Here is a 51,864-nt window from a genome sequence, read left to right on the forward strand (position 1 = left end):
GCGGTAAGCGGTAAGCGGTAAGCGGTAAGCGGTAAATAATCTCAATCATTTGCTTAGGTAGCAAATGATTGAGATAAAACATTAACCTTTAGTATTTGGTACAATTTGAACTTCCACGCGGCGGTTTTGCGCGCGGCCGTTGGCACTGTCATTGCTGGCAATTGGGCGAGTTTCGCCGTAACCACGTGTACTAATACGCCCAGCTAGAATTTGCTGATTCACTAAGTAACCTTTCACACTCTGCGCACGCTGTTGCGATAACGTCATGTTGTAGCTATCTTTACCTGTGCTATCGGTATGGCCTTCAATACTTAAATAAGTTTTTTCGTACTTATTCATCACTTTAGCAATAGCATCAAGGGTGTTATGAAAGCCAGATGAAATATACGATTGATCGGTGGAAAAAGTTATATTAGCTGGCATCACTAAACGTAAGTTATCGCCTTCACGCACAACTTCAACACCGGAGCCGGCTAACTCATCACGAAAAGCCGCTTCTTGTTTATCCATATAGTCACCAACCGCAGCGCCGGCTAGCGCGCCAATAGCGGCACCAATGAAGATACGTTTATCATCATGATCTCCGGTTGCCTTACCAAGTACTGCGCCTGTAGCTGCACCAATACCAGCTCCCATTCCTGTGTTGGTGGTCTCACAACCCGTTAATAATAATCCAACAATAGTCGCTGTTAGTAATGGTTTGGTTAAAGTCATGGTATTTCCTTGGTTATTAATTCTTTCATTAACAGCTAGTATGCAAACATTGTAATGAACGAAATATGAAGAAGATGTTAAAAGCTCAGCGCTTGCTCGTTAAGAGGAGGAAGTTCATAGGGAGCAATTAATGTATTTAGCTGACCAGTGGCAGCCATTGTTTTCATTAGCGCATCAACCCGCTGCGCTAATGGGGTTACTGAAAACTGTTTACTTAAAGCGAGATAACCATAGATTGTATCATTAAAACGATACTGCATTTTAACCAGTTTATTGGCTGGCTGATTCAGCACACTCATAGCATGATCCGCGGTATCTTCAACGGCAATAACTAAATCTGCACGCCCTTTCAATAATAGGTTAATAGCTGTGCTTTCTGTTAAAACAGCTATTTTAGTCAGTTCATCGTCTTCATCAAAACGTTTAAAATGTACGGCACCTCGCATAATCGCAATTTTTTTACCATATAAATCGTCATAGTTGTTGATTTGTAATTGGCTATCTTCGCGTGCATAAAATACAAATGACGAGGTTAAAACCATATAAGGTGGGGTTACAAATTGCATTACTTGCTGACGCATAGGTGTGAGGATCAAACCTCCCATCGCATTAACTTCGCCTTGCTCTAACATTCTTACACAGCGTGAAAATGGGCAACCAACCAGCTCTAACTTAAAAGGAAGTTGCTTTTTCATCTCCCGAAAAATATCAACAATCGCGCCTGATACTTCACCATTTTGATTAATTTGGCTATACGGTGGTGCATGATCCACGGCTAACGATATTTTTTGCACAGCCGCATTAGGTTCATTTGCAGCATAGGCATAGTTTATAAAGGCAAAAATTATAAAAATATAAACAATAAATCGCATAACTACTTAACTTTAACAAAGCCTTTTTTACATTGTAGACAGGTACAAAGATTAAAAACCATAAAATTGTCACGAAATTTTGTCATACTAAGCTGTTACGGCAATAAGAAACGAGAGAATTCATGTTACTAGCTATTTTTAAGCAGTTTTTTTTACTTGGTTGCATGAGCTTTGGCGGGCCAGCTGCACATTTAGGTTATTTTAAACGTCATTTTGTTGATAACTTGCAATGGCTCAATGCTCAACGTTATGCACAACTAATCAGTCTTAGTCAGGCTCTGCCTGGACCTGGGTCTAGCCAAGTGGGTTTTGCTATTGGTGTGGAGCGAGCAGGCGTATTAGGCGGTATTGCTGCTTTTGTTGGCTTTACCTTACCTTCCTTTTTGATCATGGCTTTATTAGCGATTAGCGCCCACCAATTTGATGCTATTTACTTTGCAATAGTTGCCGGTTTAAAACTATTTGCCGTAGTAATTGTGGCCGATGCTACGCTGAGTATGGCAAAAAGCTTTTGTACTAGCTGGGTACTCAAAGCGCTTGCTATGTTAAGTACCTTAGTGCTGATCTTATTACCGAGCCTGAGCAGTCAAATATTGGTTCTATTAGCAGCCGCTGCTATTGGCGCAATATGTCCATTGCTTAATCTAGCTCAAAGTAATCAAACAGCAACTAAGCAGCGCACAGTTAACTGGCCTGCACTCATTCTATTTGCACTATTATTGCTAGTGAGCTTTGTCCCACTAGGTTCTCAATTTGCAGATTTTGCACCCTTTTATCAAGCTGGGGCTATGGTTTTTGGCGGCGGTCATGTGGTATTGCCGATACTTCAAGCTGGCTTACCAAGTTTAAACACTGAGCAATTTTTATCAGCTTACGCCAGCGCACAAGCGGTGCCTGGGCCAATGTTCACCATTGCTAGTTATTTAGGCGCAGAGCTTAATAGCGAGCAGCCGCTTGTTGGTGCGGTGATTGCAACCTTACTGATTTTTACTCCTGGTTTTTTATTAATGTTAGCATTTCAAAAAAGCTGGCTGCAATTATCTGAACGCCCCCGCTTTGCCAGCTGTATTGCCGCGCTTAATGCCGCTGTGGTGGGTTTTTTAGCGGCTGCATTGTATTCACCAATTTGGACATCCGCAGTTCACAACATTTGGCATATTGTGATTGTTGTTGCAGCTTTTGCATGGCTAAGGTTAGCAAAGCCACCTATTTGGTGGCTATTAATCGTATTTGTTAGCCTTGGCCTACTTCAGTATTATTTGCCACTTTAATGGTAGGTTTAATAGCGGTTGGGGTGATTGCTGCAGGACTAAATTGCCCCGAGACACTTTGATAAGCGCGTAGGTCAAAAATAGGTAATACCGCAAGTAGATGATCCATGATCTCTGCTTGCAGATGCTCGTACGATATCCAGCGCTTATCTTCACTAAAACAATAAAACTCTATCGGTAGGCCATGATTTAACGGTTGTAACTCCCGCACCATTAATGTCAGTGACGTGTTTATTTTACTGTGCTGCTTTAAATATCCTTCAGCATAACGACGAAATAACCCTAAATTTGATACCGGATCAGGTAAGGTATTCATCTTAATATATTCTTTTAACGCGATAGTTTGATAAATCGTTTTAGTCAGCTCGTCATCAGCTAAACGAATGCTATTCATATCTATATTGAGTGAGCGCTTGATCCGACGACCTCCAGATTCTTGCATACCACGCCAGTTTTTAAATGAGCCGGCCACCAGCATATAAGTGGGGATAGTGGTGATAGTGTTATCCCAGTTTCGTACTTTTACGGTATTTAACCCAAGGTCAATTACTTCGCCGTCAGCACCATAGTTATCTACTTGGATCCAATCACCATAGGTTACTAAACGATTTGCTGCAATTTGAATGCTGGCTACAAAACCTAATATAGTGTCTTTGAATACTAACAAGGTCACCGCAGCAATTGCCCCGAAGCCTGAAAGAATATAGGTTGGTGATTTTTCCAGTACGATACTGACAATCAAAATCACACAAATCATAAAGGTAATAAGTTTTACTACTTGGATCAGCCCTTGAATCGGCACTTCGCGAGCAAACTCTAGTTGGTTATAAATGCCACCCGCAATACTTACTATGCTGCTGATGATAAAGCCAACATGAATAATTAATAAAGTTTGGCCAATCGTCTTCAGCACTTCAGCAGCAAATTCAGTAACTGGATAAACACTATCAAATGTTGCTAAGAATAATACACAGCACAACATCCCAGCAAAACGACGGTTAAGTTTTGTCAGCATAGGCGCCAATAGCCCAATTCGCTCAGGAGAAAGTTTAGTCACCACCTTTTGAATACCTGGTAGCATTAAACGGCGGGTAAATAAATACACCACTAACAGCGAGAACACACCAATTGCAGTGGCTGTAAGAGAACTGAATAATACTGTGTCAGGCATACCCTGAAACCAAGGCTGCACAAATTGCTGTAAATGAGTTGGAGTCGTCATGATAATTCTAATTCCTTGCTGCGGGAGGCTCAATAACAGTCATTTTAGCTATATTGATTGTTGCTTAACACTGTAACAAACCCAAAACCAATACAAGCTTAACAGTACTGATTTGGGCCGTTACCTATTAGCATTTGCGACTATGACTTAAGTTTTTGCTCAAACTCGCTAAGCTGTTGTTCTTTCTCTTGCCATAAGCGATTTAATTCTGATTGAAAACGTACTCTAAATTCAGAATCTCCCGTGTAATCACCTATCAACTCTTGGCTTACCGGCATCACTTCTACATAAATATTAATTTGTTTTACTCGTCCACTGGCAAAATCCATAAACGTAGGAATGCCCTCAGGATACTGAATAGTGACATTTACCACTTTAGAGATTTGCTCACCCATAGCTTGCATCACAAACGCCACCCCACCCGCTTTAGGTTTGAGTAAATGAGGAAACGGGCTATTTTGACGCGAATGTTTTTGCGCTGTAAAGCGAGTACCTTCAACGAAGTTAACCACACTCACCGGCATTTCTTTGAACTTTTCACAGGCTTTACGGGTTGTTTCTAAATCTTTACCACGTAATTTAGGATTCTTTTTTAATTGGCTTTTGCTGGTACGAGTCATAAAAGGGAAGTCGAGCGCCCACCAACATAGCCCCAGAACAGGAACGTATATCAATTCTTTTTTCAAAAAGAAGTTTAAAAATGGAATTTTACGATTAAACACACGCTGTAAAACTAAAATGTCCACCCAGCTCTGATGATTGGCAATCACTAAGTACCAGTCTTTTAGTTTGAGCTCTTCAAGGCCGGTAACACTTAGCTTGGTTGGTGTTAATAACTTTTGATTTAACGTATTAAACGTAACCCAAATAGAGGCGCATTGCTTAGCTGTCCAACTCATTAACTTTTGTAACGGTTTGATAGGGATAAGTTTAATTAGGCCACAAATAAAAATGGGAACAAACCAAATTAGTGTATTTATGGTGTAAAAGAAAATACTAAAAACACAACGGATCCAAGACATTACTACTTAATTCCTTTCATTAAAACTGTTCGGCAATTTAGAATGCAATACAAGAGTATCGCAATTAATCTTCAAAATATGTATACCCTTCAAGGCCCGCATTTAGCTCAGCTAAATACTGCTGCTTAATAGAGTCACTAATGTCGAGTTGCTGTACTGTGGTAGCAAAGTTATCCGAGAAAATATCGCTATCATAATCAACAAACTTTAATACATCCTTAACGCTATCACCCTTGATCGCATTGGTTAGTTGATAACCTTGTTCGGTGAGCTCTACATGGACTGAATCAGTATCACCAAATAAGTTATGTAGATCACCTAAAATCTCCTGGTAAGCTCCCACCATAAACATCGCAATGTGGTATTGTTGCCCAGGTACATATTGTGGAATAGGTAAGCTTGTTTCGATCCCTGCTCCCTCAACATATTCACGAATTTGCCCATCTGAGTCACAGGTAATATCTTGAATGATAGCGCGTTGCGTTAACGGCTTATCAAGGTTTTCAATCGGCATTACCGGGAATAATTGCTGGATCCCCCAGACATCTGGCAATGACTGAAACAATGAAAAATTCACAAATAATTTGTCGGCTAATTTTTCGTTTAAATCATCCAGTACTTCACGGTGAGCACGCGCATTGCTTAATGACGCTCGCACGCGATGCAAAATAGTAAAATACAGCTGCTCTATTTTCGCCCACTCCAACATGCTTACTAAACCATGTACGTATTGGTCATGCGCTTCGCTAAATAAGTGCATTGCATCATGGTAAATTTCTAGCGCCATACGTGGGTTTAAGCGTTGTAAACACTGCCACATTTCATCTAACACTAACGCACTATTTGGCTCAGGTGCACTAGGGTTGCTGTGATTTGGTGCTTGCTCAACATCAATCACATCAGTGATCAGCACTGCGTGGTGAGCAGTTAACGCACGGCCTGATTCAGTAATAATAGCCGGATGCGCTAAGTCATGCTGTTCGCACACTTCAGCAAACGCATTCACCACATTACGAGCATATTCCTCTACTGTGTAGTTCATTGAACAGGCACTGCGCGAGCCAGAACCTTCGTAATCAACGCCTAAACCACCACCTACATCAACGGTATTTAATGGCACACCTAACTGGCTTAATTCTGCAAAGTGGCGTGAACATTCACGTAAAGCACGATGAATATCGCGAATATTGGCAATTTGTGAGCCTATATGAAAATGCACCATTTGCATTAAATGCAACTTATTGTGTTTTTTGAGTACTTCGACGGCCGTTAATACTTGCCCAGCTGTTAAGCCAAATTTACCTTTTTCGCCACCGGTATTTTGCCACTTCCCTTTACCCACTGAGTTTAAACGGATGCGAATACCAATGGCAGGCTCGATGCCTAGCTCTTCAATCTCGGCTAATAACGTTGTTAACTCAGATAGCTTTTCAACTACGATTTTAACTTTATGGCCCATCGCTTGGCCAATACATGCTAAACGTAAAAACTCACTGTCTTTGTATCCATTACAAACAATAGTGATCGGTTGTTTTGCCACACCTAAAATCGCCATTAACTCAGGTTTTGAACCGGCTTCTAAACCGACTAAGCTACTTGGGTGCGCCAATAACTTACTTACTACTGAACGCTGCTGATTTACTTTGATCGGATATACGCAAGTATATTGACCTTGGTAGGCACGGGCATTGCGCGCGCTACTAAATGCGCTGGTCATAGTATCTACACGATTTTGCAAGATATCGGTAAAGCGTACTAATACTGGTAACGTTAAACCCTGCTTTTTAAATTGTTCCGTTAACTCGGTTAATGAAATAGCGGCTTTCGTTTGATCGCCATCTGGGAAAGCAACCAGCTCACCTTGGCTATTAATATCAAAGTAACCATCGCTCCAATGAGCAACGTTATATGTAGAGCGTGCTGTATCTAAACCCCAAGTCATGGCAAATTCTTCTATAGTTAACAAGTTTCGCGGAATCACGCATTTTAGTACGTCATAACCCTCTACGCTAACAAAAAATGACCTTTAAGCCAAAGCTAAGATAAAATATATTCGCTATACTGATAAAATTTCATTGAGCAAAACGCCAAGCACTGGCAGAATTGCCCCTTTTTCATACTCAACTCAAAAGTGTAACTAGCGACATGGCAAATTTAGATCAAAGTAAATGGTTTACAGAAATCAGTGAACGTGACGGCAGTGCGTTTTCTATGCGCATCAACAAAAAGCTAGAAGAACAGCAATCGCCTTTTCAAAAAGTCGAAATGTACGAGACAACAGACTTCGGTAATCTAATGATTATTGACGGTTGTACGATGGTAACTAGCCGTGAAAACTTTTTTTACCATGAAATGATCAGCCACCCTGCACTACTTGCACACCCAAACCCAAAAAATGTAGTTATTATTGGTGGTGGTGACTGCGGCACTTTACGTGAGGTACTCAAGCACCCGGGCGTTGAGTCTGTTACACAAATCGATATCGATGAAGTAGTGACGCAAATGTCACTTAAATACTTCCCTGAGTTATGTGAAGCAAACCAAGATCCTCGCGCTACAGTAATGTTTGACGACGGTATTAAATATATGCGTGAAGCTGCAGCAGAATCAATCGATATCGTGATTGTTGATGGCACTGATCCAGTCGGTCCTGGTGAAGGTTTGTTCAACCATGCCTTTTACACGAGCTGTTTAAATGCACTACGCCCTGGCGGCATTATGGTACAACAAAGTGAATCACCGCTTATGCATATGCCATTACTGGTTGAAATGCGCGATGCGATGACTGATGTAGGCTTTAACGACTTACAAACACTGCCATTCCCACAACCTATTTACCCAAGTGGCTTATGGTCAGTAACACTTGCTCGTAAAGATGAAGCATTCGCCGGTTTTAGAGAAGACGCAGCAGCAGAGCTTGCGCAAACTACAGAGTATTACAATAATGGTATTCACCATGGCGCATTAGCAACACCGAACTTTATGAAGCGCGCTTTCGAAAAAAAGTAAACGTTATACCAATCGTTTTAAGTTACTGACCATTTATAGCGACAGAAAAATACAGTGGTAACAAGGCAGAGATTTTGACATGTAGTTGTTCTCGGCAATTGCTCCTGCATTGCTCTACCTCTTGCATCCATGCAGTCGTACATGAAAAATTACTAACGCAGTTAGCGCTTTATTTAGCGCGCTAGAATGGTTAAATATTTAAGTCGATTGGTATTAGATACTAACAACGCAAAAAAGGGTTCTCTCGAACCCTTTTTTATTGCCTACAGCAAACAATTAAACTTTAAAGCGCTGCACTAGGCGGCTTAATTCATCGGTTAATTGGTTCATTCTTACCGCAACTTCTTCAGTTGAACGTGCCAGCTCGCCACCTTGCATGGTTTGTTCGTTCAATGATGATAAATTATGACTGATTTCTTCAGCTACTGCTGTTTGCTCATCGGTAGCTTGGGCTGTTTGCATAGCCATATCATTCACTTTTACTGATGACTCTTGCATCGCATTAAGTACATCATTGGTTTGCGTAAACGAGGCTACGGCTTCATCTGCAAAGCGTTTGCCACCATTAATTGCCGTTAAAGACTGCTCGACACTATTGGCAAACTGCTCAACCATTTTTTGAATATCGTTGGTACTTTCTTGAGTGCGCGTTGCCAAGGTGCGTACTTCATCGGCGACCACCGCAAACCCCCGCCCTTGTTCGCCAGCACGCGCCGCTTCGATAGCAGCATTTAACGCAAGTAGATTAGTTTGCTCTGCAATCGCGCGGATCACTTCCAGCACTTTAGCTATATTATCAGAGCTTTGTTGCAGTTCGGTTGATTTGTTACTGGCATGTTCCATATTTTCAGATAGCGCGACTATTTTATCACTCGAATTAGCCACAGCCGTTAAACCTTGCTTAGCCAGTTGCTGTGAGTTATCAGCTTCTTTTGATGACTGCTGCGCCACATTAGCCACTTCGCGACTAGCAACACTCATTTGATGAACCGCACTGACAATTGATTCTGATGCTTGGCTGAGTTTTTGAGTGATCTGATTATTTTGATTTGCGAACTGACTTAAATCAGTACCTAAATGGTTAAGCTCATTAGCTTGGCCTAAAATATCACGGATCAGTTGCTGCAAATTATCTAAAAAACGATTAAATGCCGTTGCCAGCTCGGCAAATTCATCTTGGCTTTCTATCGCTATACGTCCTGTTAAATTACCATCACCAGAGGCAATATCATTAATTCTCGCAGTCACGTAATGCATTTGCTTAGTTAACTGACGTGGGATCACATAACTGAACCAAGCTGAAATGGCTAACAGCACCACCACCATAGTCAGTAAAAACAATTTCGTTGTAGTTATCTTCTCAAGCAATTTTTGTTTTTCTTGTTTCGACGTCAACTCAGCTTGTTCACCTGCTTTATCTAAAATATCGCGCAGCGCTGCAAACTCTGTATTGGCCTGCTGATTTTTTTGCTTGTTTTGCGGGTCGTTGATAAACGCGTTTGATGCTGATAACCATTTTTCAAAGGCACTATCAAAGCCAGTAAACTGCGTCGTTACTTGCGGGTAGGCTGATAAGAAATGTAAATATTGATTAAAACGATCGGTCACTTGCTGTGCGTTTTCTTGATGATCTTGCAGTTCTTCGGCATTACCTATCTTATTGGTTACTAAGTGTAATTCAGCTACCTTAGCTTGGTAGAGATCACGATCACTATTAACCACTACTGAAATAGCATTTAAAAATCGCTCAGATTGTGCTTCTAACGCATCTTTTTGTAAGTTAATTAAGTGCGTATAGCCTGCTATCAGTACTATTATCGCAATCCCAAGTAACACGATTGGGAGTGAGCTCTTGATTCGAATACTCTGTAAGTTCATTTTTCACCTTTGCATAAAATACAACATCAGCCACAACTTAATATAGTTCAAACTATCTGAATTACCATTAAAAGCGCCACTGAACATTTAAGCTAATTTGTTGCTGTGATAGGTTTTTGGGATTATTCATCGCCATGCGATTATCTGCTTGGGTGTGTAATGCAGAACCTTCAATCCCTAGTTGCCACTGCGGCGTTAATTGATAACGCCAGGTCGCGGTTATACCTTCACCTTCACTGGCATTAGGATCAAATTGCCAGTCGTCATGATCGGTTACCTCAAAATAATCATAACGCATTGAAATGCGATGCTTGGCCATTTTATGACTTACTAATACAAAGTGACTATAGAAGCTATTATTTACACCGCGTTTAGCACCCATAGCGGTAGTGCCCGACATCATTTGCGCAATTAAGCGCGTATTCGCAGTAAATTTATATAGCCACGCGACGCTGCTAAAACGAGTATCCCATGCATATTGCCCAGTACTTCTATTTAGTGCTGCAGGATCGCCATTATTATCGTAATAATAAAAACGAAATTGTGATTTTTTTAAATAATCCCAGTGAATTCCTGCATAATAACCAAAGCGCCCATCAACCTCCTCAAAGGGCAAGACCTGATTTGCCTGATACTGAAGTGCGGTGGTATTAAATGAAGCGATTGGCGCAAACGCAATACTTTCATTAAAGGTCGTTTGGCGGTCATGCATTGCAAAGCCACGCCAAGCTAATAATGTTCCTGCAGGATCATTACCTTTAAATGTAGCGCCAACCAATGCAAAGCTATGGGTACTGTTAAAGCTGCGCCCTGGCCGCTTGATAGTGGCCTCAACCCCAACGGTACGTACCTCTTCACCTATCCATGAGTTTATTGCTGAGTTAGTGTAATTATATGGTGAAAGCCAGCCCATATCTGGATTTTCTAATGATAATAACGGGTAAAAACCACCTACCCGCAGATGCCATTTATAGTTACTCGCTGTTAGCGGCTTATATTGCAAATATGCTTGGCTAAAACCTAAAGTCGGCTGCGGATCTTGATAAGCATTAATAACCCCATGTACTGACCAAGCGGTGGTTAAATCAGTTCTAAAATCAACGATTCCCTGAGAAAGCACAATGCCATCATTGTCACTATCGTACCGGTATAGTCCTATGCCACCTTGTTGCCAACTTACGTATTGATCACCCTGAACTGCACTTAGTTGCACTAAGCCCTTTACTTGTGCAAAAGCATTGCACGTTAATGTTAGCCCCACTACACCTAGGTAAAAGCAAGCTTTATTCATAATCGTCAAATTCATCAACGCCCACCGCAACACGAGAAATAATCGCCTGTTTTATTTGATAAACAACCGGCGCACTAGTGAGTGAAATGGCTTTGCTTTCAGTTTTGCTGATGTCACTAAATTCGGAGTGCCAAATATTGAGTGTAAAATCTCCGGCCTCAAGCGTCAGCTCAATTTGTCCTTTGTCATTGGTCATTGCGTAATACGGACTATCAACCACCACAATATACCCCAACATCCAATCATGAATATTACAGCCTAATTCAACTACGCCCGTTTGCTCAAAACTGATCGGATCCTGTGGTTGCTCTCGGTATAGCTTTAGCTCAAACGATTTAGCTTTGGAAAACGAATACACGTGGTGCATGATTGAATCTGAATTTGGAAACTCAACTTGAGCATTTTGCGGTACCACCAACACATGGGGAATAAACTGCCGGTCTTTTTGAGTCATTATAAAGGGTGTAGTTGGCGCGGGGAATTCAACACTTTTATCCGCAGGCGTTAACCAGACGACGGCATTAGCGAGCGGTTTTTGCTGTTGATCATTAATGGTGATAGTACCAGCGTAACTATTAAAAACCATTAAACACAATGAAAGAATGAAGGTCTGCTTTAACATTTTAATATCTTCTTATTTAACTTCATTCATTATAAACCAATTAGATTAATCTTTTGTTAATTATATTCTGTTAAAAATATCTCGTTAATTATTTTTCAATATTTAACCTAAGCTAACTAATGAGCTGAATACGTATGCAGTCATCTCGTAATCTAGGCCCTTGCGCTTTATGCTAAATGCTTCAATTAGGTTACACCTCAAGGAACAGCTATGCGATTAACTTTGCTACTTCTGCTTGGACTTTCAAGTGCTTGTTTTGCTAAAGACGCGACGATTCAATCCCCAAACGGAAATATAACAATAACCATTTCGGATCAGCAAGCTACACCAAGTTATAAAATCAGCTTTAACGGCAAAGATGTTATTGAAAATTCAGCTCTTGGCTTCGAATTTAAACAACAAGCCGCCTTTGCTGAAGGTTTTACAATAACCGACGTCAACAACTCCCAACATAACAGCCAATGGCAGCAACCTTGGGGTGAACGCCAAACTATTATAGATAAGCATAATGAGCTCGCGGTTACGTTTAAAAAGCCAGCGCCACAAGGCGGCACTTACACGGTTCGTTTTCGAGCTTTTAATGATGGCGTCGGTTTTCGTTACGAAGTACCTCAACAAGCTGGATTTGAAAACATTGAAATCACTAAGGAGCTAACCGAATTTGCAATTAGTGGTGCGGATAAAGCCACCGCATGGTGGATCCCAGCTCGTGGTTGGAACCGTTATGAATATGTTTATAACACCACTCCACTGCAACAAGCTGCTCTTGCACATACTCCATTTACCTTTAAAAACGCTGATGGCGTCCATGTGAGCATTCACGAAGCTGCATTAGTTGATTATGCAGGGATGGTGCTCAATCAACGTCGCCCAGGGACTTTACAAGCCGACTTAACGCCTTGGTCTGATGGTGTTGCGGTTAAAAAACACGGCGCATTTAATACTCCGTGGCGCACCATTCAAATTGGTGACAAAGCCGTTGATTTGATCAACTCAGATATTATTTTAAACCTCAACGAACCAAATAAACTCGGTGATGTATCGTGGGTTAAACCAGGTAAATATGTCGGTATTTGGTGGGGCATGCATATCAATGAGAACACTTGGGGCAGCGGTGAAAAGCACGGTGCGACCACCAAAGAAACCAAGCGTTACATGGATTTTGCAGCTAAATACGGTTTTGATGGGGTACTTGTCGAGGGCTGGAATATTGGCTGGGATGGCGACTGGTTCTTCAATGGTGATGTTTTTAGTTTTACCAAACCTTACGCTGACTTTGATATTGCAGAGCTAACTCGCTATGGCAAAGAAAAAGGCGTACAGCTGATTGGCCACCACGAAACGTCTGGCAACGTAACCAACTACCGCAACCAGATGGAAGACGCCTACGCACTGTACGAAAAATCTAACGTTAGCCAAGTAAAAACAGGTTACGTAGCAGATGGCGGCAACATCAAACGCATTGATGAAAACGGCATTGCTCGCCATGAGTGGCACGATGGCCAATTTATGGTTAATGAATACCTACACAGCGTGCAACTGGCTGCAAAACATAAAATCAGTATTAACACCCATGAACCGATAAAAGACACAGGTCTGCGCCGTACTTATCCGAACTGGATAGCCCGCGAAGGTGCTCGCGGCCAAGAGTTTAATGCATGGGGCACACCGCCAAATCCACCAGAGCATATTCCAATGCTCGCCTTTACCCGTATGTTAGCTGGGCCAATGGACTTTACACCGGGCATTTTTGATATGAGTTTTAATGGATTAGGTGGTGATACAAATCGTCCACAAACCACACTTGCGAAACAACTCGCGTTATATGTCGTAATGTATAGTCCAATCCAAATGGCCGCTGATCTTCCGCGTAACTATTTAGCCAAACCGGACGCATTTAAATTTATTCAAGACGTACCAACAGATTGGCAACAAAGTATCGCACTAGCGGGTGAGGTTGGCGATTACGTGGTGTTTGCTCGCAAAGAGCGTAAGCGTGATAACTACTCTGGTAACGACTGGTTTTTAGGAGCAGTAACCGATGAGCAAGCTCGCAGCATAGAGATAAAACTCGACTTCTTAGAGCAAGGTAAAAAGTTTGAGGCACAAATTTATCGTGATGGTAATAATGCTGAATGGAAAAACAACCCATACGATTTAAAAATCGAAAAGCGCATAGTCACAGCTGCTGATAAGTTAACGCTTAAACTTGCCACCAGCGGCGGCACAGCAATTAGATTTAAAGCTTTATAATAGCGCGAAGTCGATAGTGAAAATAGGAGGCGTGAGTTTCTCTCGCGTCTTCTTTTTAATAAACAACCGGCAAATAAAGAGCTTCCAATTTATACTGTTAACGTATGAGTTAACCCTTAAAATAATTGTTCAATGCTACAGTTCATGACTTCATTAAACTGTTGGCATCATCATTACTGCAACCAAAAGCAACTATGCTTATATTGATGACTCTGTTGTATCACCCCCTGAAAATACCTAACACATCCTATAAATAGCACGTGAAATACCGTGTAATAGTTTTATTTCCATTATTGCTCTACTTTTACAGATTAAAAAGTTAGTTAATTAGTAACAGTAGGAATACCAAGCATGGCTGTGAGCCATATATTTAATAATTTTGAAAAATTACGCAGCACTAATAAACAACTAAATGGCAGTCAGCTCAATAATAGTGAACTTGCTTAAAAGGACTTTTAGAGCTAATACCTCTAGAGCCGCTTCAATACTATAAGGAATATAATAATGGCTAAGAAACCCAAAAATCTCAGTATTAAAACGCTAGCAACTGCTAACAATGTGCCATGTTGGTCAAATGACAAAGATGTTGAACTAGCCTGCCAGCGGTTAACTGAAATGTTTGTTGGCCTTGGTCAAGTGCCGCGTATAGACAAAGGTCAACAGCCAGCACAACGAGCTGTATTTAGAAAGCAACATGGCATCGCTTACGGCCACTTTATTATCAATCCAGATATAGACCCACAATTTAAAATTGGCATTTTTGCAGGCAAAGAATACGAATGTGCAGTGCGCTTTTCAAGTGATACGTTACCATCATCACCAGATTTACACAGCACATTAGGATTGGCAGTGAAGCTCTTTGGAGTAGATGGGCCAAAGCTGATTGGCGAAGGTGATACCGCAGATTTTATTTTTCAAAACATGGATCGATTTTTTACCAAAAATGCGCAACAGATGTGCCAATTCACCACTGCAGGCGTGATCGATAAAAACTATGATGCCTATTTAAATAATCCAAAACACATACAAACAGCCAATATTTTACAGGCTATGCAAAAAGTTGAAGCAAGCTGTTTAAGCGCTAATTATTGGGCAATATTACCGTTCAAATTAGGCGAACAACAGATTGTAAAATATCGCTTAGTGCCTGAAGGCAGTGAACTTGGTGCACCCAGTGTCGATAATAATTACCTCGCTTTAGATTTGCAGCGACGTTTACGTCAAGGCAGTGCAACATTTCGCTTTGAAGTACAATTAAGAACAAACCCAAAAACAATGCCACTTGATGATGCACAAGCCGTGTGGAGCTGTGAAGAAAGCCCATACGTATGTATTGCGCGGCTGCATTTAGCACAACAAAATATTACCGCGATTGGTCAAGCTGAGCTTGGTAATAACTTAGCGTTTAATATTTGGCGTACTTTAACCGCCCATGAGCCTCTAGGTAGCATTGCATTGGCTCGAAAGTCAGCCTATGCGGCCAGTGCTCATGCCCGACATACAGCCAACGGTCAGCAGCTACAAGAGCCTAAACAGTTAAGTGAATTTAAGCCACAGCAAGATCAAGATACTGACTCTGAGTGTATTGTTTATGCCGGTATTTATCCGCCTATTGGTGTAATGCGCGTGGGTAATAGTAAAAAAGGCTACTTTATTGGCCCGCAACAACCGCAGCCAATAGCTCATACTGATGAATACAGTTACCGAGATAAAACAGGTGCATTAAAGCGCCAAGCAGCTGAGTTTAGAATTTACGGTTTTAATGCCGCTGGTAAAGCGATAAAAGAACTAACCCTCGATAATGCAGACATTACTTGGCATGCTGAATTAGCAAATCAAAAAGCCTGCTGGTACGAATTTCAAATTGCTTTAGATATTCCAGAAGCCGCAGATGCGCCGCCATCGTTACTGCGTAATAACAATGTAGCCGATCGTAGCAAGCTGTTAATCAAAGGGGGCAAACACAGTATAAGCGGCAAAAACGTAAAATCTAAGCATGAGTTTATTGGCCAATTTATGGATCAGGATGTGTACTTAGGCGAAATGCGCAGTGATCAATACGGTCGCTTACTAATGCTCGGTGGTCATGGCGTGTCACGCAACGTAAACGGCGATATAGCCATTACCTTTGCAAATAATGAAGGCTGGTATGATGACACCTCAGATGGCCCAATTACAGCAGAGGTTGTATATCAGGGGATATCGCTAAGAGTAGAATCCGCTTGGGTTATTTGCGCGCCACCGGATTATGCACCGATGCAAAAATCAGTACGCACCATGTGGGATTTAATGCGCGACGTTGCTGTAGATGCTGGTATGCTGGCAAGACCACAGCGACCTTCTTTTACTAACGACATTCAACCCATATTTGCCCGAATGACGGATTTACAATGGGTTAATGACGGATTTGCTGGCGCATTTGGCTGGGGGGGTCAGTTTAATTACACCACGAATGAATGGCTAGAAAAGCTAAGCGATCCATCTCCTGCCTATCAGGAATTACGCCGTACACTGTCTAATAACTTTCGTCGTTTTGATGTTCCCGGTGCGCAAGCTCCACAACTATGGCCTTGGCTGTATGGCGATGCGATTAGCATTCCTCCCACGGGCTCAGTGCGCCAGCATGCAACGCTATCAAATTTGCAGTTGAGCTTTTTAGAGCAATGGGTGAAAGGTGATTTTATTAATGATTACACCCCTCAATCAGCTTGTCCGGCACATGCAAATGTAACCGCGTTAGATGATTATCCAATTGCTGAGCAGCCAGAACTACTTACTCGCGGCGCGATGGAGTTTTGCCTTGCTGATGCATTTCACCCGGGCTGTGAAATGACTTGGCCAATGCGAACTGCAGGCATGTATATGTCGGCATTTCGACTCAAACACGCCCAAGCGGACTTACAAAGTGACCGTTACTATTATGGTCCTGTGATGAATAGCGACGTTTATACCCTCGCGCAAGGACCTTTATTTGGTGGTCAAGTAGCAGGCGGGATAACACGCTGGATGGCTATTCCTTGGCAAACTGATACCGCGAGCTGTAGAGATGGCTACAGCTCTGAGTACGATCCATTTTTACCGACATTTTGGCCTGCTCGAGTGCCAAATCAAATAATGAATCAGTTCCGCTATCAACAAGTGCTTGATACCTCATTACCTGACAGTACTCGTCAACAGGCTTTTGCTTATCGTACTGATTGGCTTGATGATTTACCTCTGCACGGTAATCCTGCCACATATACAAACCAAATCAATAGTATGATAGACAACTTTGCTGAACTTGCGATTGTACAACCGCATATCGGCGTAATAGGCGATGCACAATTTCCTAGCGCAATGCAGGTTGGTATATTGCCCAACAATCCACAAGATGAGGCACAAGTTAACTTAGCGAGTAAAGCGATAAAGCATACAAAAGCGACTCTCTCGGCTGAGCATGCTTCACATCGTAGTCAAACCAACTTAGGTGTTACTGAAAAAGCGAGCCGCTTTCATCGCAACAAAGGACGCTAAAGCAATGCTGCAAGAGACCGAATTACAAACGGATGTTGTGATCATTGGTGCAGGTGTGGCAGGCTGTATCGCCGCACTTGCTTTATGTGATTCATATCAAGTTACTTTGATTGATAAGTCTGAGATGCCCGAAGAGCGAATTGGTGAATGCTTAGCACCTGCCGCACGGCGTATTTTACAACAGTTAGATTTGTTAACTGAATTTGAAAACCAACTGGTGGCCAACGTACTTACCCCACAGCATTTACACAATGCAGGATTGCAAATAAGTTGGGGCCAATCAACACCCTATGTTACTGATAATCTCAGTAACCCGGATGGTTTAGGTTGGCGCTTGGATCGTCAAGTATTTGAGAGCTTTTTACGCGAAAAAGCGCTGCAACGGGGTGTCCGCTGTATTTGGCCTGCCAAATTAGCACACAGCGAATACCAAGGGCAACGCTGGCAAATAACACTAACACAGTTACAACAAGAGCAAACAATCAACATTGCGAGTCAATTCGTAATTGATGCCACTGGCCGAGAGGCTCATTTTGCAAAAAAATACACCGCTCGCAAACAACATGACCGTCTAATATCTTGCTGGGCAACCGTAGCTAATACTATTGAAAATCAACTAGGCAGCATTTGTGCCACGCAAAACGGCTGGTGGTACAGTGCACCATTACCAAACCAACGTCGTGTTTTAGCATTTCAAACGGATCCGGATTTGCTGACCAAAGGCTTACAACGTGATACAAAGTTATTTACTCAACATGCGCAATGTTATGCCAATCAAGCGAAGATTCTCGATGTATGCCAACAGCCAATAACACTGCACGGTATCGTCAGCGCGAACTCCACTCGCTTAGAGTGTTTTGCAGGCCAACAATGGGCCGCTTTAGGTGATGCAGCACTGAGCTTTGATCCAATCTCATCGCAAGGAATTTTTAATGCTATGGCAAGTGCGATGCAACTTGCCGATCTGATGAAAAAACTCGAGATAGTCAATAAAATAGAACACGATAGCCAGCTACAATTTAAAAAACTATACCAGCAACAAATAGAACAGATTTGGCATCGTTATTTAGATCACAAACGCTATTTTTACGCTCAAGAGCAACGCTGGTCAAACAGTCCTTTTTGGCAGCGCAGACAGCAGCCGAGTAGTATAAAAGTATATAATAGTATATACGGCTAACTCACTTTGACTGGTAAATAAACCTCAGCATTTAAACCGCCTTCAGGGCGATTAACCAGTTTTACTTTACCACCATGCATATCAACTATGCGCTTAATGATCGCAAGCCCTAACCCACTACCTTCACTGCCTCGCGCAGCATCGCCTTGTTTAAAAGGTTCAAATACCGTTTCAAGTTCACTTTCAGGAATACCTGGGCCATGATCTTTTACAATCACCATAGCGTATTTTTTATCACGACTTAGCGCAGTTTCAACATCAATATCACCATCCGAATAACGGATCGCATTTTCAATCATGTTGGTAATAACTCGCTTGATTGCCACCATACTTAAAGGAATGTTACTAATACTAGGATTTTCGCTAAAAGTGATAGTGCGTTGATGTTTTTGTTCTGAATGCACCACTTCTGACACTATCGCGTTGAGATCTTCAAGCGCTAACTCCTCACGTTTGTGATGACGCAAATACTCAATAAACTGATCAATAATGGCATTCATGTCTTCAATATCGTAGATGATCCCTTCACGCAGATAATCTTCTTCATCCGACATCATCTCGGTAGCAAGGCGAATGCGCGTCAGCGGCGTACGTAAATCATGAGACACCCCAGCCATAAGTAGACGGCGGTCGTTCTCAAGCGCTGCTATACCACGTGACATTTGATTAAATGCGCGGGTTACTTCGATGACTTCAGTTGAGCCGTGTTCCTCTAATTTTGTAGAAAAATCTCCAACCCCTACTTTTACCGCCGCTTGTTGCAGCGCTTTTAAAGGTCGATTCAAATGACGTGCGAACAGCCAACCACCGAGTACACTTAAAAAGCCGATACTAGATAAATAAAAGGTTAGAAATTCGAGATTATTTTCTTTAAAACCAGTTAGCGGTACTTTAACCCAGTAACCCGGTGCTTGCGGCGCTTCTACCCAATAAACAAGCGGATCTGTTTGGCTAATACGCACTCGGGCTGAACCATGCAGTTGCTCAGACATACTACGCGACAACATCGAATATTCACGAGTTTGCGCCAAACCTTCGCTCATCGCTTGGCGCTGGGTCATAACTTCGATACCGGTTATTTCAAAAAACTTTTCAGACACCTCATCACTTATTTCAACGCCATCTTCCCAGTCTATAAACACAGTTTTGATTTGTTTTGCGAGAATAAGGTTAACTTGCTCAATAGTAGGCTTAACTACGTAAAGGCTAACCGTGATGTAAGACACTACTTGGTTGATCAACAAAAGTGCCGCAACTAAAAACACCGTTTGTCCAAATGCACTTTTGGGAAACATACTCATTATGGCTATTTTTCACCATCTGGAACAAATACGTAACCTAAGCCCCATACAGTTTGAATATAACGTGGATTAGCGGCATCGACTTCAATCATGCGACGCAAACGTGAGACTTGTACATCGATACTACGCTCTAATGCACTGTAATCTCGACCACGCGCTAAGTTCATTAACTTATCACGACTAAGCGGCTCTCGTGGATGTGTAACAAGCGCTTTCAATACCGCAAACTCACCACTGGTCAACGACATGGTTTTGTCGCCTTCGCTCATTTCACGGGTGGCTAAATTAAGCGAAAACTCACCAAACGAAATATGATTTTCTTCTGCTGACGGTGCACCTGGCACTTCTTTTGAACGACGACGCAAAATAGCTTTAATACGTGCTAATAATTCACGCGGGTTAAATGGTTTCGGGATGTAATCATCAGCACCAAGCTCTAAGCCGATAATACGATCAACCTCATCACCTTTAGCCGTTAACATGACAATTGGAATTTCATTTTCTTTTTGGCGTAACCGCTGACAGATAGATAAGCCATCTTCACCGGGTAACATTAAATCAAGTACCATCAAGTGAAAGTTTTCTCGTTCTAACAGCCGATCCATTTGTTCTGAATTAGCAGCTGTACGCACAATAAATCCTTGTTCTACCAAGTAGCGCTCTAACAAGCTGCGTAAACGCATATCATCATCAACGACTAATACTTTTGTGGTTTCATGTCCCATTACTTTCATTCTTATTTTTCTGTACTGTTATGATTAATATAAATGAAAAACATGATAATAAAAAACTAATTAGGTCACTAGATTGTTACTGAACATTTCAAGCCCACAAAAATGCTGGCGAGAACAAAAATCAGCTCGACAAGCCAACAAGATTTTTATACCTTGCCTAGGTGTTTCTCAAGGTAATAATTTAAACGTGAAAACTAATTTAATCACCCGCGAAGGGTATTTACAGCTGCAACAAGAACACGACCACTTATGGAATGTTAAACGCCCTGAAGTCACCAAAATAGTGAGCTGGGCTGCTAGCCTTGGTGACCGTTCAGAAAATGCTGATTACCAGTACAATAAACGTTTGTTAAGACAAATAGATCGTCGCGTGCGGTATTTACGCAAACGCATGCCAGATCTAAAAATAATTGATTACTCGCCGCAGCAAGCTGGTAAAGTGTTTTTTGGTGCATGGGTCGAAATAGAAAATGAACAAGGTGAAGTGCTGAAGTTTCGCATTGTTGGCCCTGATGAGATTTATGACCGCAAAGATTATATCTCGATTGATTCGCCGATGGCGCGCGCATTATTGAAAAAACAAGTGGATGATGAGTTTTATGTTACAACTCCGCAGGGCAAAAAAGAGTGGTACGTTAACAGTATCAGTTACCCTGGGGCTTCATAAATCCTCAGTAAAACGATAGATCCTCGCTTCTCATTATTCAGATAAGGTTAATTATTGATTGTCTAAAGTGAATTTGTAGACTATAAATAAAAGTACTCAAGTAAAGCATTTCGCGCTTGAGTTGAATATTAGAAGGTAGTAGTTATGTCAAACGTAATACATCGCATAGTAAGTAATGCCGTGTTATTTACACTTTTAATGAGTGTGAGTTTGACTGTAATTGCTCAAGGTTTTGACGACCACGACCATTTATCCCCAACCGCAAACTATGTTGCTTGTGACATTCCTGACCAAGCTAATCTTGACGTTGACTTAGACACACACGTTGACGGGATCTCTATCAGGGTGCTTCAACCACTCCCTGAAAACATTTTATCACTTTATGTGAGTACCACTTTCGTACAACCTTTTAGCTATGCGTATCAGCGTGGACCACCGGCTTATTTTATTTAATTTATCGCTTAAAAACTTGATTAAATTTAATAACATAATTGGTGATTACTATGGCTAACTTTAAAGAACTTCGTACTCAAGACATTTCTAAAGGCGTTTTATCTCACACTTACCGTGACACTCAGCCGTTAATTGATTTAACGTCTCCGGCTTTGAAAATGGTCAATAATTTTACTCAAAAAGACCCGCTACGTGCTCATTTTGAAACCAGCATTGTTGATGCATTAAAACAGATCACTAGCCAACATACAGACTTTATTTTAGTAGTAGATGACAAAGAAAAATTACTTGGTATAGCATCTAGTGCGGATCTACAAAGCTCAAAAATTATGATTTTAGCACAGCGCTTAAATGTACCTCGCAACGAAGTTAACTTACTTCATGTAATGACACCACTTAGCCACTTAACTGGCGTAAGTATGCAAAGCTTAAGCTATGCTTGTATTGGTGATGCACTACAAACAATGGAACAAAACGGTATTATGTTTTTACTGGTTACTACCGCACATAATGAAATTTGTGGTTTAATTTCAGCTCGAGAAATTGCTAAAACATTACAAATTCCGTTACATATCACACCTATCGCGCACAGTTTTAGTGAAGTAATGCAACATATTGAACACCCTCATTAAGCACTGATACATGTTTAATTGAACCACCTCTTTAAAAGGCCTTAAAGTATATAAATAGCATACTTTAAGGCCTTTTTATTAAGCCCTGCTGTGATATTATTCAAGCAATTAATTACGCCAAAACTATCGTTCTGGTCTTCAAATTGTTTAATAAGGTTTTTGCATGAGCAATATCTCTGCACGTTTAGCCACTGAGCTGAATGCTCAAGAGCAACAAGTTATAGCTGCTACAAAATTACTCGATGAAGGTTCAACAGTGCCTTTTATTGCCCGCTATCGTAAAGAAGTAACGGGTGGTTTAGACGATACCCAATTACGATTGTTAGAGCAGCGTTTATCGTATTTAAGAGAGCTGGAAGAACGTAGAGCCTTCATTCTTTCGACGATTAAAGCGCAAGATAAACTCACCACCAGCTTAGCTGCCGATATTAATAATGCGGACAGCAAGACTGAACTTGAAGATTTATATTTACCTTACAAAGCTAAGCGCCGCACTAAGGGACAAATTGCTATTGAAGCTGGTCTTGAGCCGTTAGCGAATGCTTTATTTAATGATGCTTCTTTAGATCCTGAGCAACAAGCCGCTGGCTACCTAAATGCAGAAGCCGGCTTTGCTGATGAAAAAGCAGTTCTGGATGGCGCTAAATTTATTTTAATGGAACGCTTTGCTGAAGATGCCAAGCTGCTCGCCAAATTTCGTAGTCACATCAGTCAGCACGGTCAAATCGAAGCAAGCTTAATCAAAGGCCAAGAACAAGCTGGCGCTAAATACCGCGATTATTTTGAGCATCAAGAAGCGCTTAAAAAAGTGCCTTCGCACCGCGCTTTAGCTATGTTGCGCGCGCGCAACGAGGGTATTCTACAGTTAACAATCAACCCTGAGCCAAGTTCAGAAAACCCGGCCCATATGTGTGCCGTGATGATTGCCGATCATTACCGCCTTGATATTAACAACCAAGTAGCCAGCCCTTGGTTACTCACTGTCGTGCAGTGGGCCTGGAAAATTAAGCTAGGCTTACATTTAGAAAACGAATTTTTAGCAGCCATGCGTGAAAAAGCCGAAACAGGCGCTATCGATGTGTTCGCTAAAAACTTAAAAGACTTACTTATGGCTGCCCCTGCTGGGCCTCGCATAACATTGGGCCTAGATCCTGGTCTGCGCACTGGCTGTAAAATTGCCGTTGTTGATAGCACTGGTAAGTTATTAGCCACACAAACTATCTTCCCACATGCACCACAAAATCATTGGGATAAATCAGTACGAACGCTAGAGCAGTTATGCCGCCAACATAAAGTCGAACTAATCGCTATTGGTAACGGCACCGCTTCACGCGAATCAGACAAACTGGTTGCTGAATTAATCAAAGCAAATAGCGAGCTAAAACTCAATAAAATTATGGTCAGTGAAGCTGGCGCATCGGTGTATTCAGCATCAGAATTTGCTGCTAATGAGTTTCCTGATTTAGATGTGTCGTTACGTGGTGCGGTTTCAATTGCGCGTCGCTTACAAGATCCACTGGCTGAACTTGTGAAAGTGGAGCCTAAGTCAATTGGTGTAGGTCAATATCAGCACGATGTATCACAAAGCCAACTAGGGCAAACTCTGACTTCTGTTGTTGAAGATTGTGTGAACTCGGTAGGTGTAGATTTAAATATGGCCTCAGTGCCATTGCTTGCGCGTGTTTCAGGGTTAAATAAAACCTTAGCGCAAAATATTGTTAATTATCGCGATGCTAACGGTTCATTCACTAAACGCTCAGAGCTAAAGAAAGTAGAGCGTTTAGGGCCAAAAGCATTTGAACAAGCCGCCGGTTTCTTAAAAATTAGTAATGGCAGCGACCCACTTGATAAATCATCAGTTCACCCGGAAGCTTACCCTATCGTTAAACGCATTTGTGAACAAAATAGTCTCGATGTAAATAACCTAATTGGTAACTCAGAGCTGCTGAATAAGTTAGTTGCCAATGACTACATTGATGATAAATTTGGCTTACCAACGGTTACCGACATCATCAGTGAACTTGATAAACCTGGACGCGACCCTCGTCCTGATTTTAAAACAGCAGAGTTTAAAGCAGGTGTTGAAAAAATCAGTGACTTAAAGCCAGGGATGATTTTAGAAGGCGTGGTTTCAAACGTAGCTAACTTTGGTGCTTTTGTTGATGTGGGTGTGCACCAAGATGGTTTAGTACATATTTCAGCGATTACTAATAAGTTTATCTCTGATCCGCGTGAAGTAGTTAAAGCAGGTGATATTGTAAAAGTAAAAGTAGTGGAAGTTGACGCTGCCCGTAAACGTATTAGTTTTAGCATGCGTTTAGACGATGACATTGATACCAGCAATAAACCTGCTCCATCAGTCAGTCAAAAGCCGCAAGCCAATAATCGTAACAATGCTCAGCAACCTCGCGCTGCAAAACCAACACGCGATACCGGTAATGCAATGATGGGTAATGCATTTGCAGACGCCTTCGCAAATGCAAAAGTGAAAAAATAACGTTTAAGCAAAAACGCCACAAACTCAGTTTGTGGCGTTTGCAATTCTGCGATTTAAATCTGATTTAAAAGTAATAACGTAAGGTCGCTGCAATATCAGCATACTCATCAACGTAACGGTATGAAGCACCTAAAATTGCTTTTTCAGTCAAGGTGTAATTAAAACCCGCTTTTAAAACAACGTTATTGTCACTTTCTTCATCATGTAAACGCTCGTAACCTAAGCCTGCATTTACTTCGAATTTATCCGTAACTAAATGCCTAACTTGCACATTAGCAGAGAGGATATCAGCACTATCTGAGTCCGAGTAAGCTGATTCTGACGATGAGAATACTTGGCCATTAAACCTTTCTTCGACGAGGTTTATGAAGTCAGTGCTGTACTTCAGTCTACCTAGATTGATACTGTAATCTAAATTGGTAACTGCAGATAAACGTTGAATATAACCCGCACTGAGCTCTAATCTAGTAAATTCAGCGTCTAGCTTTCCTTCAGTGTATAACTGTGACGTTCCGACATACTCACCGTTTTGAAAGATATCACGATAATCCTCAGAGACACTATTTGACAGATCATCTGATGTGCTTGCATATAAACCGGTTAGATACCAATTACTACTTACTTGCTTGCTAAGCTTAACTGCATAACCATCAAAGCTAAGTTCATCCAAGTCATCTACGTCCATTTTTGCATAGCCAACTTCGACATAGTCATAACTTAAGCCAGCCGTTTCATTCGCCACCGCTGTTATTGAAAAAAGTGATAAAGCACCTGCGATTACTGCATATTTCATTTAATTGTCTTCCATAATAAAAATCGTAGGGAAAATAGCAGTTACAGTAATATTTCACAATTAATTGCATACATCTTTAGGTAAATAAATGTGAATAACCACACTTAAAAAATGATTTATTTGGATTTAAATTGAGGAAACACATATTACGAGGGAGCAACTATATGGTTGCAGAAAAGCCAGACTGTCCATAAGGCGAGGTGGCGGCTTGATAAAACTGCGCAATGCGACCTGCACGCTGCTCAACTTCAATATCGCGCTTAGCCGTTGCGGTTTCTGATTCAGCAGTAGTTGCAACTTTCTCATCCTTTGTTAATTCGTTATCTACTTTGAACGATGCTGATTGCGTACTGCTTTCATCATCACTGTCTATATTACTAAGCTCTGCTTGCGCTGCAGCGAGCTTTTGAGTGGCATCAGCAGCAATCGAACGATCAGCACCAGAAGGCTCTGCCGGCGCTAAAGCTGCAGCACGTACCGTTTGCATTTTCTCTATTGTAGCTCGCGGGTCACCTGCTATTTCAGCAACGTCAATTTGTACTTCGCCGCCAACAGCGTAATTGGTACCATCAGGTCCACGTTGGTACTCATAACTTGGCGAACCTGCGTGTTGACCACCAACTGATGAATGAGCTTGCTCATGAATACGTACTTCAGTATCACGCGCTTTTAACTCTTTAATTTGCTCAGCGTCTTGTTGCTCTTGCTGAGCTACTTGCTCTTTTTGCTTTGCCTCTTTCTCTTTATCTTGTTGTTGCTGTTCATTTTGCTCTGGATTTTGCTCTGCATCTCCCTGCTGACGCTCTTGAATTACTTTTTCGTCGGCAAGTTTACCCTTGGCATCATAAGTGCCGGTATCAGTTGTACCGGGTTGTTTAGTTTTTTCATTATCACCGAGCGCTTTGTTTTCAGCATTAGTCGGTTTTGTAGCTGCAGGTGGCGGGATAACTTCCCGAAGTTGGTTGTCACGCCGAGCGGTTTCCGTATAAACATTTGCGGTGTTTATATTAATATTTGGAAATGGCGTGACAATGTTCATGGCAAATTAAACACGAATATCAATCAAAGTCCCCAGTACTTCGTCCGCGGTTTGAATTGATTGCGTATTGGCTTTGGCATTAAACTCTTCGACCTTTAAATTGACCAAGGCTTCATCAATACGTGGTGGTTGTGACACAGGAGCGGTTACCGCTTCTTCCGGACGAGCAGCTTGCAGCTGGCGCTGTTGGGCAAGCTGAGCGTCGTCTTGTTGCTCAATGCTGGCGCGATTTATTTCTGCGCTGGCTTTCTCTATACCCTGACTGGCACGATTAAAACCTTCAACACCGTTATTAAACACAGATCCGATTGGCATACAACACCTCCACCAATGATATATTGGTTAATTATCGCTCATAAAACAGTCAAAATAAAGCTTTACTGCAGAGTTTTTCAAACCACCGTAAAGTTACTTTTCAAAGCATTGATTTGACGGCAGATAAAAACTCTTTTTTATGGGATATAAAAGGTGCGTGTGACGCCTTATCGATCACTTCATACTCAAAATCGTGTTTTAAAACTTTCATTTTGGTTACTGCGCGATACGGTACCAATGCATCTAAACGGCCAAATACAGCACGGATTGGCACTGGACAACAGGCAAAAGCATCGCGTAAATCATCTTGCTGTAAAATATCCAAACCAGCAGTTAATGCGCACTCTTGTGGAGCCGGAAATTCATTGAGTAACTGTTTAAGTTGTTTAATATCATCTCGGGCATTTTCACTGCCCATCGCCTGTATTGCCAAAAAGCGATCGATGGTTTTCTCGCGATGAGTGACTAACTGCTCTTTAAATGCAGCTAATACATTTGCTTTTATTCCTGGCCAATCATCGCCTTCAGCAAATAATGGAGTTGCAGCAACTAATATCACTTTCGCGACTTTTTCAGGCCAGTGCTTTGCAATATAAAGAGCAAATAAACCACCTAAAGACCAGCCCATTAAGGTAGTGTTTGGCTGTAATTGATTGCTTAATTGTAATGCAGCGGCATGCAAAGTATACGGCTTTGGCGATGTTTGATTATTACCGTAACCGGGTAAATCAACACTGCGTACTGTATCGTTATGCATAAATTGAAGCTCCGGCAAGATCAACTGCCATACGCCTTGATTCATCCCCCAACCATGTAATAACACCAGCTCATTTTGCATTTTTTATAACCTTGCTCCAAACTTAGCGCTCATAATAGCGTTTGAGGGAATGAATGCAATGACTGCTTTTCATCAATGTTTTCAACAGCTGGGCGATTGGTTTTTTCCTTCTTTTTGTGTGCAATGCCAAAGTATTATCCGTACCAAACATAGTTTATGCGAACATTGTTTAGCTGATTTGCCGCTATTAGATATAACCACACATGCTAATTTACTGTATCGCCCAGATGTGGTTGAGTTATTTCCTGATTGCCAATTCGATTACCTGTTCGCTTGCGCGTGGTATCGTCCCCCTTTTGATGGTTGGCTCACGCAACTTAAATTTAGTAACCAGATTCATTATAAAAACGCATTGTCGTTAATTATTAGCCAACAACTGACTGTTAGTAAAAAAAATAGCGAAATATGGCCAGATTTATTTATTATTTTACCTCTACATCAGCAGCGTTTTTTAAAGCGAGGCTTTAACCAAGTATCACAATGCTGGTTGCCATGTTTAGTAAATGAAAATATTGATTCTCAGAGTTTACAGCGTACAAAGAAAACCCAAGCACAGTCATCACTTAGCAAAGCTAAACGAGTAAAAAACTTACATGGCGCATTTATATGTAATACCGATATGAGCGGAAAAACAGTTGCTATAATTGATGATGTGATGACAACAGGAGCAACTCTTAATGCAGCTACCGTCGCCCTTAAAAAGGCTGGTGCTAAGCAAGTTTGGGCATTTGTAACCTGCTTGACACCATTAGGACATTAATACTTAAGCTAATTAATTAATCGGCATTCGCTCTAAATGTGTGACCAAAAAACAATGCATTGCTCAATAAACGACTGGTGCCGTACCAATAGCCCCTAAATACCGGATCATCTGTCATACCAATCACACTGCCACGACCATACGAATGTGCCACTAAACCAGCCGCTCCCGCTACTTGCTCAACATTCACATCATCGGTAAAGCCCGCTAGTAATGGCTTTTGCGTATACTGCAACACATTTACAAATGGTGCAGCTGACATTTCAAGTAACCAAGTACTATTTTTAAATACTGGTAAGGTGTCACGCTTTAATGAAAAAGTAAGTGGGTGCGTTAAATCGGCTTTAGTATTAAATATCGCTCCAGCAATACGTTGACGCCCAGCTAAATGATCTTTATCACCATAGTTTAAGCCATCCGTTTTGAAGGCGCTGGCAACATCTCGGCGTGATAAATAACTGGTTTTTAATAGTTGTTGATCGACTAAAAACTTAGCCCCACCTTTGTGGCCCCAAATAACTCCACCTTTACGTACCCAAGTTTTAATTGCTATTTTGTCAGCATCTGAAAGCTTATTGTAATTTCCATGAGCCAAAACAATGTGGCTGTAATCACTAAGTTCAAGATCACCAAAACGTTCCATTTCCACAATGGTAGGTGCCACACCAACAAAGCGATCTAAGTAATACCACACTTCACCTACTTCATATTGACTAGTCCCTTGGCCACCAACGAGTAATACTTTCGGCGCTTTAACTACCGCTAACGTCCGCGAGCCTAAATCGACACCCTTTGCCGTTAAGCCAGAAGTAATAGGCGTAATTGCAATACCAAATTCATTTTGTGCACTATTTAATAACGACACCCATTGCGGATTTTTTTGAATCCCAGCAGGAATAATAATACTACCCGCAGCAAATTCCTGTGTACTTGCAAGCGATTTAGCTGATAACGGGCTGAGCGCCACACGAGCTTGCACACCTTGCTGTAATAATTTATTAAGCATTTTCGGAGCTAAATAATCATCCCATTTAAAGCCAAACGCATACTGTGCATCTAACGCAGCAAATTGTGGTTTTTCAGGCTGTTGCCATGCATTTTTACTAACGTCTAAGCCCCAGCCACTTTTAATTGCTGCAAACTCCAAGTTAAAAGCATGGGCTAACGTCCAGCCGGATACATCATAAAAAGTGTTATCAACAAAACGCTTTTGCTCACTAAAAATGGCTTTAACTAAGCGATATTGCGGCTGGGCTAATGGCACAAAATAACTTTTCGCAGAAAAATTCTTACCATCCGCTTTTACTGCTTTATTAAGTGGATAAGCTTTGATCTGATGCTGTTTCAATAAATCTAAAAAAAGTGCGCTACGTGTTGTATCTGCACCGCCTTGCACTACATAACCTTTATAATCTTCATCATTAGCAAGCTCTATAGCATTATTGTAAAAACTAGCTTGGTAATCGAGTAATGCTTGGCGATTATCTATCGCAGCCTGAAATGTAGATAGGCTCGTAAGCAGCTGGTTTTTAATCGTAAATGCAAAACTCAGCGGTCCATTTATGGTTTCTTGCAGATGACCACGAGAACTTGCTTGCTCAAATAAAATACCCACACCACCATTTACATCTGGATAAGTTGAACCTTTGCCATAGTAAAAATCATCAAAGCTTTCTTCGGTAAAATATAACGCGTTGTGTTCATCCAATGTTTTAGCATGATAGTTACCTATTGCCTTCGTGAGACTGACATTTTCATCAGGGGTGATCGGGTGCTTACGTGATGGAATACCTGGCTGAAAGAAAAAAGTGCTATTGGGACCCATTTCATGGAAATCAGTAAGAATATTGGGTTTCCAGTAATGAAACTTAGCAATACGAGCACGAGATTCAGGGTGTTGTAGCAGCAACCAATCACGATTTAAATCAAACCAGTAATGGTTAGTACGGCTACTTGGCCAGCTTTCAATATGCTCCCGAGTTTGTGGATCAGACGATAAGTTCATACCGCGATTACTATTCGCCCAATTCGCAAAGCGTGCTAAACCATCGGGGTTTAATGAAGGATCGAGTAAAATAACCGTGTTATTTAATAGCGTATCAATTTCTTTACCTTGCGCCGCAGCTAAATAATAAGCCACTAGCAAGGCTGAATTACTACCAGAAGATTCATTGCCATGAACGCTATAACCCATCCAAACGACCGCTGGCTGATCGGTTTCTTTGGCTTTTTCTGGATCGGCTAAACGCGCCAAGTGCGCCTTACGTGTTTGCTCCACATTCGCCAACTTATCAGCTGCGGTGATAGTTAGCATAACGAGCGGGCGCTGCTCATGGGTACGACCAATGACTTCAAAATTAATACGGTCACTTTTTTGTGCCAATATTTCCATATAACGAACGAGTTGATCATGACGTACGTGCCACTGCCCGACTTCATAGCCTAAAACCTGCTCTGGAGTGGGAATAGTTGGATCAAATTTCACATCATCATTGAAATAATATGAAAGCGGTTGTGCTAAACAAGAAAAGCTTAGCAATAGTGTAAAGATTGTTATTATCAAACGCATAGAAAACACTCAGTAAATGATCAATGTTTGCACGCTACCATTGCTTAAAATAGATGCCAAATTTTTACGCTCAACACTGGCGACAACGCGATGAGCGGAGTATGATAACCAGTATCCGAGTAATTTAGTCAAGTATAGTTGTTTTATGATTTCTATTTCCGAAACCGCACAATCGCATTTTGCAAAATTATTAGCTGACCAAGCTGAAAAAACAAATATTCGCGTATTTGTTGTTAACCCTGGCACATCACAAGCGGAATGTGGTGTATCTTACTGCCCTGAAGATGCAGTAGAAGCCACCGATATTCGTCTTCCTTTTAACGGCTTTGATGCTGTAGTTGACACAGAAAGCGCGCCATTTTTAGAAGAAGCTGAAATTGACTTCGTTACCGACAAAATGGGCACTCAGTTAACACTTAAAGCCCCCAATGCTAAAGCCCGTAAAATCGGTGATGACGCAGGACTTAACGAACGTATTCAACACATGTTAGAAACAGAGGTTAACCCTCAGCTTGCTAACCATGGCGGCCAAGTAAGCCTTGTAGAAGTAACTGCTGAAGGTATTGCTGTTCTTCAATTTGGCGGTGGCTGTAATGGTTGTTCTATGATCGATGTCACACTAAAAGAAGGCATTGAAAAAGAAATGATTGCTAAGTTCGATGAAATCACCGGTGTTGCTGATATTACTGATCACAAAGCTGGCGATCATTCTTACTATTAATAGTAGGCAGTCATGCTAAAGCCGCTGATATATCGCTTAGGTTCAGAGCCTAAGCTCAGTTTAAAGCGCTTTTTACGCGGCTTAGCACTGTTTGTGCTAGCCGTGATATTAATCACCCTCGGCTATTATAGCCACTACAGCTTACAAATCATCGGCTTAGTAATTTTAGCCATCGCACTATTCTTCGCCGCTTGGGGCTACTTAGGTATCTTTGCTAATCGCTTTTCGCAGGTATTAGACAGAAAAGATTCCCGTCCAGAAGAAGATCCTGATCTTTGGAAATAACTAGGATGCTTTTCATCAGCTAAAAGTAAGCAATGAATTTTCAATCATTTTACTTTTATATTCGTTACTAGTGTATCAAGCTTATTTGCATCAAACCCCACGATAGTGACATCATTAAACGTGATCACAGGAATTGAATCGATATTATTTTCCTTTAATAATTTACTACCTGTAGAGCTAAGCTCAATATCTATATTTTTGTAGTTGACATTTCTTTTATTCAAATATTCTTTTGTCGCTTGACAAGCTTTGCACCATTCAGCTGAGTAAAGTGTAATTTCATTTGTTGGATTTTTATGCCAATTATTTTGTAAATAATCAATATTATTAATAGGCGCACCTACCTGCTCTTTAATAAAGAAATGAGTTAATGTAACAGCAATCGAAACTACGGTTAAATAAAATAGTAAATCTCTTATTTTCATACTAATCCTTTAATGTATACACTTCGTTTATGATGGTAATTCTATGAATTGATAGCTTATCTTTTGGAAACTTAGCATCTAGTAAAGCTATTTTTTCTTCTTGCTGCCGACATGGTTCACATGGCCCAATCGCTTCATCTATTGAAGTGTAAAACAAGGTGTAATCGTGTGCGCTAAAATCAATATTTTTATTTAAAAGATTAAATAAATCATTTTTTAATTGCTCGCTGTTTGGTAGCAGTTCTTTTTTTCTAAAGATTGATAAAATATTCTGTAGGTAGCTGTCTGAATAATGGATAAGCTGACCTTGGCGATTAAACAAAAAAAGCTGAGGTGCAGTGTTATTTATAGGACTTGCGACTATTTGTCGGTGTGTAAACTCGTAATTTTCAGCCATGCAATTGCCCGCAAACAACAAACCAACTGACATTACCAAATATCTATATTTCATGATTTTCCTTAACTCAGGTTTTTCCAAGATGTATTTAATATATTTTTAATTTCTATAAAAAACACAATGATCACAAAGGATAGTGCGACTAAGTGAAGTAACGTTATTACAGGTACATCTATTAAATCGACTTTAAAAAGAAAGGGCTGTAGTTTATTCATATTAATATAAGCGCAGACTAAAATAATAGAATAGGCAACGCACAAAATGAAGAAAAACAGCTTACAAAAAGACCATACAATATTTTTAGTCCGTGCACCAAGTGCCCGCTTTAACGATATTTCTGTTGCAGATTTACTTGCCAATTGCTTTATACTATTAAAGCAATACAATAAGGCGCTGAGTAAAAGAACCAATGAACAAGTTATAGTTATAACTAAAATTGCTTCTCTTGGTTGCGCTTCTTTTTTTACCAATTCAGACAGTTCAACGTTTGTTAAATTTTTCAGATAGGGGCTAATATTCGCGGTAATACTCATCATTTCTTGTGTGAAATTGGCTGGCATAACCCCGTTACCTTTAACGACGATGCTTTCAAAGCCAGTTATAACACTGATAAGTGTATAAACAGTGGGTTGCACTGGCGTATCACTACCTTTTATATGAATATTCTCAACGACCCCGACAACCTTATATTTTACTTTTTCATTCCCAAAGTCAGTGAGTAAGTAGGCTTGACCTAAACCTGTATTCGCAAAGTATTGATCCCAAAGTGCTTGATTAACGACTATATTGCCATATTGCCCCCAAGACAGACTATTACCCATTATTAGCCGTGTGCCAATCGTATCGAAATAATTTGGGCTAACTCTATGATTTGAGGTTTGTGCATTTTTACTTGAGGTGACGGCTTTACCTGACAATGTATACCAATGACTAAATGCACTACGGTCAGTTAAAGGAGGGACATTAGTTAATGCGGCTGACTCAATATAATCTAAAGAACTCAGCTGTAGCAGTAGTTGCTGTGCTGAATTATCTGCCATAAAGCTATGCTCTGGTGAAGATGGAAAGTCAAAACTGGCAATATATAGGTTTTTATTTTTAAAACCTATATTATGATTGTTTAAATTAGCCTGACTTATTATTACTAAATAACTTACATAAATACTTAATATTGCAAGGCTGATTAAAAATGATAATAAAGTAAACACTTGCAATTTTTCACTCAAAGAAGCGCTACTACCACGTCCAATATGAGTTATGGTCGTTTTGTCTTGTAGGAAATTTAATGTCAGCAGGTATACGATAAAACTCATTAATAGAGTAATTAAAGTAATGACGTTTGCCATAACGTTAAAAGTGTTGATCGTCGGTATAGTTAAATATGCCAACTTACTTGTTAAAGGTGTAAAAATAAACACCATAAAAACAAGGTAACAAGCTAACAGCATAACTTCGATGTAGTTCTGCAACATTATATGTTTTTTATTTGCTCCACATAACTGTCGTATGACGACTTCTTTTTTCTTATCGATACATTGTGTGGCATAAAATGCAGAAAACGATACCAAGCTGAAAGCAAATAAAATACCAAATAATATGGCTAATAAATCAACCCTGTTTGACACTGTTTGAAACTGTTCAGGATCAACACCTACTGACTTACTAAGCATTAATTTTGTATTGTCAAAAATGAATAATTCTTTTTTCAGATATGCATCAAAATTGATTATAAAGTTTTCTAAGTCAGTAATATTACCAAGCACATAAGTGAAAGTATCAGGTGTTAACTCCTGCTCATTAGGCAGTAATTCAGCAAGTTGATGGTAAGGTAATAATAAATCAGTAGAACTATCTCGCCTTAGAGATTTGAAACCTGCATTTAACACCGCGACTATTTTAGTACTTTTACCATTAATAATAATTTGTTTATCTATTACAGCCGGATCACTGTTTAGATTGTTTTTCCAATAGTTAAAACTAACAGCAGTTATTAAACTACTGCCCGTAGATGCCATGCTGAATGCCCTCAATGACCCTAAATGAGTATCGATACCTAATTTACTAATAGTATTAGAGACAAAACTTACCTTGGTCGCTTGCTCTTCTTCTGCCATAATTTTTTTTGTACTTAATTGCAGCGTTCTTTCGAACATACCTACTAAATACGGAAATTGATTATGAAGTTCGTCAAATATGAATTTATCAACCGGTAAATTGCTTGTTTGATCATGTATAAATATCTGGTGGATAATTTCGGTATTTTCAATGGAGGTAAATTCGGTTGATAAAAACGTATTTTCAATTGCTTTTAAATTTAAAATGAAACATAAGGGAATAATTAGCAAGACACTACTTAGCAATAACTTCCAAGATAGAAATTGATATTTAAACCAATTTAATGTGATGTCGGTAAGTAATTTCTGCATTTAATCTATTAACTTACCATCGTGCATCCGTAACCTGCGCTTCGCATGTTTGGCATAAGTTTCATCATGGGTAATTAAGCAAATTGTATTACCCTGTTCATTTAATTGCTCTAAAAGCTTATATACAAGCTGGCTATTGTTTGAATCTAAATTCCCTGTTGGTTCATCGGCTAGTATAATGGATGGTTGATTTATTAATGCCCTAGCAATTGCCACACGCTGTTGTTGACCACCTGAAAGCTGATTCGGTTTTTTATTTAAAAATCCCTCCATCGAAACTCGTTTTAGTGCCTCTTGTACTTTCGCTTTATACTCACTTCGTTTAACCGAGCTATTATAAGTTAATGGTAATGCCACGTTATCAAATATTGTTAAGTGACTGAGTAAATTGAAATTTTGAAAAACAAAACCAATTTCTCTATTTTTTACCGTTGCAATAGAGTCATTTGTTAAGTCTTGAGTATTGATATCTGATATTAAGTAATTTCCATTAGAAGGCTTGTTCATAAGTCCTAATATCGAAAGTAGAGTACTTTTACCGCTCCCGGAAGTACCCGTAATGGCAACATAATCCCCTTTATTGACGGTGAAATTAACATCTTCTAATGTGTTTTTTGTATTGCTAGCATACTTAAATGAAACGTTTTCAAATGCTATAAGGGGCTTAGTCATGAGAAGAGCCTAGATTAAAGTCTATTGTGTGTTCCTTTGTATATTTATCTGGTATCAGCAGCACATAATTACCACTTAACTTTTCTTCAAAGCTCAATTGGCTACTATCAACTTCATGATAATTAATACGAGTAAGTACAGCTTGGTTATTAGCGTTAACTTCAAAAATATTCCAATGTTTGAAATCGTTGAAATCATGTGGTTTTTGTATATTGTAAGTTGCTTGCTGCTGTGCGGTATAGATATTCGCTTCAATTGCTTGGTCGCTTCGAAGCCAATTAGGCGTTACTGAATTAAGCGTTAGAAAGACATTGATCGAGCCATTTCTAATGACTGTATCTATATAATCCACTTTTGCTTGAATGCGACCCGAAGGTGTTATGATTTCAGCAGCTTGGCCTCTTTCTAATTGATCGGAAGAATACTGTGGAACTTGTACTTTCGCTAATAAGTTATTGGTTTCTATCAACTCAAATAAAGATTGCCCTTGTTTAACAACCTGCCCTAATTTACTACTATTTTGACTTATCACACCATCAAATTGAGCAGTTAAAATCAATTTTGATTGTTTTTTGTTTAGATATTCAAGCTGATTTTGAGCAAGTTTGATTTTATTAGCGTATGCGATCAATTGCTGCTCGTAGGCATCTTTAAAAAGAGCTAACTCTGCTTTTTTAGCCTCAACTTCTAATTCATTTTGTTCAAATTGCATACGGCTTTGTTTAAAACGAATAGATGAAATAATGCCTTTTTCTGCAAGCGCTTCGTTTGCGTTTAGTTCAAGCTTTTGCTGTTTAAGCTGCATGACCGAGTTTGCCAATTCAGACTGAACTTGCGATAGTCGTATCGCTAAATTACTTTTATCTATAGATACTTGTGAAGATATATTTAATAATTCTAATTGTGCAGTATGTATTTTTTGCTCTAAATCATAGTTATTTAGTTCTGCTAGTATATCTCCGCGTTTGATGGTTTGCCCTTCGCGGATATTTAAAAGCTTTATGGTGCCATCTGAAGGCGCAGAAACAAGCTCTCTTTGCGTAGGCTGTATAGTACCAATCCCTTTTAATATTTTACTTTCGGTTGTTGAAGCTATTTTAATCGGTTTAAGATATTCTTCTGGGATAGAATCTTTACTTAACCAGCTAAAGTACAAAAAGGCAACACCAATAGAAATTATTAACGGAATTAAGAATCTTTTTAACGTTTTTCTTTTTTTTGTAATTAAAAGCTGTTTCATAACTACCTGTATTGAAGCTTGTTATAATTTTATTGTTGTAAGCCTAGAATGGATGACAGGTTACAATGGTAGCACATCTTCCCCCTGAACAAACTGTATGTGAAGTGCAAGTTTGAGCATAAGCAAAAGAAGCTGTACCAGCTAAAACAATTGCTAATATAGTTTTTTTCAATGAATTTTTCATATATATTCCTTTTTGTACAGTATTTTTGAATTTTTATTCAACACAGGCAGTAAAAATATCGTACCCAAAAAAAACAATAAATGTAAACTAAAGATCAATTAAATTACAAAATATCATTATATGCAATTATTATGTAATCTCAATAAGTCTAGGTATATTGCTGCTCTAACCATAACCAGATGACACAATGCTTTTATCCGACATTCCGCAGCACTTTTAGGAATAAATTTTCTCGTAGATACTGCCCATGCAATTAATGATAATGTTGTTCCTTTCCTCTATATTGAGGACTAACTGTTGCTCATCACCAACCGTTAATACGTGGATCCCCTGAAAACAAAAGAATACCCAGCGTGCTGCTGGATTTTGGCACGGCTTGTACTTTAAGTTGGGGAAATACACTGATTGAGCTTTTAATTCTCTTCTCATTTTATGCTCTAGTGCCGCGTAAACCATTAAACAGCACGTCATTATCATTAATAGCGCTTCTATTCTTTCTGGCTTTTTCAAATACAATGATGAGGTTAAAAGTCGGGACTCTTTAAAAATCGAAATCCTTTTTCGACACTTTGCTGGGATTTGTAGAGCTTAAGCATCTTCTCCATCGTCAGTGTGTCACTTAACTCATTGGTGGCTAAAATAAATAACCCCTTCTCCTGTAACCGTTGCGCTCTATGTGTTAGAGACCAAGACAGTTGCCCTGTGATTTGGTACTCATAACTATCAGCCTGTTGATTTAGCTTGGGCCGGCCACTTTGGCTTAAATATTGCATTCTTGAGGAGTGCACGGTCACTGATGAGCTGTTCAGTATGAGATTTCAACCATACATCCACTGCTTTATCTGCATCTAACTCACAGGAAAAACGTTGACGGCTCAGCTTTTTGAATGATTTTAAAGCCGTATTTGATTCTTTTTCCAACCGTTTATCGAGTGTATGTTGCTCACGTCTTTTCGCTTGTTCACTCTCGATTAATAACCAACGTTGTTTTACGCCGCCATAATCAGATTCAAGCCATGCGCCGCTGTAGCCATTATAAAGCATTTTAAAATCTAATGTGTTTTTCCGGGCGATTGCTTCTTTTACTTGCGTTAATTTTTGCGGAGCACGCGAGATAAACAAGTGTTTTTGTTCATCAAGGGATTGAATTGTTTGTGTGGTATAAAGCACGGCATCAGAGATAAAATATTGGCTATCTTGCGCTGCTTTTAAACTGCTAATGTGGTGTTTAACAATATTTTTAAACCCTTCATTATCATTGATGTTTCCACTGGCCGCTTGCATATAAATAGGAATGCCGGCCTTGTTTTCGGTGATCAGATTAAGCACAACTTGGTTTAATTCTGGGCGATGGTCGCGGCTGTATCCTCGCACTAATTTAACGGCTTTACTGTCAATATCATGCTCATATTTACCGTCTACATGAATACTTGTCGAGTCTAAATGAATACCTTCACAAGGAAGCTCTCAGTGCTTTACAACGCTCGCTGATAACGTTTGATAGATGTCTGACACGCCCGTTTCATACAGTTTATCAAGGCAGCGCCCGAGTGCATCGTCATTAATGTATTCAGCCTTTATCCCTTGCCTATAAGGCGTTCAACAGGACGTTCTTTAAAGTATTGTGGGTACATGTGCAAGGTACGGCCAACAAAACCTAAGCCATTTAAGATCATAGCCTCAACCAATTGACCATAAGAAATAAGCTTATTATCGCACTGCTTAGGGAGTGCCTGATCAATGAGTTTAGCAATCCCAAGCTCTTTATTCATGCCTGCAACCAAACCTAAATGGTCAAGCCCTTTTGTTGAATACGACGTCATTATTTTTTCCACCACCCAAAGATGAGTAATAGATCAAACCTGGCGATCTGCGTCAAGCTTTTTTTATTATACTTTTAGGTGCGAAAAGACAGTTTTATATCAATTTATTTTAGAGGAGTGAATGTGGGTAGCCAAGTAGTGACGACATATCAATATATAACCTTCCTTACAGAGCTCTCGTCTATTTGCTTATTTCAGTTGATTGTGGGAGCCAGTGTTTATAGAGAGCGAACCGACGACCTTCGGGTTATGAGTAGCCCAATTTTTGCACTCACTGAATTTTAGACATAAAAAAACACTCATTAAGAGTGTCGATTCATTATTACTTGATTTCAGTGGTTGCGGGAGCCAGAATTTATGAAGAACGAATCGATGACCTTCGGGTTATGAGTAGCCCAATTTTTGCACTCACTGAATTTTAGACATAAAAAACACTCATTAAGAGTGTCGATTCATTATTACTTGATTTCAGTGGTTGCGGGAGCCAGAATTTATGAAGAACGAACCGACGACCTTCGGGTTATGAGTAGCCCAATTTTTGCACTCACTGAATTTTAGACATAAAAAAACACTCATATAGAGTGTCGATTCATTATTACTTGATTTCAGTGGTTGCGGGAGCCTGATTTAAATAGATGGCCTTTGCTGGCTAATGTAGAGCTGAGACCGACGAGCTATTTATTTCACTGAGTTTCAGGTATAAAAAAACACGCTTTAGGCATGTCTGTTTAATATTCTACATTGTAATTGTAATTTCAGTTGGTTGCGGGAGCCGGATTTAAATAGATGGCCTTTGCTGGCTAATGTAGAGCTGAGACCGACGAGCTATTTATTTCACTGAGTTTCAGGCATAAAAAAACACGCTTTAGGCGTGTCTGTTTAATATTCTAAATTGTAATTTCAGTTGGTTGCGGGAGCCGGATTTGAACCGACGACCTTCGGGTTATGAGCCCGACGAGCTACCAGGCTGCTCCATCCCGCGCCTGAAATATTAAGTGTTATTTTACTTCTTACTTAATTAAAGAAGTCAGCCAACTCACTAAAGAATTGGTTGCGGGAGCCGGATTTGAACCGACGACCTTCGGGTTATGAGCCCGACGAGCTACCAGGCTGCTCCATCCCGCGCCTGTATATTTTAAGTCTATTGACTAGTGATTTTTAACTCTCACCAAGAGTTTACAGTAACCGCTTCTTTAAAAGAATTGGTTGCGGGAGCTGTGAAAGGTGAAGAGTGAACCGACGACCTTTTAAAACTTCCAATGCACCAAATCATTTAAGAAAATTGGTTGCGGGAGCCGGATTTGAACCGACGACCTTCGGGTTATGAGCCCGACGAGCTACCAGGCTGCTCCATCCCGCGCCTGTAATTTCTTTTTCAACGGTTTCGCGTTATTTGCGAGCCTGTTTCGAATAGAGCGCTATAGTATAGGAATCATATTATAATGCAACAGTTAAACTGCTTAAAGCTGTTCAACCGAACAAAAAGCAAACAAACAGAGTAATTAAAGCGCTCTTTGGTGTGGACTGATCATTTTTTGCCACTCCCAATCAGGGTGACCCATCACTATAAAGTCAGGGTTCTCTGTACTCTCACGCTGATTGTAGGTTAATGGATTAAATTCAGCATCAGTAATACAGCCACCTGCTTCTTCAACAATTATTTGCGATGCTCCCGTATCCCACTCACCTGTTGGCCCTATCCGTAAAAAACAGTCAGCTTTACCCTCAGCAACAATACATGCTTTTAAAGAGCATGAACCTACAGCAACTGTTGTAAACTGCGCGTTCAAGTATTGACTAACAGCTTCAATTTTTTGACGACGACTAACAGCCAAAGTTAAGTTATCTGGAGTGGCAACATTGATCTGCTGCTCTACGCCATCGACACGCTTAAATGCACCATTTTGATAACTGGCAAAGTAAGTTGTCTCTTTCGCTGGCCAATAAATCACCCCAAGCACTGGGCGATTGTTTTCAATCAAAGCGATATTTACCGCAAAGTCGCCGCTTTCTAAAATAAACTCACCGGTACCGTCCATTGGATCGAGTAACCAATAGCGCTGCCAATCTTGCCTATCCGCTAAAGCAGGGATTGGTGTTTCTTCTGACATAATAGGAATATCTGGCGCTAGTGCTTTTAATCCAGCAACTAACACATCGTTAGCGGCTAAATCGGCTTTAGTGACAGGTGTGTGATCTGACTTTTCTTGCTGGCCAATATCATCTTTCTTGTAAATAGCCATAATCGCAGCACCAGCGCTTTGCGCAAGCTCAATACATGGCTCAAGTAATTCAATCATTCGCAGCTCCTGATTCTAAATGCTTAGTTAATAATAGCAAAGCTGCAACGCTTCGTGCTTCGGTGAAGTCTGATTGTTGTAATAATGACTGCCAATCGGTTAATGGCCACTTAACAACCACTAATGGTTCTGGCTCGTCCCCAACTAAAGTTTGCGGATAAAGTTGTTGCGCAAACAATATGTGCATAGTCGCATTAAAGTAACTGGGTGCCATTGAAACCACTTTAAGTGGCTGAAGTTGCTCAGCACCAAAGCCAACTTCTTCTTTTAATTCTCGGTTTGCTGCTTGTTCTGGTGTTTCACCAGGATCAATTAAGCCTTTTGGGAAGCCTAGTTGATAATCATTAGTGCCAGCACAATATTCTCGTACTAACAGTAATTCATTATCAGCTGTTAACGGCACTATCATTACAGCCCCTCGGCCACCGCCGCGGATCCGTTCGTATTGACGCTGTTCGTCATTTGAAAATTTTAATTCAAGTGATTCCACCGTAAATAATCGGCTTTTAGCAACAACTTCGGTGCGAAGAATTTGTGGTGGTGTTGGGTGCTTTTTCTGTGTCATTGGCATTAATTTGCTATCATGGCAGTTAGTTCAATAATAAACCCTATAAGATGAAATTCCTATGTTAAATTGGTCAAAAATCGATACTGTGCTGCTAGATATGGATGGCACTTTGCTCGATCTCCATTTTGATAATCACTTTTGGCTGACAGTGATCCCTGAGCAACTCGCTATCGCAAAGAATATTAGTTTGGCACAAGCCCAAGCGGATATATTAAAACGCTATCAAGCCGTTAGCGGTCAAATCCAATGGTATTGCTTAGATTACTGGGAACAACAACTTAATTTACCTATTATGGAGCTAAAATATCAGCATCAGCACCTCATTAAAATGCGTGAGGATGTACCTGCATTTTTAACATCGTTGCGAAAAGCGGGTAAAGAGTTGATTTTACTTACCAACGCACACCCGGAAAGTGTCATGCTCAAGTTTGAAAAAACCAATATTGATAACTATTTAGATGGTGTGGTGTCGACTCATCAATATGGTGTGAGTAAAGAGCAGCAAAGCTTATGGCAGCAAGTACAACTCGATTTAGGTTTTGATAAGCAGCGTACGCTGTTCGTTGACGACAGTTTAGCGGTACTAAACGCCGCAAAAGAATATGGTATTGGCCATTTATTGGCGGTTGCAAACCCAGATAGTAAACAACCGCACAATGAAATCAGTGACTATTTGAGCGTCACTGATTTTCGTGACATGCTGCCTTAATTTTTAGGGTAGCGAGCCTCTAAGCCTTGATATACAAGCTTTGCAAAATCAGCATGTTCCGTATTCAGGCTTTTAACGACCTCAACTAAATGCTCGTTATCTTCTTTGCCATGCCATTCTTTAATGTAGCTACCATCTTTATAACCATGATCTTGGCGGAAAAAATTAAGCGTATTTTTACCTACATAGCCTCGATATAAATCATCAATATCCATACCTATTAGCGCCATACATCCAGCGAAGGCTGCGGCGTTAAAGGTTTTCTCAGCGACGGCTGACGCGGCGAGAATTTCTAACGTTTGTTTGAAATCATCAGCTTGTTGCGGTGCACTTAACTGTTGTTCCAACTGCTTAGCAAGATCTAAATAACTGGTCTCACCATCAATGCGTAACGATAAACCGAAGTGAAAAATATCAACCAATTCTAAAATAACTTGCTCGGTATCTGGAGTTTGCTTTTTCCACCATTTCCAACCGTAATGATCAAGCATTTCAGCGCATTCAACCCAAATAGCGCGATACCATTCAAAGCCTTGGCTAAACCATTGATCATGAACTTTGGTGTTCATGGCATTTTGCATTTCTAGCATCACCACTAGTTTATTTAAATTGGCAGACATATCTCTTCCGGTTACTATTTTTTAATTGTAGTTAATAATACAGATAAATACTCTTCGATGAAATCGATTCTACGTGCTGATTGTGGTTAATACGCAGAGGTCGCTAACACAAATATTGCCAATATAGCTAAGGGCATTTCATTACGCGGCACCCGAGGATATTTTGCTAACTGAAAACTGACGGCTACCTACCTGTAGTAAATTCTTGCCATGAATTAATCAGATCAACAAAATCTTCAAAACCACAGCCACTACTTAAACCATTTTCCTCGAGCATAAGCTCATCATCTTGATAAGCAAATAAATCTTCAGAGTCTTGGTGCAAGGCATGGGCTTCAAAAATGGCTTCATCTTTATTTAAGATCAAATCAATTTCTTGGCCCTGTAGCGTTAACGGCTCAAAACTACTTGATACTGAGGCTATTAAAGCTTGTACCATAGCAATTTTGTCTTTGCCGATCTCTTCATTTAACCAACGGCCAATAACCGCATGTTCACTGCTAATTTTAATCCGCAAGCCACTTATTGGATCGCGTATAAATTGGTATTCCATAACTTTACCTAAATACAACTAATGATCGGGATTATACCCTAGTCAGTGCTGAATAAATAAAGCCAGTGACAAAAATAGCGCTAAAAAGCGCTATTCTTTGAAGTGATACAGCTACCGATAAGATCTAAACCGCGCGGCATCAATGATTGCCCAAATATAGACGATCGGCAGTAATATAAAACCAATCGCAACATAAATAAGCGCGCCACTAATAACCCACGCTAGGAAGAAACCAATTGCCGCCATGATCCGGCCTTGAACTAACTGCCCTAAACCTGGGAAAAATATATTACAAATCGCTGCGATAACATTACCGCCTGAACCTTGCTCTGCCATGTTAACCTCAATTATTAATTTAATTTTATTCTTATCTACTTACATTCTTCATGCCAATTATTTAGTTATTAAAAAATCAATATGTTAAAATCAACGGTAATACGAAGAACTAGCTAAAATCGTGATTTTTACTAAATATAAGTCAAATTGGCGATATCACTTCACACCATTGATCTAGCTTAGCTAAAAAATGACTATAAATGAATCATTAAGTTTTTAAAGCCTTTAGACTATGTATTAAATTAACTGGTTATAAAAACAGTATTTTATTTAGCCTAACAAAAACACCTGTTATACTGCTTTTAATATTGATTGAAAAGGCGTGATGATGGACGTTTCAGAATTACTCGACGGTTTAAATGATAAACAACGGGATGCAGTTGCAGCCCCACTCCAAAATATGCTGGTGCTTGCTGGCGCAGGCTCTGGGAAAACTCGAGTACTCGTTCATCGTATCGCATGGTTAATGCAGGTTGAGCAAGCCTCCGCTTATAGTATTTTTGCAGTAACCTTTACCAATAAAGCAGCTAAAGAAATGCGCACGCGCGTTGAACAAGCCCTTCAAGCACCAGTAGGTGGTATGTGGATTGGTACTTTCCATGGCTTATCACACCGTATATTGCGCGCCCACCATCGCGAAGCAAACTTACCAGAAGCGTTTCAAATTTTAGACTCTGATGATCAACTTAGAATGATCAAACGCTTATTAAAAGCCATGAATATTGATGACAAAAAATGGCCTGCAAAACAGTTTGGCTGGTATATCAGCGCCAAGAAAGATGAAGGTCTGCGCCCCAAAGATATCCAAGCTTACGACATCAACGAACAAATGATGCTTAAAGTTTACACCGCTTATCAAGAAGCATGTGATCGAGCCGGATTAGTTGATTTTGCCGAAATCTTATTACGTAGTTTTGAAGTACTAAAAAATAATCCAACCTTACTACGTCACTACCAGCAACGTTTTGCCCATATGCTAGTAGACGAGTTTCAAGATACCAACACCATTCAATATGCATGGCTTAAATTATTAGCCGGCGATACCAACAGCATCATGATCGTAGGTGATGATGACCAAAGTATTTACGGTTGGCGTGGTGCTAAAATTGAAAACATTAAGCGCTTTTTGACCGATTTTAAAGCCGAAACTATTCGCCTTGAACAAAACTATCGCTCTACTGCCACGATTCTAAAAGCGTCTAATGCACTTATTCAAAATAACTCAGACCGAATGGGTAAAAGCCTCTGGACTGATGGCAATGATGGTGAACCTATTTCTGTTTATGCCGCTTTTAACGAATTAGACGAAGCGCGCTTTGTAAGCAGCAAATTACGCAGCTGGTTAAACGCTGGTAATGCCCTACAAGATGCGGCGATTTTATATCGTAGTAACGCGCAATCGCGGGTACTTGAAGAAGCCATGTTACAAGAAGGCTTGAAGTACCGCATTTACGGCGGTATGCGCTTCTTTGAACGTCAGGAAATTAAAGATGCGCTGGCATATTTACGGCTCGTAGGTAATCGTCAGGATGATGCTGCATTTGAGCGAGTGATTAACACTCCTGCTCGTGGCATTGGCGATAAAACCTTAAGCCATATTCGCGATTGTGCGCGTAGCGAATCATTGCCATTATGGTACGCCGCCAAAGCCATCGTAGAACAACAACATTTATCAGGACGTGCGGCAACGGTTGTTACTAAGTTTGTTGAGCTGGTAGAACATATTGAAGATAAAATTGGTGATCTCACTTTAGAAGAGCAAGCGAAATACGCTATTCAAACATCTGGTTTAATGGCGATGTATCAAGCAGAAAAAGGCGAAAAGGGCCGCGCTCGGGTAGAAAACTTAGAAGAGCTGATCAGCGCCTGTGGCCAATACGAACTCCCGGAAGATGAAGAGTTTAGCTCACCACTGCAAGGATTCTTGGCTTATACCTCACTGGAATCCGGTGATGGCCAAGCTGAAGAACATGAAGATGCAGTGCAAATGATGACGTTGCACTCAGCGAAAGGCTTAGAGTTTCCACTCGTATTTATGGTTGGTGTTGAAGAAGGCATGTTCCCATCTCAACAAAGTAATGAAGAATCAGGTCGGTTAGAAGAAGAGCGTCGTCTTTGTTATGTCGGCATGACTCGCGCCATGGAAAAACTCTATATTAGCCATGCCGAGAGCCGCCGTCTTTATGGTCAAGAAAAGTACCACAGTCCATCACGCTTTTTACGTGAAATGCCTGAAGATTGTATTGAAGAAATTCGTATTAAAACTCAAGTATCGCGACCACCCGCAGCAGGACGATTTAGCTCATCAGTAAGTCATGCCGTATTTGAAGAAAGTGGCTTTAGCTTAGGACAACACGTATTACATGCAAAATTTGGTATGGGAACGGTTATTAATTACGAAGGCAGTGGCGCTCAATCTCGCGTACAAGTGAATTTTGATGACTTTGGTAGTAAGTGGTTAGTAACTGTTTATGCACGACTACAAGCCATTTAACTCGTTAATAAGTAATATCCTACCGCAAATTGCCTATGCTAAACATAGGCAATTGCTACTCATTACTGGCGAACAAAACTGGTGTTATCAACAGGCTAATGAGTTACTCAAGCAACTTTGCCATCCGCTTGTTAAGGTATTATCAACTAGTGGCGAACTCACTGACAGTAGCTGGCCTGAACATACTCATCAAATTCTTGGCCAAGAATTTCAGCATGTTATTTATGACGGTTTTAGTGGCTTAGTGCCAGACAAATTTGCTGCTCTTAGTGGCACTGTTCAGGCTGGCGGTTTATTTATTGTATTGTTGCCAGAACTTGATGATTTACACTATTGGTGTGACCCAGCACTGACCGCCTTTCAATCATTTGCTCAACAACAACAGCAGAGTTATTTTAACCAACGCTTTGCACGCTTACTCCAGAGTAATTTGTATCTGCACCTCAGCCAACAATCAGGCTGGCAAACGTTACCAGAAACAAGCCAGCTAGCAGGTAAAATAAACCTAACTGAACAGCAATTTTGCATCGAGCAAATCATTAGAACTGCCAACGGTAGAGCCAATCGCCCTTTATTGATCAGCGCAGATCGTGGCCGTGGAAAATCGGCGGCTTTAGGGCTTGCTGCTGCAACACTTAACGATAAAAAAATACTCATTTGTGCACAGCAGTTTAACGCCCTACACAGCTGTTTTAAACACTTTGCCGCAGCACGAGGATTAAGCTATCAAACTCGGGATAAACAACTCGCCAACTTGCATTATATTGCACCCGATCAATTACTAAATGAACTACCTGACTGTGATGTATTGTTGGTTGATGAAGCTGCTGCGATCCCAGTACCATTATTAATTAAAATGCTCACGCATTATCCCCGCATTATATTTGCCAGCACTATGGTAGGTTATGAAGGGAATGGCCGCGGGTATACTTTAAAATTCAAACGTTACCTAGAGCAACATTATAAAAATATGCATAGTGTTACTCTAGAGCAACCAATTCGCTTCGCAGCGAATGATCCGCTAGAACAGCATATTTGTAATTTGTTAGCACTTGACGCCGATTATCAAGATATTACGCTAGACACCAGCGCTCTGCTCTATTCTGAACTGACTCCCCAACACCTTGCTGAAAATGAAGCACTACTGCGTCAAGTCATTGGGCTATTAGCATTAGCGCATTATCAAACTAGCGTGAATGACTTGCGCCACTTACTCGACGCGACAGAGCAACGCATCTTTGTATGTCAGCAACAAGGCGTTATTATTGCAGTATGCCTAATTGCGATTGAAGGCGGTTTAACCGCAGACTTGAGTCAACAGGTTGTTAGTGGTCAACGTCGCCCACAGGGGCATTTGATGGCGCAAACATTAGCACAGTTAAGTGCTAATGCTGACGTACTAACAAGGTTGTGTGCTCGTGTTGTGCGCATTGCTGTAGCTCCATCACAGCATAGTAAATGTATTGGCTCACAACTTATTGCTCATTGTGAACAGCAACTAGCATCGAGCTGTGACTGGTTTGGAGCCAGCTTTGGCGCTAATGCGAGCCTACTCAAGTTTTGGCAAATGGCGGGGTTTAGTTTAGTTAAACTAGGCTTTATGCAAGATAAAGCGACTGCAGAACATGCAGCTCTTGTGGCTAAAAGTTTAACTGATCGCAGCTCGCTAATTAAAAATCTGAAAACTGATTTTCAATCAGACTTTGCATTGCAACTACTTGATCATTTCAATCAGTTAGATCAACAATTAGTCGAACAAGTACTGCGTGACTGTGCTCAACATAACGCTGATAACATCCAAGATACACGTCTAGCTGCATTACTAACAACAGATTACCAAATTTTTACCATCAAACCTTTATTGTGGCGGACACTTTGGTGCACACCAAGCAGCTTATCTAATTGCGATGAAAATACCAAATGTCTTTTTATTAGACTAATATTACAAAACTGGTCATCACAAAAGGCACAAATAGTTTTACAGATCCGTGGTAAAAAATCACTCGATAAACTATTCAAACAGGCTGTTACTAATTGGTATGAACAATACTTACTTAAAAAATTACCTTAGCGTTCTTTTCTTCTTTTCATTTTCACATAGCAATTTCGCCTATGCCGAGAACAAGCCAGCGATAAAATTAGGCATGTCTACCGCGTTAACAGGACCTGCCAAACAAATTGGTGAACAACTTTACTTAGGTAGTAATATCTATTTTAACAAGCTAAATAAAAACGGAGGTATCAACGGAGCACACGTAGAATTAATAGTCGCCGACGATGGTTATGAACCAAAACGCGCAGTAAGTAATACTCGTCGCTTTATTTATCAAGACAAAGTAGATGCGCTATTCGGTGCAATGGGAACTCCAACAAGCTTTGCTGTTTTACCAATCCTTGAACAACTGCAAATTCCATATTTAATGCCTTACAGCGGCGCTAAATTTTTGCATTATCAGCCAACAATTAATGTATTCAACATAAGAGCTAGCTACGATGATGAAGCTGACGAGCAAATAAAATACCTAGTCGAAGAAAACAATCACACACGTATTGGGTTTTTAATTCAAGCAGATGAATTTGGTCTTGTAGTAGAATCTGGATTGCGAGAATCGCTCGCCAAACACAATCTAAAGCCAGTTAAAGTCGCTCGCTATCAACGAAATAGTAATGATATTAAGGATGCTCTCAAAGCACTAAAAGCCAGCGGTGCTACTGCCATTTGCTTAGTCGGCACATACAAACCATTATCTGAATTTATAAATAGCGCATATGAACAACAGTTTATGCCTGACTACACCAGTATATCTTTTGCCTCAAGCAATGACTTATTTGCTCGCCTAAAATACCCCAGTAAACTTATGGCGACCGAAGTAATTCCTAACCCTAATAAATGTAACGCTTATTGGTGCACTGAATTCTTCAAAGATATGGCTGCAGCGCAAGTTAGCACACCTAGTCGTCTGCACTTTGAAGGCTATCTCAATGCAATGGTGTTTAGCGCCGCAGCACAACGCTGCCCGCAACCACTGCAACATAATTGTTTAATGCAGCGCCTAAATATTATTTTTAGTGAAGATAAACAAATAAACGCGTTATTCGTCAATAAAACTGATAAGAATAAGCATACTGTCTATCGCTCTGTGTTTTAACAAAATAGCTGCGCTTTCTAAATAATGTTCTATTATTAAGCTATATATTTAGGAGGTGAGGACACTATGGACTTAATTAATTTTAGAGTAGGCCAGAAAACAATTTCATTAAAAATTCTCGACATACTTTTAACTGAACGCTTTGAAGATAATTTAACCTCATTACCTAACGACAATAAAAGTTTTATTGGTGTTAAAGACTATATGGAAACCCCTACTCCAATATTTGATCTAGGTATTATTCTCAACAAACAATCAACACAAGATACCAACTTATCATTAGTGAATTTATTTAGTGAGTGGGAACAAAAACAACACGAATGGTTTTTCGCACTTGAAAATAGCATTAACCAAAATCAACCTTTTAACCACAACACTGACATTCAGCAATCTAACTTTGCAAAATGGTACAGCAGCTTTAAAACCGAAAATGAAGATCTTAAAGCAATTATAGAACGATTTAAGATCCCTCATGCACGCTTGTATAGTCGTGCTAATAAGCTAATTGAACTAGTAAAAAAAGGCAATCCAAAGCAAGCTCTTATTGACCTAAATATTGAGCGAAACAGCAATTTTATGCAATTAATTAGACTGTTCGAATCAGCCAAAGAACAAATTATTTTAGATTATAAACCAATCATCATTTTCACAACTAAAGATGGTAGAAACCCACATATAGGACTACTTGTTGATAAAGTCGAGGATAATATCAGTTATAAAAAAGAAGATATCAAGCCTTTAGATAAGCTAACAGATGTAGGTTTTGACATTGACCCGCAGACCAAAAATATGATGCGAGGATTAATAAAACTTGAGCATAAACATAGCGTACTCATAGACCCAAGTGCAATCTTTAGACCTGATCACTTAATGCATCAACATGCTGAAGAAACAGCAGAATATGGGTTGTTTTAGAAGTGCATTTTCTAGATAGCAGTTCCTTTTAAAGGGCGCTAGTTTCTCAAGATTAAAAATGGCAATGCACGCATGTCAAAGGTTAACACTGACGGCTCGAAGCCATTAGCTTTCCTACAGACGTAAAAAAGCCGCTTCATTTCTGAAGCGGCTTTCTCAATTTGGAGCCTAGCAATGTCGTGGTGCCTACAGCGGTAGAGAGCCACATAGCAAATGTATAGAGTAGGCTTTAGGCTCTTATTCTTTTTTACCTAAAACCTATTGCCTTTAACCTCGAACCTTCTTTTTACTTTATTCCAGACGTAAAAAAGCCCGACTATTGCTAGTCGGGCTTTCTCAATTTGGAGCCTGGCGATGTCGTAGTGCCCACAGCGGTATAGAGCCACATAGCAAATGTATAGAGTCGGCATTAGGGGCTTATTCTTTTTTACCTAAAACCTATTGCCTTTCACCTCGAACCTTCTTTTTACTTTATGCCAGACAACAAAAAACCCGTCACATTGCTGTAACGGGTTTCTCTTATTTGGAGCCTGGCAATGTCCTACTTTCACATAGCAAATGCTACACTATCATCGGCGCTGTTTCGTTTCACTACTGAGTTC

The 51,864-nt window shown here is 40.3% G+C and carries 42 protein-coding genes, 3 tRNA genes and 1 pseudogene; 17 read left to right on the forward strand and 29 right to left on the reverse strand.

Annotated features, from left to right (window positions below):
- Window positions 1-81: 81 nt before the first annotated feature.
- Both H5203_RS15645 and H5203_RS15650 read right to left on the reverse strand, forming a co-directional pair.
- A complete protein-coding gene (locus H5203_RS15645; RefSeq protein ID WP_145241979.1) occupies window positions 82-714 on the reverse strand; it encodes an OmpA family protein in 633 nt (210 codons plus the stop codon).
- Between the two features lie 77 nt (window positions 715-791).
- Window positions 792-1,586 (reverse strand): ABC transporter substrate-binding protein, encoded by a 795-nt coding sequence (locus H5203_RS15650; RefSeq protein WP_182819949.1) that lies wholly within the window; start codon window positions 1,584-1,586, stop codon window positions 792-794.
- 122 nt (window positions 1,587-1,708) lie between these two features.
- On the opposite strand from H5203_RS15650, the gene chrA reads away from it, so the two are divergent.
- Window positions 1,709-2,857 (forward strand): chromate efflux transporter, encoded by a 1,149-nt coding sequence (chrA, locus tag H5203_RS15655; protein WP_182819950.1) that lies wholly within the window; start codon window positions 1,709-1,711, stop codon window positions 2,855-2,857.
- On the opposite strand, the gene H5203_RS15660 is transcribed toward chrA, so the two are convergent.
- The 3 genes from H5203_RS15660 to speA all read right to left on the reverse strand — a co-directional run bounded on the left by H5203_RS15660 (window position 2,820) and on the right by speA (window position 7,043).
- Window positions 2,820-4,079, reverse strand: a complete 1,260-nt coding sequence (locus H5203_RS15660) for a mechanosensitive ion channel family protein (RefSeq protein ID WP_182819951.1) — start codon at window positions 4,077-4,079, stop codon at window positions 2,820-2,822. The two genes, chrA and H5203_RS15660, sit on opposite strands and share 38 nt — an antisense overlap.
- 140 nt (window positions 4,080-4,219) lie before the next feature.
- Window positions 4,220-5,101 (reverse strand): acyltransferase, encoded by an 882-nt coding sequence (locus H5203_RS15665; RefSeq protein ID WP_145241986.1) that lies wholly within the window; start codon window positions 5,099-5,101, stop codon window positions 4,220-4,222.
- Window positions 5,102-5,165: 64 nt separating this feature from the next.
- A complete protein-coding gene (gene speA, locus H5203_RS15670; protein WP_182819952.1) occupies window positions 5,166-7,043 on the reverse strand; it encodes a biosynthetic arginine decarboxylase in 1,878 nt (625 codons plus the stop codon).
- Between the two features lie 203 nt (window positions 7,044-7,246).
- Here speA and speE point away from each other — a divergent pair, with 203 nt between their 5' ends.
- The gene (gene speE / locus H5203_RS15675) at window positions 7,247-8,110 is read left to right on the forward strand and encodes a polyamine aminopropyltransferase (RefSeq protein ID WP_145241990.1); all 864 of its coding nucleotides are present in this window, start codon (window positions 7,247-7,249) and stop codon (window positions 8,108-8,110) included.
- Window positions 8,111-8,386: 276 nt separating this feature from the next.
- Here the strand turns inward: speE and H5203_RS15680 are convergent, their stop codons facing one another.
- From H5203_RS15680 to H5203_RS15690, 3 genes are all read right to left on the reverse strand, one after another.
- On the reverse strand, window positions 8,387-9,988 hold the full coding sequence (locus tag H5203_RS15680; protein WP_182758473.1) for a methyl-accepting chemotaxis protein: 1,602 nt from the start codon (window positions 9,986-9,988) through the stop codon (window positions 8,387-8,389).
- 67 nt (window positions 9,989-10,055) lie between these two features.
- Entirely contained in the window at window positions 10,056-11,279 is a 1,224-nt protein-coding gene (locus tag H5203_RS15685; RefSeq protein ID WP_145242006.1) for a hypothetical protein, read from the reverse strand.
- Window positions 11,272-11,901 (reverse strand): methylamine utilization protein, encoded by a 630-nt coding sequence (locus H5203_RS15690; protein ID WP_182819953.1) that lies wholly within the window; start codon window positions 11,899-11,901, stop codon window positions 11,272-11,274. Before H5203_RS15690 ends, H5203_RS15685 begins: the two co-directional genes overlap by 8 nt.
- A gap of 210 nt (window positions 11,902-12,111) precedes the next feature.
- Here H5203_RS15690 and H5203_RS15695 point away from each other — a divergent pair, with 210 nt between their 5' ends.
- The 3 genes from H5203_RS15695 (at window position 12,112) to H5203_RS15705 (ending at window position 18,847) form a co-directional block, all read left to right on the forward strand.
- On the forward strand, window positions 12,112-14,154 hold the full coding sequence (locus H5203_RS15695) for a glycoside hydrolase family 97 protein (protein WP_182819954.1): 2,043 nt from the start codon (window positions 12,112-12,114) through the stop codon (window positions 14,152-14,154).
- 504 nt (window positions 14,155-14,658) lie between these two features.
- Window positions 14,659-17,667 (forward strand): LodA/GoxA family CTQ-dependent oxidase, encoded by a 3,009-nt coding sequence (locus H5203_RS15700; protein ID WP_182819955.1) that lies wholly within the window; start codon window positions 14,659-14,661, stop codon window positions 17,665-17,667.
- Between the two features lie 4 nt (window positions 17,668-17,671).
- Window positions 17,672-18,847, forward strand: a complete 1,176-nt coding sequence (locus H5203_RS15705) for a tryptophan 7-halogenase (protein ID WP_182768063.1) — start codon at window positions 17,672-17,674, stop codon at window positions 18,845-18,847.
- Here H5203_RS15705 and envZ read toward each other — a convergent pair.
- Together envZ and ompR are read right to left on the reverse strand one after the other, a co-directional pair.
- Window positions 18,844-20,148, reverse strand: coding sequence for a two-component system sensor histidine kinase EnvZ (gene envZ / locus H5203_RS15710; protein ID WP_145242002.1), 1,305 nt, complete (start codon window positions 20,146-20,148; stop codon window positions 18,844-18,846). The genes H5203_RS15705 and envZ overlap by 4 nt on opposite strands.
- Window positions 20,149-20,153: 5 nt before the next feature.
- Window positions 20,154-20,873 carry a two-component system response regulator OmpR gene (ompR, locus tag H5203_RS15715; protein WP_182819956.1) on the reverse strand — a complete coding sequence of 240 codons (720 nt, stop codon included), beginning with the start codon at window positions 20,871-20,873 and terminating at the stop codon, window positions 20,154-20,156.
- A 196-nt stretch (window positions 20,874-21,069) separates the two neighbouring features.
- Between ompR and greB the strand changes: the two genes are divergently transcribed.
- The 4 genes from greB to H5203_RS15735 all read left to right on the forward strand — a co-directional run bounded on the left by greB (window position 21,070) and on the right by H5203_RS15735 (window position 25,131).
- A complete protein-coding gene (gene greB / locus H5203_RS15720) occupies window positions 21,070-21,549 on the forward strand; it encodes a transcription elongation factor GreB (RefSeq protein ID WP_149983060.1) in 480 nt (159 codons plus the stop codon).
- 144 nt (window positions 21,550-21,693) lie between these two features.
- The gene (locus H5203_RS15725; RefSeq protein ID WP_145242531.1) at window positions 21,694-22,002 is read left to right on the forward strand and encodes a hypothetical protein; all 309 of its coding nucleotides are present in this window, start codon (window positions 21,694-21,696) and stop codon (window positions 22,000-22,002) included.
- Window positions 22,003-22,052: 50 nt separating this feature from the next.
- A complete protein-coding gene (locus tag H5203_RS15730; protein WP_145242533.1) occupies window positions 22,053-22,634 on the forward strand; it encodes a CBS domain-containing protein in 582 nt (193 codons plus the stop codon).
- Between the two features lie 163 nt (window positions 22,635-22,797).
- Window positions 22,798-25,131, forward strand: a complete 2,334-nt coding sequence (locus H5203_RS15735; RefSeq protein ID WP_182819957.1) for a Tex family protein — start codon at window positions 22,798-22,800, stop codon at window positions 25,129-25,131.
- 64 nt (window positions 25,132-25,195) lie between these two features.
- On the opposite strand, the gene H5203_RS15740 is transcribed toward H5203_RS15735, so the two are convergent.
- From H5203_RS15740 to bioH, 4 genes are all read right to left on the reverse strand, one after another.
- A complete protein-coding gene (locus tag H5203_RS15740) occupies window positions 25,196-25,924 on the reverse strand; it encodes a hypothetical protein (protein WP_145242537.1) in 729 nt (242 codons plus the stop codon).
- 160 nt (window positions 25,925-26,084) lie between these two features.
- Window positions 26,085-26,963, reverse strand: coding sequence for a putative metalloprotease CJM1_0395 family protein (locus H5203_RS15745; RefSeq protein ID WP_149983058.1), 879 nt, complete (start codon window positions 26,961-26,963; stop codon window positions 26,085-26,087).
- Window positions 26,964-26,969: 6 nt separating this feature from the next.
- Window positions 26,970-27,278, reverse strand: coding sequence for a hypothetical protein (locus H5203_RS15750; protein WP_145242541.1), 309 nt, complete (start codon window positions 27,276-27,278; stop codon window positions 26,970-26,972).
- Between the two features lie 100 nt (window positions 27,279-27,378).
- Entirely contained in the window at window positions 27,379-28,116 is a 738-nt protein-coding gene (gene bioH, locus H5203_RS15755) for a pimeloyl-ACP methyl ester esterase BioH (RefSeq protein WP_145242543.1), read from the reverse strand.
- A 58-nt stretch (window positions 28,117-28,174) separates the two neighbouring features.
- Here bioH and H5203_RS15760 point away from each other — a divergent pair, with 58 nt between their 5' ends.
- Window positions 28,175-28,876: a ComF family protein gene (locus tag H5203_RS15760; protein WP_145242545.1), complete on the forward strand. Its 702-nt coding sequence runs from the start codon at window positions 28,175-28,177 to the stop codon at window positions 28,874-28,876.
- Window positions 28,877-28,892: 16 nt separating this feature from the next.
- Here H5203_RS15760 and H5203_RS15765 read toward each other — a convergent pair whose 3' ends face one another.
- The gene (locus H5203_RS15765; RefSeq protein WP_145242547.1) at window positions 28,893-31,445 is read right to left on the reverse strand and encodes a M14 metallopeptidase family protein; all 2,553 of its coding nucleotides are present in this window, start codon (window positions 31,443-31,445) and stop codon (window positions 28,893-28,895) included.
- 145 nt (window positions 31,446-31,590) lie between these two features.
- On the opposite strand from H5203_RS15765, the gene nfuA reads away from it, so the two are divergent.
- Window positions 31,591-32,166, forward strand: coding sequence for a Fe-S biogenesis protein NfuA (gene nfuA / locus H5203_RS15770; protein WP_145242549.1), 576 nt, complete (start codon window positions 31,591-31,593; stop codon window positions 32,164-32,166).
- Window positions 32,167-32,178: 12 nt separating this feature from the next.
- Complete coding sequence (locus tag H5203_RS15775; RefSeq protein ID WP_145242551.1) at window positions 32,179-32,451, forward strand: hypothetical protein; 273 nt, start codon at window positions 32,179-32,181, stop codon at window positions 32,449-32,451.
- A gap of 44 nt (window positions 32,452-32,495) precedes the next feature.
- Here H5203_RS15775 and H5203_RS15780 read toward each other — a convergent pair whose 3' ends face one another.
- The 11 genes and pseudogenes from H5203_RS15780 to nudE all read right to left on the reverse strand — a co-directional run bounded on the left by H5203_RS15780 (window position 32,496) and on the right by nudE (window position 42,483).
- Window positions 32,496-32,876 (reverse strand): glutaredoxin domain-containing protein, encoded by a 381-nt coding sequence (locus tag H5203_RS15780; protein ID WP_145242553.1) that lies wholly within the window; start codon window positions 32,874-32,876, stop codon window positions 32,496-32,498.
- Window position 32,877: 1 nt separating this feature from the next.
- Window positions 32,878-33,327 (reverse strand): hypothetical protein, encoded by a 450-nt coding sequence (locus H5203_RS15785; RefSeq protein ID WP_259401960.1) that lies wholly within the window; start codon window positions 33,325-33,327, stop codon window positions 32,878-32,880.
- Between the two features lie 8 nt (window positions 33,328-33,335).
- The gene (locus H5203_RS15790) at window positions 33,336-35,699 is read right to left on the reverse strand and encodes an ABC transporter permease (RefSeq protein ID WP_145242555.1); all 2,364 of its coding nucleotides are present in this window, start codon (window positions 35,697-35,699) and stop codon (window positions 33,336-33,338) included.
- A complete protein-coding gene (locus tag H5203_RS15795) occupies window positions 35,700-36,371 on the reverse strand; it encodes an ABC transporter ATP-binding protein (protein WP_145242557.1) in 672 nt (223 codons plus the stop codon). It abuts the gene before it with no gap.
- A complete protein-coding gene (locus tag H5203_RS15800) occupies window positions 36,364-37,611 on the reverse strand; it encodes an HlyD family secretion protein (protein ID WP_145242559.1) in 1,248 nt (415 codons plus the stop codon). The genes H5203_RS15795 and H5203_RS15800 overlap by 8 nt, the downstream gene beginning before the upstream one ends.
- Before the next feature lie 400 nt (window positions 37,612-38,011).
- A pseudogene (locus tag H5203_RS15805) lies at window positions 38,012-39,618 on the reverse strand (IS1634 family transposase).
- 905 nt (window positions 39,619-40,523) lie between these two features.
- Window positions 40,524-40,600, reverse strand: a tRNA-Met gene (locus tag H5203_RS15810).
- 66 nt (window positions 40,601-40,666) lie between these two features.
- Window positions 40,667-40,743 (reverse strand) — tRNA-Met (locus H5203_RS15815).
- Between the two features lie 158 nt (window positions 40,744-40,901).
- Window positions 40,902-40,978 (reverse strand) — tRNA-Met (locus H5203_RS15820).
- A 142-nt stretch (window positions 40,979-41,120) separates the two neighbouring features.
- Complete coding sequence (gene cysQ / locus H5203_RS15825; protein WP_145242561.1) at window positions 41,121-41,918, reverse strand: 3'(2'),5'-bisphosphate nucleotidase CysQ; 798 nt, start codon at window positions 41,916-41,918, stop codon at window positions 41,121-41,123.
- Complete coding sequence (nudE, locus tag H5203_RS15830) at window positions 41,911-42,483, reverse strand: ADP compounds hydrolase NudE (RefSeq protein WP_179959231.1); 573 nt, start codon at window positions 42,481-42,483, stop codon at window positions 41,911-41,913. The genes cysQ and nudE overlap by 8 nt, the downstream gene beginning before the upstream one ends.
- A gap of 61 nt (window positions 42,484-42,544) precedes the next feature.
- Here nudE and yrfG point away from each other — a divergent pair, with 61 nt between their 5' ends.
- Window positions 42,545-43,195, forward strand: a complete 651-nt coding sequence (gene yrfG, locus H5203_RS15835; RefSeq protein ID WP_145242565.1) for a GMP/IMP nucleotidase — start codon at window positions 42,545-42,547, stop codon at window positions 43,193-43,195.
- On the opposite strand, the gene H5203_RS15840 is transcribed toward yrfG, so the two are convergent.
- The 3 genes from H5203_RS15840 to H5203_RS15850 all read right to left on the reverse strand — a co-directional run bounded on the left by H5203_RS15840 (window position 43,192) and on the right by H5203_RS15850 (window position 44,704).
- On the reverse strand, window positions 43,192-43,815 hold the full coding sequence (locus H5203_RS15840) for a dUTP diphosphatase (protein ID WP_145242567.1): 624 nt from the start codon (window positions 43,813-43,815) through the stop codon (window positions 43,192-43,194). The two genes, yrfG and H5203_RS15840, sit on opposite strands and share 4 nt — an antisense overlap.
- A gap of 184 nt (window positions 43,816-43,999) precedes the next feature.
- Window positions 44,000-44,368, reverse strand: a complete 369-nt coding sequence (locus H5203_RS15845; RefSeq protein WP_145242569.1) for a YacL family protein — start codon at window positions 44,366-44,368, stop codon at window positions 44,000-44,002.
- 111 nt (window positions 44,369-44,479) lie between these two features.
- Window positions 44,480-44,704 carry a hypothetical protein gene (locus tag H5203_RS15850; protein WP_145242571.1) on the reverse strand — a complete coding sequence of 75 codons (225 nt, stop codon included), beginning with the start codon at window positions 44,702-44,704 and terminating at the stop codon, window positions 44,480-44,482.
- 328 nt (window positions 44,705-45,032) lie between these two features.
- Here H5203_RS15850 and uvrD point away from each other — a divergent pair, with 328 nt between their 5' ends.
- From uvrD to H5203_RS15870, 4 genes are all read left to right on the forward strand, one after another.
- Complete coding sequence (gene uvrD, locus H5203_RS15855; protein ID WP_145242582.1) at window positions 45,033-47,198, forward strand: DNA helicase II; 2,166 nt, start codon at window positions 45,033-45,035, stop codon at window positions 47,196-47,198.
- The gene (locus tag H5203_RS15860) at window positions 47,176-49,269 is read left to right on the forward strand and encodes a GNAT family N-acetyltransferase (protein WP_182760398.1); all 2,094 of its coding nucleotides are present in this window, start codon (window positions 47,176-47,178) and stop codon (window positions 49,267-49,269) included. The genes uvrD and H5203_RS15860 overlap by 23 nt, the downstream gene beginning before the upstream one ends.
- Window positions 49,270-49,342: 73 nt before the next feature.
- The gene (locus H5203_RS15865; protein WP_257324969.1) at window positions 49,343-50,347 is read left to right on the forward strand and encodes an ABC transporter substrate-binding protein; all 1,005 of its coding nucleotides are present in this window, start codon (window positions 49,343-49,345) and stop codon (window positions 50,345-50,347) included.
- A 66-nt stretch (window positions 50,348-50,413) separates the two neighbouring features.
- A complete protein-coding gene (locus H5203_RS15870) occupies window positions 50,414-51,262 on the forward strand; it encodes a chemotaxis protein (RefSeq protein ID WP_145242578.1) in 849 nt (282 codons plus the stop codon).
- Window positions 51,263-51,864 lie beyond the last annotated feature (602 nt).

Source organism: Pseudoalteromonas sp. SG41-1 (genome assembly GCF_014164575.1).
Lineage (GTDB): Bacteria > Pseudomonadota > Gammaproteobacteria > Enterobacterales > Alteromonadaceae > Pseudoalteromonas > Pseudoalteromonas rhizosphaerae.

Bases quoted from the DNA above. Each gene is read 5' to 3' on its own strand.
- H5203_RS15730 (WP_145242533.1), top strand. From the start codon at position 22,053: ATGGCTAACTTTAAAGAACTTCGTACTCAAGACATTTCTAAAGGCGTT.
- H5203_RS15645 (WP_145241979.1), bottom strand. From the start codon at position 714: ATGACTTTAACCAAACCATTACTAACAGCGACTATTGTTGGATTATTA.
- H5203_RS15795 (WP_145242557.1), bottom strand. From the start codon at position 36,371: ATGACTAAGCCCCTTATAGCATTTGAAAACGTTTCATTTAAGTATGCT.
- H5203_RS15650 (WP_182819949.1), bottom strand. From the start codon at position 1,586: ATGCGATTTATTGTTTATATTTTTATAATTTTTGCCTTTATAAACTAT.
- H5203_RS15680 (WP_182758473.1), bottom strand. From the start codon at position 9,988: ATGAACTTACAGAGTATTCGAATCAAGAGCTCACTCCCAATCGTGTTA.
- H5203_RS15690 (WP_182819953.1), bottom strand. From the start codon at position 11,901: ATGTTAAAGCAGACCTTCATTCTTTCATTGTGTTTAATGGTTTTTAAT.
- chrA (WP_182819950.1), top strand. From the start codon at position 1,709: ATGTTACTAGCTATTTTTAAGCAGTTTTTTTTACTTGGTTGCATGAGC.
- uvrD (WP_145242582.1), top strand. From the start codon at position 45,033: ATGGACGTTTCAGAATTACTCGACGGTTTAAATGATAAACAACGGGAT.
- H5203_RS15860 (WP_182760398.1), top strand. From the start codon at position 47,176: ATGCACGACTACAAGCCATTTAACTCGTTAATAAGTAATATCCTACCG.
- H5203_RS15750 (WP_145242541.1), bottom strand. From the start codon at position 27,278: ATGCCAATCGGATCTGTGTTTAATAACGGTGTTGAAGGTTTTAATCGT.
- envZ (WP_145242002.1), bottom strand. From the start codon at position 20,148: ATGAGTATGTTTCCCAAAAGTGCATTTGGACAAACGGTGTTTTTAGTT.
- H5203_RS15865 (WP_257324969.1), top strand. From the start codon at position 49,343: ATGTCTACCGCGTTAACAGGACCTGCCAAACAAATTGGTGAACAACTT.
- H5203_RS15785 (WP_259401960.1), bottom strand. From the start codon at position 33,327: ATGAAATATAGATATTTGGTAATGTCAGTTGGTTTGTTGTTTGCGGGC.
- H5203_RS15850 (WP_145242571.1), bottom strand. From the start codon at position 44,704: ATGGCAGAGCAAGGTTCAGGCGGTAATGTTATCGCAGCGATTTGTAAT.
- H5203_RS15685 (WP_145242006.1), bottom strand. From the start codon at position 11,279: ATGAATAAAGCTTGCTTTTACCTAGGTGTAGTGGGGCTAACATTAACG.
- cysQ (WP_145242561.1), bottom strand. From the start codon at position 41,918: ATGATTGAATTACTTGAGCCATGTATTGAGCTTGCGCAAAGCGCTGGT.
- H5203_RS15725 (WP_145242531.1), top strand. From the start codon at position 21,694: ATGTCAAACGTAATACATCGCATAGTAAGTAATGCCGTGTTATTTACA.
- H5203_RS15765 (WP_145242547.1), bottom strand. From the start codon at position 31,445: ATGCGTTTGATAATAACAATCTTTACACTATTGCTAAGCTTTTCTTGT.
- nfuA (WP_145242549.1), top strand. From the start codon at position 31,591: ATGATTTCTATTTCCGAAACCGCACAATCGCATTTTGCAAAATTATTA.
- H5203_RS15695 (WP_182819954.1), top strand. From the start codon at position 12,112: ATGCGATTAACTTTGCTACTTCTGCTTGGACTTTCAAGTGCTTGTTTT.
- H5203_RS15735 (WP_182819957.1), top strand. From the start codon at position 22,798: ATGAGCAATATCTCTGCACGTTTAGCCACTGAGCTGAATGCTCAAGAG.
- H5203_RS15870 (WP_145242578.1), top strand. From the start codon at position 50,414: ATGGACTTAATTAATTTTAGAGTAGGCCAGAAAACAATTTCATTAAAA.
- H5203_RS15790 (WP_145242555.1), bottom strand. From the start codon at position 35,699: ATGCAGAAATTACTTACCGACATCACATTAAATTGGTTTAAATATCAA.
- H5203_RS15775 (WP_145242551.1), top strand. From the start codon at position 32,179: ATGCTAAAGCCGCTGATATATCGCTTAGGTTCAGAGCCTAAGCTCAGT.
- H5203_RS15705 (WP_182768063.1), top strand. From the start codon at position 17,672: ATGCTGCAAGAGACCGAATTACAAACGGATGTTGTGATCATTGGTGCA.
- H5203_RS15660 (WP_182819951.1), bottom strand. From the start codon at position 4,079: ATGACGACTCCAACTCATTTACAGCAATTTGTGCAGCCTTGGTTTCAG.
- H5203_RS15760 (WP_145242545.1), top strand. From the start codon at position 28,175: ATGACTGCTTTTCATCAATGTTTTCAACAGCTGGGCGATTGGTTTTTT.
- yrfG (WP_145242565.1), top strand. From the start codon at position 42,545: ATGTTAAATTGGTCAAAAATCGATACTGTGCTGCTAGATATGGATGGC.
- H5203_RS15745 (WP_149983058.1), bottom strand. From the start codon at position 26,963: ATGAACATTGTCACGCCATTTCCAAATATTAATATAAACACCGCAAAT.
- H5203_RS15840 (WP_145242567.1), bottom strand. From the start codon at position 43,815: ATGTCTGCCAATTTAAATAAACTAGTGGTGATGCTAGAAATGCAAAAT.
- bioH (WP_145242543.1), bottom strand. From the start codon at position 28,116: ATGCAAAATGAGCTGGTGTTATTACATGGTTGGGGGATGAATCAAGGC.
- H5203_RS15800 (WP_145242559.1), bottom strand. From the start codon at position 37,611: ATGAAACAGCTTTTAATTACAAAAAAAAGAAAAACGTTAAAAAGATTC.
- speE (WP_145241990.1), top strand. From the start codon at position 7,247: ATGGCAAATTTAGATCAAAGTAAATGGTTTACAGAAATCAGTGAACGT.
- H5203_RS15845 (WP_145242569.1), bottom strand. From the start codon at position 44,368: ATGGAATACCAATTTATACGCGATCCAATAAGTGGCTTGCGGATTAAA.
- H5203_RS15740 (WP_145242537.1), bottom strand. From the start codon at position 25,924: ATGAAATATGCAGTAATCGCAGGTGCTTTATCACTTTTTTCAATAACA.
- H5203_RS15780 (WP_145242553.1), bottom strand. From the start codon at position 32,876: ATGAAAATAAGAGATTTACTATTTTATTTAACCGTAGTTTCGATTGCT.
- speA (WP_182819952.1), bottom strand. From the start codon at position 7,043: ATGACTTGGGGTTTAGATACAGCACGCTCTACATATAACGTTGCTCAT.
- H5203_RS15700 (WP_182819955.1), top strand. From the start codon at position 14,659: ATGGCTAAGAAACCCAAAAATCTCAGTATTAAAACGCTAGCAACTGCT.
- nudE (WP_179959231.1), bottom strand. From the start codon at position 42,483: ATGACACAGAAAAAGCACCCAACACCACCACAAATTCTTCGCACCGAA.
- ompR (WP_182819956.1), bottom strand. From the start codon at position 20,873: ATGGGACATGAAACCACAAAAGTATTAGTCGTTGATGATGATATGCGT.
- H5203_RS15665 (WP_145241986.1), bottom strand. From the start codon at position 5,101: ATGTCTTGGATCCGTTGTGTTTTTAGTATTTTCTTTTACACCATAAAT.